The 43,460-nt window shown below is 33.8% G+C and carries 40 protein-coding genes and 1 pseudogene; 7 read left to right on the top strand and 34 right to left on the bottom strand.

Annotated elements, in window-relative coordinates; genetic code table 11:
• The 16 genes and pseudogenes from BG261_RS03540 to mreC form a co-directional block, all read right to left on the bottom strand.
• A partial coding sequence (locus BG261_RS03540) for a Cna B-type domain-containing protein (RefSeq protein ID WP_083318259.1) occupies positions 1–4,403 on the bottom strand: 4,403 nt, incomplete at its 3' end.
• Positions 4,404–4,960: 557 nt separating this feature from the next.
• A complete protein-coding gene (locus BG261_RS03535) occupies positions 4,961–6,052 on the bottom strand; it encodes a DUF871 domain-containing protein (protein ID WP_070791808.1) in 1,092 nt (363 codons plus the stop codon).
• A gap of 199 nt (positions 6,053–6,251) precedes the next feature.
• On the bottom strand, positions 6,252–6,563 hold the full coding sequence (locus BG261_RS03530; protein ID WP_070791807.1) for a hypothetical protein: 312 nt from the start codon (positions 6,561–6,563) through the stop codon (positions 6,252–6,254).
• A 15-nt stretch (positions 6,564–6,578) separates the two neighbouring features.
• Complete coding sequence (locus BG261_RS03525) at positions 6,579–6,950, bottom strand: hypothetical protein (RefSeq protein WP_233278892.1); 372 nt, start codon at positions 6,948–6,950, stop codon at positions 6,579–6,581.
• A 57-nt stretch (positions 6,951–7,007) separates the two neighbouring features.
• A pseudogene (locus BG261_RS11745) lies at positions 7,008–7,148 on the bottom strand (TetR/AcrR family transcriptional regulator); the annotation flags it as partial.
• Positions 7,149–7,224: 76 nt separating this feature from the next.
• Positions 7,225–8,115, bottom strand: a complete 891-nt coding sequence (locus tag BG261_RS03520; RefSeq protein WP_070791805.1) for an MBL fold metallo-hydrolase — start codon at positions 8,113–8,115, stop codon at positions 7,225–7,227.
• 78 nt (positions 8,116–8,193) lie between these two features.
• Positions 8,194–9,864, bottom strand: coding sequence for a formate--tetrahydrofolate ligase (locus BG261_RS03515; protein WP_070791804.1), 1,671 nt, complete (start codon positions 9,862–9,864; stop codon positions 8,194–8,196).
• Positions 9,865–9,971: 107 nt separating this feature from the next.
• Positions 9,972–10,886: a magnesium transporter CorA family protein gene (locus tag BG261_RS03510; RefSeq protein WP_070791803.1), complete on the bottom strand. Its 915-nt coding sequence runs from the start codon at positions 10,884–10,886 to the stop codon at positions 9,972–9,974.
• A gap of 81 nt (positions 10,887–10,967) precedes the next feature.
• The gene (locus BG261_RS03505; protein WP_070791802.1) at positions 10,968–11,477 is read right to left on the bottom strand and encodes a hypothetical protein; all 510 of its coding nucleotides are present in this window, start codon (positions 11,475–11,477) and stop codon (positions 10,968–10,970) included.
• Between the two features lie 72 nt (positions 11,478–11,549).
• Complete coding sequence (gene deoD, locus BG261_RS03500; RefSeq protein WP_070791801.1) at positions 11,550–12,260, bottom strand: purine-nucleoside phosphorylase; 711 nt, start codon at positions 12,258–12,260, stop codon at positions 11,550–11,552.
• Between the two features lie 27 nt (positions 12,261–12,287).
• Positions 12,288–13,094: a purine-nucleoside phosphorylase gene (locus tag BG261_RS03495; protein WP_070787280.1), complete on the bottom strand. Its 807-nt coding sequence runs from the start codon at positions 13,092–13,094 to the stop codon at positions 12,288–12,290.
• A 24-nt stretch (positions 13,095–13,118) separates the two neighbouring features.
• The gene (locus tag BG261_RS03490; protein ID WP_070787267.1) at positions 13,119–14,330 is read right to left on the bottom strand and encodes a phosphopentomutase; all 1,212 of its coding nucleotides are present in this window, start codon (positions 14,328–14,330) and stop codon (positions 13,119–13,121) included.
• Between the two features lie 141 nt (positions 14,331–14,471).
• Positions 14,472–16,307, bottom strand: coding sequence for a potassium transporter KimA (locus tag BG261_RS03485; protein ID WP_070791809.1), 1,836 nt, complete (start codon positions 16,305–16,307; stop codon positions 14,472–14,474).
• Positions 16,308–16,505: 198 nt separating this feature from the next.
• Positions 16,506–17,954 carry a CHAP domain-containing protein gene (locus BG261_RS03480; RefSeq protein ID WP_070791800.1) on the bottom strand — a complete coding sequence of 483 codons (1,449 nt, stop codon included), beginning with the start codon at positions 17,952–17,954 and terminating at the stop codon, positions 16,506–16,508.
• 491 nt (positions 17,955–18,445) lie between these two features.
• Entirely contained in the window at positions 18,446–18,961 is a 516-nt protein-coding gene (gene mreD, locus BG261_RS03475) for a rod shape-determining protein MreD (RefSeq protein WP_070791799.1), read from the bottom strand.
• Positions 18,954–19,835: a rod shape-determining protein MreC gene (gene mreC, locus BG261_RS03470; protein ID WP_070791798.1), complete on the bottom strand. Its 882-nt coding sequence runs from the start codon at positions 19,833–19,835 to the stop codon at positions 18,954–18,956. Before mreC ends, mreD begins: the two co-directional genes overlap by 8 nt.
• A gap of 119 nt (positions 19,836–19,954) precedes the next feature.
• Here mreC and BG261_RS03465 point away from each other — a divergent pair, with 119 nt between their 5' ends.
• Positions 19,955–20,401, top strand: coding sequence for an NUDIX hydrolase (locus BG261_RS03465; RefSeq protein WP_070791797.1), 447 nt, complete (start codon positions 19,955–19,957; stop codon positions 20,399–20,401).
• Positions 20,402–20,512: 111 nt separating this feature from the next.
• Here the strand turns inward: BG261_RS03465 and BG261_RS03460 are convergent, their stop codons facing one another.
• The 4 genes from BG261_RS03460 to BG261_RS03445 form a co-directional block, all read right to left on the bottom strand.
• Complete coding sequence (locus BG261_RS03460; protein ID WP_070791796.1) at positions 20,513–21,265, bottom strand: formate/nitrite transporter family protein; 753 nt, start codon at positions 21,263–21,265, stop codon at positions 20,513–20,515.
• A gap of 164 nt (positions 21,266–21,429) precedes the next feature.
• A complete protein-coding gene (gene rpiA / locus BG261_RS03455; RefSeq protein ID WP_070791795.1) occupies positions 21,430–22,101 on the bottom strand; it encodes a ribose-5-phosphate isomerase RpiA in 672 nt (223 codons plus the stop codon).
• A gap of 421 nt (positions 22,102–22,522) precedes the next feature.
• Positions 22,523–22,999 (bottom strand): threonine/serine exporter family protein, encoded by a 477-nt coding sequence (locus BG261_RS03450; protein WP_070787260.1) that lies wholly within the window; start codon positions 22,997–22,999, stop codon positions 22,523–22,525.
• A 9-nt stretch (positions 23,000–23,008) separates the two neighbouring features.
• Entirely contained in the window at positions 23,009–23,767 is a 759-nt protein-coding gene (locus BG261_RS03445) for a threonine/serine exporter family protein (protein WP_070791794.1), read from the bottom strand.
• Positions 23,768–24,120: 353 nt separating this feature from the next.
• On the opposite strand from BG261_RS03445, the gene BG261_RS03440 reads away from it, so the two are divergent.
• The 3 genes from BG261_RS03440 to BG261_RS03430 all read left to right on the top strand — a co-directional run bounded on the left by BG261_RS03440 (position 24,121) and on the right by BG261_RS03430 (position 26,640).
• Positions 24,121–24,639 (top strand): hypothetical protein, encoded by a 519-nt coding sequence (locus BG261_RS03440; RefSeq protein ID WP_070791793.1) that lies wholly within the window; start codon positions 24,121–24,123, stop codon positions 24,637–24,639.
• Between the two features lie 119 nt (positions 24,640–24,758).
• Positions 24,759–26,135, top strand: a complete 1,377-nt coding sequence (gene mnmE / locus BG261_RS03435; protein ID WP_070791792.1) for a tRNA uridine-5-carboxymethylaminomethyl(34) synthesis GTPase MnmE — start codon at positions 24,759–24,761, stop codon at positions 26,133–26,135.
• Position 26,136: 1 nt separating this feature from the next.
• Positions 26,137–26,640 carry an NUDIX domain-containing protein gene (locus BG261_RS03430; RefSeq protein WP_070791791.1) on the top strand — a complete coding sequence of 168 codons (504 nt, stop codon included), beginning with the start codon at positions 26,137–26,139 and terminating at the stop codon, positions 26,638–26,640.
• A gap of 88 nt (positions 26,641–26,728) precedes the next feature.
• On the opposite strand, the gene BG261_RS11105 is transcribed toward BG261_RS03430, so the two are convergent.
• The 11 genes from BG261_RS11105 to BG261_RS03380 form a co-directional block, all read right to left on the bottom strand.
• Entirely contained in the window at positions 26,729–26,869 is a 141-nt protein-coding gene (locus BG261_RS11105; protein WP_075201838.1) for a FeoB-associated Cys-rich membrane protein, read from the bottom strand.
• Positions 26,869–28,995 carry a ferrous iron transport protein B gene (feoB, locus tag BG261_RS03425; protein WP_070791790.1) on the bottom strand — a complete coding sequence of 709 codons (2,127 nt, stop codon included), beginning with the start codon at positions 28,993–28,995 and terminating at the stop codon, positions 26,869–26,871. Before feoB ends, BG261_RS11105 begins: the two co-directional genes overlap by 1 nt.
• Positions 28,995–29,486, bottom strand: coding sequence for a ferrous iron transport protein A (locus BG261_RS03420; protein WP_070791789.1), 492 nt, complete (start codon positions 29,484–29,486; stop codon positions 28,995–28,997). The genes feoB and BG261_RS03420 overlap by 1 nt, the downstream gene beginning before the upstream one ends.
• A gap of 84 nt (positions 29,487–29,570) precedes the next feature.
• Positions 29,571–30,149: a histidine phosphatase family protein gene (locus BG261_RS03415; protein WP_070791788.1), complete on the bottom strand. Its 579-nt coding sequence runs from the start codon at positions 30,147–30,149 to the stop codon at positions 29,571–29,573.
• 78 nt (positions 30,150–30,227) lie between these two features.
• Positions 30,228–31,532 carry a surface-displayed alpha-enolase gene (gene eno, locus BG261_RS03410; RefSeq protein WP_070791787.1) on the bottom strand — a complete coding sequence of 435 codons (1,305 nt, stop codon included), beginning with the start codon at positions 31,530–31,532 and terminating at the stop codon, positions 30,228–30,230.
• A 121-nt stretch (positions 31,533–31,653) separates the two neighbouring features.
• Entirely contained in the window at positions 31,654–32,205 is a 552-nt protein-coding gene (gene hpf / locus BG261_RS03405) for a ribosome hibernation-promoting factor, HPF/YfiA family (RefSeq protein ID WP_070791786.1), read from the bottom strand.
• Between the two features lie 90 nt (positions 32,206–32,295).
• A complete protein-coding gene (locus BG261_RS03400) occupies positions 32,296–32,673 on the bottom strand; it encodes a RidA family protein (protein ID WP_070791785.1) in 378 nt (125 codons plus the stop codon).
• 190 nt (positions 32,674–32,863) lie between these two features.
• The gene (gene asnS, locus BG261_RS03395) at positions 32,864–34,207 is read right to left on the bottom strand and encodes an asparagine--tRNA ligase (protein WP_070791784.1); all 1,344 of its coding nucleotides are present in this window, start codon (positions 34,205–34,207) and stop codon (positions 32,864–32,866) included.
• A 13-nt stretch (positions 34,208–34,220) separates the two neighbouring features.
• Complete coding sequence (locus BG261_RS03390) at positions 34,221–35,408, bottom strand: pyridoxal phosphate-dependent aminotransferase (RefSeq protein ID WP_070791783.1); 1,188 nt, start codon at positions 35,406–35,408, stop codon at positions 34,221–34,223.
• Complete coding sequence (locus tag BG261_RS03385; RefSeq protein WP_070791782.1) at positions 35,405–35,881, bottom strand: cell wall elongation regulator TseB-like domain-containing protein; 477 nt, start codon at positions 35,879–35,881, stop codon at positions 35,405–35,407. Before BG261_RS03385 ends, BG261_RS03390 begins: the two co-directional genes overlap by 4 nt.
• Before the next feature lie 45 nt (positions 35,882–35,926).
• Positions 35,927–38,302: a helicase C-terminal domain-containing protein gene (locus BG261_RS03380; protein WP_075201837.1), complete on the bottom strand. Its 2,376-nt coding sequence runs from the start codon at positions 38,300–38,302 to the stop codon at positions 35,927–35,929.
• A 101-nt stretch (positions 38,303–38,403) separates the two neighbouring features.
• Here BG261_RS03380 and BG261_RS03375 point away from each other — a divergent pair, with 101 nt between their 5' ends.
• Both BG261_RS03375 and gloA read left to right on the top strand, forming a co-directional pair.
• Positions 38,404–39,045 carry an MBL fold metallo-hydrolase gene (locus tag BG261_RS03375; RefSeq protein ID WP_070791780.1) on the top strand — a complete coding sequence of 214 codons (642 nt, stop codon included), beginning with the start codon at positions 38,404–38,406 and terminating at the stop codon, positions 39,043–39,045.
• Between the two features lie 25 nt (positions 39,046–39,070).
• A complete protein-coding gene (gloA, locus tag BG261_RS03370; RefSeq protein ID WP_070791779.1) occupies positions 39,071–39,439 on the top strand; it encodes a lactoylglutathione lyase in 369 nt (122 codons plus the stop codon).
• Between the two features lie 42 nt (positions 39,440–39,481).
• Here gloA and BG261_RS03365 read toward each other — a convergent pair whose 3' ends face one another.
• Complete coding sequence (locus BG261_RS03365; protein ID WP_070791778.1) at positions 39,482–40,513, bottom strand: alpha/beta fold hydrolase; 1,032 nt, start codon at positions 40,511–40,513, stop codon at positions 39,482–39,484.
• A 3-nt stretch (positions 40,514–40,516) separates the two neighbouring features.
• The gene (locus tag BG261_RS03360) at positions 40,517–40,942 is read right to left on the bottom strand and encodes a MerR family transcriptional regulator (RefSeq protein WP_070791777.1); all 426 of its coding nucleotides are present in this window, start codon (positions 40,940–40,942) and stop codon (positions 40,517–40,519) included.
• A gap of 95 nt (positions 40,943–41,037) precedes the next feature.
• Here BG261_RS03360 and BG261_RS03355 point away from each other — a divergent pair, with 95 nt between their 5' ends.
• Positions 41,038–42,066, top strand: coding sequence for an SDR family oxidoreductase (locus tag BG261_RS03355; RefSeq protein WP_070791776.1), 1,029 nt, complete (start codon positions 41,038–41,040; stop codon positions 42,064–42,066).
• Positions 42,067–42,163: 97 nt separating this feature from the next.
• On the opposite strand, the gene BG261_RS03350 is transcribed toward BG261_RS03355, so the two are convergent.
• A complete protein-coding gene (locus BG261_RS03350) occupies positions 42,164–43,303 on the bottom strand; it encodes an ABC transporter ATP-binding protein (RefSeq protein ID WP_070791775.1) in 1,140 nt (379 codons plus the stop codon).
• Positions 43,304–43,460: the final 157 nt, after the last annotated feature.

Here is a 43,460-nt window from a genome sequence, read left to right as displayed (position 1 = left end):
TCACTTGAAGTACTTGGTTTGCTACTTATTGTAGTTGAACTTGTTTCTTCTTCACTTGAAGTACTTGGCTTGCTACTTGTTGTAGTAGGAACTATTGGAGGAGTAGGTTTGTGTGAGTTTGTTACCACCCAAACACCATCACTAACTTCTTTTGCCGATGAAGTATATCCTTCTTTAACAGAGACTTCTTCAACTTCATATTTGATTTTAGTTCCATTTTCTTTTTCCGGGAGATTAGTCCATTCAGTAGAATTGCTTAATGTAACAGGATCACCAACAGTTGTTTTTTTACCATCTGTACCTACCCTATAAAGTTGAAATTGAACACTTTCTGGACGAATGTTATCTTTATCATCTTCGTCATCCCAAACTTTTTCCGCTCTAATTTTCACAGTTGTAGGTTTATGTATATTAGTAATAATAGTCCCGTTTATTTTACTTTCATAACCTTCTGGAACTACTTCTTCAAGAGAATACCTGATATCCAAACCAGATTCTTTTTTATCTAAATTATCAAAAGTTGTCGTCCAATTTCCAGTAGCATCTGGAATAATCGTTTTAACTACCCCAGTATCCTTATCATTAGCAAAAAGTTTAACTTGAATTGACAAAGGACGAATATGGTCTTGATTATCCTCATCTTCCCAGAATTTATTAACTATAATTGAAGTCTGCTCAGGGATATGTGAATTAGTAATAATTATATTTGCTTTATCCGAGTCATCCACTTCTTTTGTATACCCTTCTGGGATGTTCACTTCATCGACAGAATATTTAATTTCGCTTCCCTTTTTATACATAGGAAGATTATCGAAACTATATAACCATTCATTTGAATTAGCATTATTCTCAGGAGCAACTATTTTTTGAATGATTTCTTTTCCATCTTTATCAAGAGCTGGTTGACCATTTGCTAATAGATTAAGCATAATACTTTCAGGACGTTTACCATCTTGATTATTTTTATCTTCCCATACTTTTATACCTTTAATAGATACTGTTTCTGGGACATAACTATTTGTAACTATAAAGTTATTAGGATTATCTTTATCAGTTTCAATTGATGATTTATATTTTTCTGGTACATTTAATTCTTCTATACTGTATGAAACTTGTTTACCTTTTTCATACTTAGATAAAGACTTCCAATCGGCACTCCAGTCATCTTTTGTTGCAGTTAAAGGAGAGCCCACTGCTACTTTTTCATCACCCTCAACTTGCTTATAGAGCTGGAATTCAACTTTTTCTGGTCTAAGTCCAGCTGTATCATCCTTATCATCCCATACTTTTTTAACTGAAATATTAATAGTTTCTGGAACATAACTATTTGTAACTATGAAGTTATTAGGATTATCTTTATCAGTTTCAATTGATGATTTATATTTTTCTGGTACATTTAATTCTTCTACACTGTATGTAATTACTTTCCCTTTTTCATATTTAGGTAAAGATCTCCACTCAGTATTCCAGTCATTTTTTGTAGTAGTTTGAGGAGTGCCTACAGCTACTTTTTCATCACCTTCAACTTGCTTATAAAGTTGAAATTCAATACTTTCAGGTCTGAAACCAGCTATGTCATCCTTATCATTCCATACTTTTTTTGCTGAAATATCAGTTATTTCTGGCATACGACTATTTGTGATTTTTTTCCCATCATCGCTAACTTTGCTACTATATCCATCGGGTACATTTACTTCTTTAAATGTATACATTATGGGTGTAATAGGTAGTGTCGGATCTACTATTTCAGAATTATAATATTTAGGTAAATCTTTAAATTCGAAGTTCCAAGTGTCAGAATCAGAAGATTTCACTTCTTTTGTAATAAGATTGCCATCAGAATCTTTAGCTTCTATACCATTGGCCAAAAGTTGAATTGTTATAGAAGCAGGACGTTTACCATCTTGATTTGAACTATCATCCCATATTTTTTGACCTTCTACTAGTGTCGTAGACTGTGTATTTGTAATTGTGTAATTAAATTTACCATCCTCTTCACTATCAAGAGAAATATCAGATTTATACCCTGCTACTTCACTTTCAGATACCGTATATTCAATTGTTTTCCCATCTTTGTTTTTAGGCAAGTTCTCAAATGTGTATGCCCAAGTATCTGATTTGTGATCACCTTGAGGAGCACTTATTTTTTGTGAAATTTTTTCCCCATCCTTATCAAGTGCAGGCTCACCATTAGCAAATAAATTTAAAGTAATTGAATCAGGACGAGTATTATTTTGGTTACTGTTATCATCCCACTTTTTCAAAACTTTAACTTGCGTTAATTTAGGAGTATATGAATTTATAATCTTATATCCATCTTTATCTTTGTTGCTAGCATCATAAATTGGATTTGGTGCTGGATTTGTTACGTCTTCAGAATATCCGTCAGGTACGTTCTCTTCTTTAACAGTATAAGTATATACATTCCCATCACCATCTGAATACGGAATATTGTCAAATCTATAATTCCAAGTATTATCCGTTTTCTTGTCAGGCTGAACATCTACTCTACGATATACCGAATCATTGCGATAAAGTACTACTTGAAGACTATCTGGTCTTTTACCATCTTGATTTTCACCATCATTCCAAACTTTTGTACCCAGTATATTGATTAAACGATCTCCTGTTCCTCCGCCTTCTTGTCCACGCCATCCAGCAGATGCAGCACTTGAGTCAATTAAAACTCCTGGGTTTTCAGAATTATTTGGATCACCATCGTAAGAATATGCAGTATTAGGCCATCTTTGTTGCTTGGTTGAGTCATTAAATTGTGGAGCATCATTGTAAATTAGTTTAGTATTATATGTTATATAAACTGCTGAAAGAGATGTAGGATCATATGTTTCACCAGTTGGGGTATTTTTCTTATTGGGAGTCAACTTACCAAAATGAAAACTCATTACCCTTGAACCATCTGGCTGTTGTATGAAAACTGGATTGACTTTTTCTTGTCTTAAAGTTTTACCATCACCATTTCTATAAGTTATATTCATAGAACCCGGGATATACTCCTGTAGATTTTTAACTACATCATATAAGTATGAATCATTTACAAGATATCCACCTTTATTGACTGTTATTCTCCATGTTATCTCAGTTTCATCTGCATTCGTATTGTATGGTGCAATATTTTTGGCTATAGCACTCTGTCCTGAAGAACCACTACTTGAAGTTTTAGAAAAATTCACATGGTAACCCTTGGTAGTCCCATCATTTAATGAGAAAGAAATATCATTTCCATTTGTATAGTCAATTTTACTTTTATCTGCACCAGACCAAAATGAAAAATTTATTTTAACATTATTATAAGACTTGACATTATCATTAAATTGAATATTTATTTTTCCATTTTGAATTGTGACTTCACCAATAAAAGTTCCATCTTCCATCTCAATACGAATTGGACGAGTGGTTTCAAATTTTGAAAATAAGGTTGGTAAATTCATGATATACGGCTGTGTAGTATCAATATTATTTCCATTACCAAAATTCATTTGATATTTCAATTGAAAAGACTGTGAGTCAGGATAAGTCTTACCATTTGGATTAACTCCTCCAGCCAACATGTCCACATTGGTTACATATTGTGCCGCATCAAAATTTGTTGCTGCCAGTGCAAGTTTAGCATTGGATACCTTTATTTTTGGCTTAGCTGTTTCAACAATTGATTTTGAAGGTAATATGTCTTTGGTACTTGATTTTACTTCAGGAACAGCTGAACTTTGTTCTTGACTTGATGAAGATGATGGACTTGAAGCTTCGCTACTGCTAGATGCACTAGATGGCTCAATTATTGATGATATTACATCAGATAAATCACTTGAGTCATCACTTTTCAAATCCTCATTGCTCACTTCACTTTCATTGATAGTTTCTTTAGTTTCAACAACTGAAGTTAAAGGTGTTGTTTCTTCGTCTTTTGAAGATTCACTCAATGGAGTTGATTCTTCTGTTTTCTCAGCAACTGCAAGTGCTTTTTGGATTAAAAGCGTCTTTGTACTTTCATTGTCCTTGCTCGCTAGTTTAAGTTCTATATCCGAATCTCCAAGGATTTTTAATTTCACCTTTGAAGTATTACTTCCAACTTTTGTCCACGAAAGATCATAGGTTGTTTGGGCAATTTGGGTGATAGTTAGGCCTGTATCCACTATTGAGAGTTCGACTGGTTGGTTGGTCGTTAGCCTCAAAGTGTCGCCATTAGTCACTCCAGCATAGAAGTCAACTGTTCCCGTTTCATCGGTAGTTACTTCCTTAGCCTCTTTTTGGTTCTCATCCAAGAGAACCACATCATTCTTATTACTCTGATCTACTGTCAAGGCTACAACTTCTCCTATTGAAGTAAAAGGTAGCATTAAAAGTAACATCAAGAGAGTAACAGGCTTTTGGATTTTGTTAATCATTATATTCCCCTTGATATTTGTTATAGCAAGTAATTATCTCATATGCACAATCCCCCCACTATACTTGATATTATAGCATATAACAATATAAAAACACGCATTCTAGTGCTAGAATACGTAATATAATTCAAAAATATTTTATTTTATCTATTTTAAACTTAAATATGTTCAAATTTATAAAGAAGTGTCACACTACTAAGAATTTCAATTCCGTTATTAATGTTCATTAACTAAAACTAATACAGTTTAGTCCAAGGCATATATTAAACAATTTAAAATTTCTAATGCATTCAACAGTTGTTAATTGTTACTCACTTCTAATTTGGTTGTCCTATATTTTTGAAAAATTTTTTCAAGGTTTTTAATTACTTAAACTTGCATCTAATATTTCTACTTTACCATCTGCACACTAACGAAGTTTTAATTGATTTAAATTTTCCGTATATATTCTCCTTTTTTTCCCACAGCAATATTTTAATTGAAAACTAGAAATTAGCATAAATAAAAAAATACGTACTCAAAGTGCTAGAATACGTATCTTTGCCTAAAAATATAACTTATTTTACCTCTTCAAATTGGAAGTCTCCCCAAGGTTTGAGGTAATCTAGGAGGAATAGTTCATCATCAGAAATGCGACCAACAACATTAATACTTCCTGTGTTAGGCATCTCTTGTAAAGCGATTTGAGTTTCACCCTTGTATTGTCCAAAATTCACATTACCAATTAGGATGTCACCACGCTTGATATCATTTGTATCATGTGCTGGGAACTCTCTATCTTTATACCAAACACGAGTCATTGTGCTACGTAGAATATAGTCACTTTTATCTCCGCGATATGAGTGTTGACTTTCAAACAGACAAACTTTTTCATTATCTGTAATGTTTTCTCCAGTTACAACCTTAAGAGTTGGTTTAGTTGAGAAGAAAGCTTCAGACATTGCTTTTAATTCTACTTCACTTGCATAAGCATTACCAATTGAAATATCGTCAATACCACCTAATAGTTTCATATGTTTAACTTGAGTTGCAAGTTCTAAATCACGGTGAATTTCAAGACTAGCAAGACCATCATTATGTGGCCATGGTCCAAATGTTGCATCGTGAGAATTAACAAAGGCCATAGTATTTAAGTTATATTTATTGAATTTCTTAGTACAGTAAATAAAGTGGTCAAGTCCTAAGCCTGAATAACGCATTGGATAGAAATTGTGACTGCCAAGTAAGTTATCAGTATTTGGTGAAAATGACATGATATTATCAACGTAGTTAGTACCTGTGCTCATGTTAATTTCAATCTTGATACCATATGGGTTACGAGTCATTTTAGCTTCCTCAGCACCTGTAAAACCAAGGTCAAGACGAACACCATATGCTCCCATTTCATCAAAGAATGAAAGATCGTCATAAGATACACCTAGTTGTTCAAAAAGGGCTGGATTAATATCAACCATAACTTCCATACCTAAGCTATTTGCATAATCAATAGGTTTTCTGAAGTTAGCGAGTACACTATCTTTATCGCCTTCAATTTCAAGAAGAGACGTAAATACTCGTTTGAATCCATATTTATGAGCTAAATCCAAATATGCTTTATCAGCTTCAAAGGTTGAACGTTCTGGATATATTGAAATACCTAATTTTCCCATTTTAAGACCTCTTTTTTATTTAATTAATAAGTAAACTTCGACTTTTTGTAAGCCTTTACAGTTATTATACCAAAATAAATTGGTCTATGCCAATTTATTTTTGGTATTTTTTTATATACAAGAAAAAAGAACATCAAAAAACATGAAGGATTGATAAACTTCACGCTCATAAATAGTTTAAATTAATTCATTTAAATACTTAAAACTTTCTCTTAATATATTTGATCAATAAAAGGATAATAGAAAGTGTTAAAAATACAAAAGCTATTTTTATTAAGATTGGAGTATCTGCCATAGAAAATATAAATAAAACAGCTGAAATAAATAATAATATTAGCAAGATAGCAAGCAAATAAAAGGGTAATTTCAAAAGATACAAAGCTATAATAATAAATATTAAAGCACCTATCACTAGAGAAAGCCAGTTTTGCTCAAAAGGTTGCCCGACTTGTGTTGCAAAAATACCAGTTAATAAACCTAGAACTAGTAATATAGAAGCTAGAATTTTCATTTATTTGAGACCTTTCTATTGTTTCAAAATTAAACTTAATAATGCAGTAAACATATTTTTTAATAATTTTTGATAATTAGATGTTTGTATTTCATTCTGATGTAAATCTAAAATTGAAATAGCATTAAACATTTCAATTGCTTCTTCTTTTCCTACTTTCTCATTTAACAGTCGTTTTTCATCCCAGTAATCAATTAATTCTTTAAAAGTCTTATATGCAACTGAATCTTTAATAATTAAATCATATTGAGATTGTAACTTTTCCCTTAAGTATTTTGAACATGACCACTCGTTTAATAATCGGTTTTCATGAGTTTCTTCAAATATTTTTGAAATAATCATGTAAATCAATTCAATGGGAGTCTCATCAAAATTAATTGTTGACAATATATTCTCTTTTACTCTCTCGTTTTCTTTTCTATAGGAATCAAAGTATATTTCTTCCTTAGAAGAATAATACTTGTAGAATGATCCAGTTGCGATATCAGCGTCTTTGCAAATTTGCTGTATGTTTGTTTGTTTATACCCATTAATCTTAAATTTCTCAATTGCACTATTCAGTATTTTCTCTTTTATGTTTTCCATGAATGAATAATATAATTATTCATTCATTTTGTCAAGAAAAAAGAGAGGAAAATTAAAATCACCCTACACAAATCTTCTATTCTTTATCAATTGGATGAAATTCAAAATTTTCTCCTTTTTTGATTAAATTACCAATTGAAGGAACTGAAAAATGAGTACCAGCAACAATATATTTTTCATTAGAGAACTTATCTGCAAATTCTCTCCTTGTCTTTACACCTACTTCAGCATTATTATCAGCTTTCATAGACCAGTGTAGATTTGCAAATTGGCAAGGATGATGGATACAATCTCCAGTTATTATAAAATCTTTTGCTCCGGTTTCAAATATAATACTATTATGTCCTGGTGTGTGACCTGGCGTTGAAATAACTTTTATACCATCTCCTAAATCAGCATCTTCATCTAAAAAATTTACAAGACCAGCATCTAAAACGGGAAAAACTGAATCTTTCACAGCTTCTTCCTGACCCTCACCAATAGAGCCTATACCTTCTTTACTAGTCCAAAATTCATATTCTTTACGACCAAAATGATATTTTGCATTCGGAAAAGTAGGAAGCCAGCCTTCTGATGTCTTCATTGTATTCCAGCCAACATGATCTAAATGTAAATGAGTACATAGGACGTCAGTAACTTTATACCTATCAATACTATTTTCTTCAAGAGTACTTAAAAAATCTAGGTGTAATTCATTCCAATGTGGGAAGTCGATTCGTTTTTTATCATTTCCAATACAGGTATCTACTACTGTTAGTCTATCATTTTTTTCAATGATGAAGGCTTGGGATATACCATTTAAAGTTCCATCTCCGTTTACATAAGGGTAATCTAACCACTTAATTTTTTTTATTTCTTCTAGCGTTGCTTGACTAATGAAATGTTGAATTGTTTCTCCAATCTCAATTTCGATAATTTGAGTGATATTTATATCTCCTATTTTTGTTTTCACCACATCTAAAGTCATTTTAATCTCCTTTATCTTTTTTATTATATTAATTATAACAAAAAAAGAAGAGATAAAACTCTTCTTGATGTAAGTCTATTAGAACAAACCTGAGATATTTCCTTTTGAGTCTACATCCATGTTCATTGCGGCTGGAACTTTGGGAAGTCCTGGCATTGTCATGATTGCTCCTGTCAAAGCTACAATAAATCCTGCTCCTAATTTTGGAATCAGTTCACGGATTGTAATATCAAATCCAGTTGGTGCACCAATTAATGTTGGGTCATCACTCAATGAGTTTTGAGTTTTGGCCATACATACTGGAAGTTTATCCCAACCATTCTTTTCAAATTCTTTAATTTGATTAAGTGCTTTTTTATCAAAGTTAACTGAATCAGCACCATAAATATTTTTGGCGATAACTTCAATTTTTTCCTTAATTGGTAAATCTAGATCATATAAATATGTAAAATCAGATTCTTTTGAAGTAGCTTCTACTACTTTATTTGCAAGTTCGATTCCACCTGCCCCGCCATCAGCCCAGACACTTGTAAGTGCCACTGGGATATTGATTTCATTTAGTAAATCAGTTAAGGCATCAATCTCAGCTTGCGTATCAGTTATGAATTCATTGATTGCAACTACAACTGGTAGTCCATAAGAAGACATATTATCGATATGCTTTTTAAGATTTTCAAAACCTTTAACAAGTGCTTCAACATTTTCACTTGTCAGCTCTGATTTTAGAACTCCTCCATGCATCTTAAGGGCACGGATAGTTGCCACAATTACCACTACATCAGGATGCTTAGGTAATTCGCGGCTTGTAATATCAAGGAATTTTTCTCCTCCAAGGTCTGCTCCAAATCCTGCTTCTGTTACTACGTAGTCAGCAGATTTTAAGGCAAGTTTAGTGGCTAAAACTGAGTTACATCCATGAGCGATATTTGCAAAAGGTCCTCCGTGAATTAAGGCGGGATTTTTTTCAATCGTTTGAACTAAGTTTGGCTTGATGGCATCTTTTAAGAGAACCGTGATAGCTCCTTCAATTTGTAAGTCACCAACAGTTACCGGCTTTCTATCATAAGTATAGGCAACAACGATTCGAGATAAACGTTCTTTAAGATCATCAATAGAAACTGCAAGACAGAAAACTGCCATTATTTCGCTGGCAACTGTGATATCAAAACCATCTTCACGAGGTACACCATTGATTGGTCCGCCTAGACCGTCTGTAATATGACGGAGTTGGCGATCATTGAGGTCAACCACGCGCTTCCAGATAATGCGACGTGGATCAATATTAAGGGCATTACCTTGATGAATATGATTATCAAGAAGGGCAGCAATAGCATTATTTGCTGTCGTAATAGCATGAATATCACCAGTAAAGTGAAGATTTATATCCTCCATCGGTAATACTTGGGCGTATCCTCCACCTGCTGCTCCACCCTTTACTCCCATAACAGGACCAAGTGACGGTTCACGCAAGGCAATCATAGTATTGTATCCCTCTTTATTTAGGGCATCACCTAGACCAATGGTAACGGTAGATTTACCTTCACCTGCTGGAGTTGGATTAATAGCTGTAACAAGGACTAACTTCCCATCTTCCTTATCTGCAAGTCTATCAAATGCATCTAAAGAAATTTTAGCCTTATATTTCCCATATTGCTCAATTTCATCATCCAAGAATCCTGCTTTTTCAGCAATATCAACAATCGGCGTGAGTGTTTGCTCTTGAGCAATCTCTATATCTGTTTTTACCATTAAAATCTCCTTAAGCTTTTTTCTTATTTTAGCAAAAAAATAAGTTTTTAACCTCTTTTTCGAACTAAAAAGACTTAAATAATTCACAAACGTTCGTTAATTACGAACTATTTTTCCATAACCTTGTTTAATATCCACGATAATGCGAACCAAATTGCTACACTAATTGCAATTGTTATTATCCAACCCATAGGATTATTCTCTAGCGGAAGGGGCATATTCATACCAAAAAAACCTGTAATTATAGTAGGTATGGTTAATAGAATCGAAAGCACAGTTAGTATCTTCATAGTATCATTTAGATTATTATTAAGTACATTATTATAGGTAGCAGAAAGCTGGCTTAAAATTTCTGATGTAATGTTGGTCATTTCAACTAATTGCTTAGCTTCAATTGAAGCGTCCTCAAGTTGCTCCCTTTCAATATCATCCAGTGCTCTAAAAATTGAGTGTGCTTTTAATTGTTCAAGTAATACTGCATTTTGTTTTGAAGCTGAAAGCATATAAACGATACCAGTTTCAAGGTCAGAAAGTGCAAATAGATTTTGTTTAGTTGTTTTTTCTCTTATTCTATCATTCAATAATTTTCGTTCAGTATCCATCTCTTCAATTAATGGGAAAAAGGCATCTGAAACCATAAATAATGCTGCGAATAAAAACTTAAATGCACTTACATCTTCATGATCTAATATATAGTCATTCATTCTTTCAGCAATGTAATTATTTTTCTTATTTGTTAAAGTGACCAAGCTATTGTTTTTAGCAAGAAAAGCCATTGGTACAGTCTCATAGTGATTATCAGTTTTATTTATATTAGCAACATTATAAATCAATACAAGGGTATTACTCTTGTCATTATATTCAATATGCGCTCTTTCGTTTTTATCTAGTGAATACATGAGTATTTCATCATCTATATCATATTCTTTGTATAGTTTTGACATTGCTGCAGCATCCAAATCATCAGTTTGAATATTAATCCAGCTTGCCTTTCCATCATTAAACAATGTTTTTTTTATCATTTAACTATCTCCTTTAAACTTCTCTTAATCATTATACATATTTTTTTCTTATTTTGTTTATTGAACAACAAAAAAACAGCCTTATAGCTGATTTTTCTTATATCTACTGTAAAATTCCTTAAAAATTTTAAATACTTCTTCATTGGCCATTGAATGAAAAATTCCTTTTTCATCATACTGTCCAACCAAAGTTTGCTTTCTAAAGTGAGGTAAATCTACAACTCGAATTTTAACTCTTCCGTCCCTGTCAGGAGGTAAAATAAGTTGAATTCCATCACCATACATCTCAAGTCCTTGAACAGAGGACCAGGGAATTGGTTTTTTAATAAATGAAATCAAACTAGAAGATTCATAAACAGTTGTTTTTGTTACACGAGCAATGACCTCTCCGCCGTTGAATAGAGATATTAATTTACGTACAATATTGGGAACAAAGATTACTATAGAGAACAATGCGAATACACACCAAACTATTCTCCCTGTTCCTTTAGTGTTAAGCGAGGCTACTATCGGAATAATAGGTATCACAATAGCTAAAATTATATCAAAAATTGTACTTATTTTTTTCTTATATAAAATAAATTCTTTCATTTTAATCTTTCTTTTATGTCAAAAATTAAAAAGTAGGAAGTTAAATAAATAGCTTCCTACCAAACTTACTATCTATTCTGCAATAAGAGTTTCAAGGCCAACAGTCATCATATTAGTAAATGTAGTCTGTCTTTCTTCTGCAGTAGTATCAGGTTCATCATTAACAAGACTATCAGAAATTGTCATAATTCCTAGTGTTTGTACACCAAATTTTGCACCAAGGTAATACAGTGCAGCTGCTTCCATCTCAACTGCCTTAACACCCATAGTGCCAAGTTTGACATTCTTTTCATAAAAATCACTGTAAAAGATATCAGTTGATAGAACTGATCCAACATGAGTAGTGATATCTAAGTCATTTGCAATATGGTAAGCCTTATCTAAAAGATCGAAATCAGCAATTTGTGGGAAATCATATTCTGGCCAATCATTTCTTACGAAACTAGACATTGTAGCAGCTGCTTGTGCTAAAACCATTTCACGAACATGAACATCTTTAGCAAGAGCTCCAGCTGTACCAACACGGATTAACTTCTTAACATCATATTCAGTAATAAGTTCATGAGCATAAATTGAAATACTTGGAATACCCATTCCAGTACCCATTACACTTACTCTGTGTCCTTTATATGTACCTGTGTAGCCAAGCATTCCACGGACATTATTAAATAATTTAGCATCTTCTAAATAATTCTCAGCAATAAATTTTGCACGAAGGGGATCTCCTGGTAAAAGAATTTTATCAGCGATTTCACCTTTTTTTGCTTCAATATGTGTTGACATTTTTTTCCTCTTTAATAAATTATTTTTTTATAATGCAGCAAGAATTGACTTAACAAGTTCTTGGAAGTCAGCTTTGATGCGTGTTGTTACTTCTACTACTTCAGCATGATTAAGTTCAGCTTGTTGCCCTGCTGCGTGATTAGTAATAGCAGAGATACCAAGAACCTTCATACCAGAATGGTTGGCAACAATTACTTCTGGGACTGTAGACATGCCTACAGCATCAGCACCGATTGTTTTAGCAAAACGAATTTCAGCTGGTGTTTCGTATGTAGGACCAGAGAATCCCATATAAACACCTTCTTCAGTTTTGATTCCGTTATCAGCAGCTACTTTTTGAGCAATCTCACGATAGTTCTTGTTGTAAGCTTCAGACATATCAGGGAATCGTGGACCAAATTCATCTAAGTTTTCCCCAATTAATGGATTATCAAAAGTGTAGTTAATATGGTCATTGATTAACATAAGAGTACCAGGACCAAAATTAATTCCACCTGCTGCATTAGTTACGATTAAGCTATCTGCTCCAAAAGATTTCATTACACGAACTGGCAAAGTTACAGTTTGCATAGAATGACCTTCATAATAGTGAAAGCGTCCTTGCATTGCTATTACTTTCTTACCAGCTAAGTCGCCATAAACTAATTTACCAGCATGACCAGCAACTTTTGATGATGGGAAGTTAGGAATATCAGCATAGTCAGCTACAACTGGATTTTCAATTTCATTGGCTAAGTCACCAAGACCTGAACCAAGAATTAGCCCAAAGTCTGCCTGACCAAAACCAACTGATTTTAAATATTCAACTGTTTCTTTAATTTGATTTGATACGATATTTGTCACTTTCTCTTACCTTTCTTAAACTAATTCCTTAAGGAAGCTCTTACCATTTTCAGTTTGCGGAACACCAAAGTTATCAGCAACTGTAGCAGAAATATCAGCATAGTGTCCTACTGGAAGAACTCCACCATGTTTAAATGATTTACTATAAGCAAGTAAAGGCACATACTCACGAGTATGGTCGGTACCTACATATGATGGATCATTACCATGGTCGGCAGTGATAAGCAATAAATCATCTTCTTCCATAGCATCCATTATTTCAGGTAAACGAGCGTCGAATTCATTAATGGCATTTCCGTAACCTTCAATATCGCGACGGTGACCAAAGAGAGCATCAAAGTCCACAAGGTTAGTAAATGAGAAGCCTTCCTTAAATTCTGGATCCTTAATTGTTTCCAAAAGTCTATCCACACCAGCCATATTATGAGCAGTATGTCCCATATCATGGTTGATACCAGCTCCGTTGAAGATATCGTTAATCTTACCAACTGAATAAGTACCAACTTCATTCTTATCAAGAATATCAAGCACAGTTTCTCCAAAAGGACTAAGAGCATAGTCGTGACGACCAGCAGTACGTGTGAAATTACCTGGAGTTCCCACATAAGGACGAGCGATAATACGGCCAATCATGTATGGATCGTCAAGAGTAATTGAGCGTACGTACTCACAAATCTTATAAAGTTCATCCAAAGGAATGACATCCTCATGAGCTGCAATCTGAAGAACTGGGTCAGCACTTGTATAAATGATTAATTCCCCAGTTTCCATTTGACGAGGACCAAAATCTTCAATTACTTGAGTTCCTGAATAAGGTAGATTTGCTTCGCGAATTACTTTTCTTCCAGAAAATTCTTCAATTTTTTCAAGTAGATCTTCAGGATATCCTTCTGGGAATACTCTAAACGGTGTTTGAATATTTAAGCCCATAATTTCCCAGTGGCCCGTCATTGTATCTTTACCACGAGAGATTTCTTCTAATTTAGTAGCATAACCAATTGGATTTTCAACTTTTTCTACACCTTTAAGTGGTGTAGGACGTTCAATATTTCCCAGTCCAATTTTTTCCATATTTGGAACTTTAAGATCATAGTTATCTGCAATATGACCTAATGTATCACTTTCAGTGTCGTTTTTATCAACATTAAAGAATTGATCTGAATCTGGTGCAGCACCAATTCCAACAGAGTCCATAACAACTAAATGAATACGATTAAATTTCATAATATTTTACCTCACTATTTATTTCATTCCCTTATATTTTACCACATTTGCACCTTAATTAATAATTGCATGACGCAAGTTTGTTAATATTTTTCTATACAAAAAAATCGAAGTTCTAGACTTCGATTAAATTTCATTAATTAGTTATTTTTTCAAGTTATAGCTGTATGTAGAAACGATGACGTTATCTTTGAAACCGAGATAATAACGAATACGGATACTCATTTGGTTGTGCAAAATATTTTGCCAACGTTTATTGGGAACGAATTGAGGAACGATGACTGTGACAGTATTACCTTTTTTCTGTGCAGCTTTACTTACAAGGTCAACGAATCTAACAACTGGTCTTACAACATCACGATAGCTTGATTCAACAATTGAAAAACGAATATTAGGGAAGTACTCTTTAAACTCTGCTTCAACTTTAGCATTTTTATGCTTAGTTTCCTTTGTTGAAACGTGCATTGCAACTACTTCATCTCCAATACTCTCAGCATAAGAAATCGCTCCAACTGCAACACGTGTAACGTTTCCTACTAAAACTATGACTGTATTACCTGTGTATTCAGTAGCATGTACATCCTCAGTAAGTCTTAACTGTTCAGCAACTTGTACATAATGTTTCTTTATTCGATAAAACATATAAATAAGTGCTGGTAGAATCAAGAAGAATGGCCAAACATCCTTAAATCTTAAAGCTATCAGTATCAAAACGATGGCATATGAAATAAAAGCTCCAATGATATTCGATATTGAATGTTTCAAGAATGCGTTACCGTATTGCTTACGCCATTTGACCACCATACCAGTTTGTGATAGGGCAAAAGGAACAAATACTCCAATTGAATATAATGGAATTAACCTTTCAGTATCTCCATCAAATACAAATAGTAAGACAATTGCACCTAGTGCTAGACTAATAATACCATTTGAGTATCCAAGTCTGTCACCTTTTTCCATATACATATGAGGCATATATTTATTTTTTGCTAAATTGAAAGCAAGCATAGGGAATGCTGAGAAACCAGTATTCGCAGCAACTGCTAAAATCATAGCTGTAGCTATTTGAAAAATATAATATAGCGCTCCTCCACCGGGAAAAGAAAATACACTGTGTGCTACTTGAGATAAGACTGTAGACCCAGCTTTAGGAATAATTCCTAGCCAATAATTAAGAAAAGTAATTCCAGAGAAGAACACCCCCAAAATCAGAGCCATAATTGCTAGTGTTGCTGCTGCATTTTTAGCTTTTGGCTTTTTAAAGAACGGTACGGCATTACTAATCGCTTCAACACCTGTAAGTGAAGCTGACCCACTTGAGAATGCTTTAAGTAACAATACCATTGAAACTCCTGGTACAAATGTTCCTATGCTAGCTGTGGCATTAAAAGGAAGACTACCAGTCGCAATTCTAAATAGACCAACACCTATAAGAATAACAGTTGCAGTAATAAAAGTATAAACCGGTACTAGCAAGAATCCAGCTGATTCTCTAAGGCCTCTTAAATTCATGACCATTAAAACTAGAACTAGTACCATAGATATTTCTAAATTATATGAATGTAGAAAAGGGATTGTTGCTGTAATTGCATCAGCTCCTGCCGATACAGATACAGCAACAGTAAGCATATAGTCTACTAATAGGCTTCCACCAGCAACAAGGCCTGCATTATCGCCTAAATTCTCAGACGATACCACATATGCCCCACCTCCTTGAGGATATGCTTTAATAATCTGTCTATATGATAAAGTTAAACTAGCTAATAATATTAGAACCAATATGGCAATTGGGATACTATACCAAATCGCAGCTGTAGACAAAGTAAGTAATACTAATACTATTTGCTCCGTACCATATGCGATTGATGAAAGTGCATCACTTGATAACATTGCTAAAGCTTGTAGTTTTGTAAGCAAATGGCTGTCATCATCTGTAGATTTTAGTGGTTGCCCAACTAAAATTTTCTTTATATTTTTCATTATTTCCAAAAACTCTCCTGTATAATTGATACCGCTATAATATACTCTTTTTATTAGAAAAATACTAGTATAAATTCGTTACATTTTCAGTAATTTTCATATGTTTTCATATAAAAAAGAAAAAATTTGGATATAAATATATAATATGCAAAATTATACAAAAAAAATCACCATTAAGGTGATTCTATAACATAATTTTTATACGTGAATAAAAGCAATTACTGAAGAACGTGGAATATCTCTGTAGTGCCAGTCAGGAGATCCATTAAAGTTTGTTTCTTTAATACTAATCATATTCCCATTAACTGCAGTAACAACAGATACATGTCCATATCCCATATCTACTGCTGGATCACTTGTTACAGCAATAGTAGAACCTGCTACTGGATTACCATCTACAACATGACCAAGTGCTGCTGCGCTACCAGGCCAGTTAATAGCATTTCCCCAGTTATTTCCAACATTTACACCAAAATGTTCTTTCACACCCCAAGTACATTGTCCATAAGGATATGTATTTGCAGAAGAATAACGTCCTGGTGAAGGCGCTGGAGTCGGTGTTGAAACTACAGGAGGAGTAGCAACATTGTTAGTATTAGTAACTTCTGGTTGTTTAACCTCTTGTTGTTTAGGCACTTCTTGTTGTTTAGCCGCCTCTTGTTCAGCTGCTTTTTGAGCCGCTGCTGCTTCTTCAGCTGCTTGAGCCGCTGCTGCTTCAGCATTAGCTTTTTCAGTTGCCGCCTGTTGTTTAGCTGCTGCATCTTGAGCTGCTGCTTCTTTAGCTGCCGCTTCTTCAGCTGCCTGTTGTTTAGCTGCTGCATCTTGAGCCGCTTGAGCTGCTGCTGCCGCTTTGTTTGCTTCTGCTTCCTTAGCTGCTTGAGCTTGGGCTGCTGCCTCTGCTTCTTTAGCTGCTGCCGCTTCTTTAGCCACTTGTTCAGCACGAGCTTTTTCTGCTGCCGCTGCTGCTGCTGCTGCTCTCTCTGCTTCAGCTTTTTCAGCAACTAATTTATTTCTATCATCTTCTGCTGTTGCACGTTCAGTTGCCAAATTAAGTTGTGCCACTTTCAACTCAGCATTTTGAGTGTCTAAAGTTTTTGCAGTAGTATCTAATTCAATCTTATTTTCTTGAGCTTTTTTAGCTTTAGCAGTATTTTCTGCTAATTTTTTTTCAACTTCAGCTTTATCAGCTTTTTGTTGTTTCATCATATCATCATTTGCATTCATAACTTGACGCATTGCTGTAAGGCGAGTAACAGCATCACCCAAAGATTTAGAATTAACAATTGCAGAAATATAATTAGTTGCATTACTATCAGTTTGAGCACTACGTGCTTGTTCTTTCAAAGCAACTTCACGTTCTGAAATATCTTTTTGTAATTGAGCAATTTCTTTATTTAATTTTTGAGATTGAGCTAATAAAGCATCATTTTCTTTTTGAAGAGCATCTCTTTTTTCGTTAATTGCAGCAATTTTATTTTCAATTGATGAAATTTCTGAAGATGCTGCCGCTTCTTGAGATTTTATGTCTTCTATTTTTGAATTTTTATCATTAATTTTCGAGTCAATATCGTCCGCAGATACTTGAGCATGAGCTGCCCCTAAAGTAATTGTACTTGCTAATACGATTGATAATATTGTTTTTTTCATATATTAATGGATTTCCTCCCTTTATTAACCTACCAGTAAAGTATACAAAAATTAAAAGAAAATATATGTTACGATATCGTTACATAAAGTTTCATTTTGTAATTTAAGTTACTTAATTTTCAAAATATTTCTTAATTTAGTTCTATTATCTATAGTTGTCCTTGATTTTAGCACAATTTTAAATATTTCATTATTTTCTTTTGTACTCTATAAATTGTATATGATAAATAATTTAATTCAAAAATTTTTATGATAATTCATAATTTCTTGCGCATAATGAAAAAAATTTCATACTATATGTGTAAAATGAAAGTATATTTATTATATCTATAGACAATCATATAAGAATTTTCAAACCATCAAATTCATAAAAAATATTGTAGAGATAAACACAGTCAACCTACAAATTATTTCTAATTTTATTATAGCCTGGCGCGAAGAACTGAATTCATCAACTTAACATTATATTTTTTCAAAAAAAAGAAAGAAAACTAATATTTTCTTTCAATAAATATTCTTTCTAAAGGTATTTGCAATAAAACCCATATAATAATGTTTAATAATAGTGTAGGAGCTAATGTCTTACTTATAAATGAAAGAAATTGAACATCCCCTAAACCTGTTATTTGAATAATTACAACTTTCATAACTTCAAAAATTGTAATTATAATTATTAAAGTAAAAAAACGAGTAAGTCGGTTAGTATGAACTATCGGACGAATATGGTAGATAAAAAGCGCTATTAAAGGATAAATTAAAGTTGCTATCCCTATTATCCCTGTAAAATAACTATCATATACAAATCCTAGTATTAAACTCGTAACTACATTGTATAAATAGCTATTTTTCAAAATTACATAAATTAAAAATATTAGAAAAATGTTAGAAGTGGCATAAAACTTTCCTTTAGATATAGTAAAGATAAAGTTAGAAAATTGACCATCAAAAAGTATAGTTACAAATAAAATAAAAAATTCAATTATAGGAGACCATCTTATTTTACTCATTAATGTTCTCCTCTTCTTTATGACTACCATCTATTCTATCAACTAAAGTTACCGTTCTCAAATCATAAAAGCTGCCAGTTGCCTCTACATATAATTCTTCAAAACTACTCTCGGAACTATTTTTCTTTTCTATAACTTTACCCACTGGTAGATCTTGAGGTGAATCTCCACCCAGTCCACTTGTTACGACTAAATCACCATTCTTAATTGCGTTTTTACTTGTAATTTGACTTACTAGAAAAGCATTTTTGTCATAGTCATATGAAGAAAGTAAACCATATGATGGAGAATCACTATTTCCAATTCTAACCGGAATCTTATTATCTAACCCATGTTGACCAGTCAAAAGAGAAATTTTTGAAGTTTTATTGTTAACCTGACTCACACGACCAACTACACCTTTATTGGCCATTACAATCATATTCAATTTGACTCCATCATTATTTCCAGCATCTATAATTATAATATCATCCCACGAAGACGGATTTCTATTAATAACATTTGCAGTTATCTTTTTGTATCCAACAAGAGAATTTTCAAGATTCAAGGCCTCCCTTAAAGATTTATTTTCTGCTTGAAGCCCCTCAGAATTTGTTGCTCTCTCACTTAATTGATATAATTCTTTCTTTAAATTCTTATTTTCTTCATAAGTATTTAAAAAAGATTGTATACGGGTATATTTATCTCTAAAATAATTCCCAGGACTTGACAATAATTTATCTATTCCACCTGTTGAATCGTTAATAACTTGAGTCATTTTACTTGGGCTTTCACCGTTTTTAAAGTTTTTAGCCGATATAATTATTGAACCCATGGCAAGAATAATTATTAGCAGTGATATAGTTATTAGCTTACTTACATTTAATTTTTTCATTCTCATCCACTCTTTCAAATCTGTGCATTTATTTTAACAAAAATAAGGGTATTTGTCAGAGTTTTTTGGTAAAATGGTATTATAAAATATCAGAGTATAAAATAGCACAGGAGAAAATTATGAATCCAACTTACGGTAAAAAATTATCTGACAAGGATTATCAAACACGTCTTGGAGTATATGCAGTTGTAGCAAAAAATAATGACCAAGAAATTTGTCTTGTTCAAGCACCAAATGGAGCTTTCTTTTTACCCGGTGGTGAAATTGAAGAAGGTGAAGATCATAAAGAAGCCCTTCTGCGCGAGTTACATGAGGAACTGGGAGGAAAAGCTGATTTAGGAAATTTTTTAGGCCAGGCAGACGAATACTTCTATTCAAGTCATAGAGATACCTACTATTACAACCCAGCCTACATATATGATATTTCAAACTTTGAAATAATAAGTGCTCCATTAGAAGATTTCAACAATATCTTTTGGTTCCCAGTTGACGAAGCGATAAAAAAATTAAAACGCGGAAGTCATAAATGGGGAATTGAGGAGTGGCTTAAGGGCAAAGGAAAATGACAGAATACATATAACTCTCTAGAAAAGATGAACTCATTCATCTTTTTTTATTTTAATGGTTTATAAAATAAAAAAACTCTCTCTACTATTAATAGTAGAAAGAGTCACTTATTAATGTTTTTTATATGCAACGCTGAATAGAAGTGATACTAAACCTACACCACCAACAACATTTCCAAGGAACACTGGAATAAAGTTTCCAACAAATTGTCCCCAAGTGGCAGCTCCTTCAAAGATTGCAAATGGAATTACAAATGAATTAGCCACACTATGCTGGAATCCTAAAACAACAAAAATTGTAATGATAAACCAAATAGCTAGTATTTTCCCAGCTGCATCTTTTGCACCATAGGCCACCCAAGCGGCCATACCAACAAGCCAGTTACATCCAATACCAGATAGAAAAGCTGTCAGAAATGCTACATCAATCTTATGATGAGCAACATTTATTGCAAAATCAAGATAAGGCTTACCAGTCAAGACTTGTGCTCCAATTCCAAGAACACCCGCAACAAAAATTGCTCCCACAATATTCATTGAAGTTACAGTCAACCAGTTTAGAAGAACATCTTTCAATGTCACTCTTTTGCGTAAATAACCAAGGCCAACTACCATCATATTACTAGTTGCAAGCTCTGCTCCTCCAAGCATTATTGCTACAAGACCAGTAGGAAATAGCGCTGCACCTGCGAGCACACCTGCTCCTCCAGGAATAGCTGCCGCAACTCTCAAATAAGTCATATAGCCCATTGATACCATTGCACCACCAATAAAAGCTAAGATCAGTTTTGAAAGAAGGGGTTTTTTAACTTTTGCAACGGACAGATCCGAGGCATACTCTAAAATTTCTTCAGGGGACTTCATAAATAAAAAAACCTTTCAATTTGTTATATCTTATTAAAGATACCATATAATATATATTTTTGTAAAGGCTTCCATGTACTATTAGTGTTCTTAAAAAGGAAAATAAATTTTAAAAATTTCATAAAAAAATGGAAATTCAACTTGAATATCCATTAATCTAAATATTATTTTTCGAGAATTTCGACACCTGTCTCACGCGCAACAATTACTTTTGAAATCATATCATTAAATAATCCATGCTCCACAACTCCAACAGTATTATCAAGTTCATCTGCTAAAGCGTACGAGTCTTCAATTTTTTCAAGATGAAGGTCAATAATATAATGTCCCATATCAGTGACTAGGTAATCATCACCACTAAGACGCATCTTTGGATTGTAACCTTTATCCTCAAATTTTGCCAATAAGCGGCGTGCACCATAAGGTACAACCTCAACAGGAAGTGGGAATTTCCCCAATGTTTCTACAATCTTACTTCCATCCACAATCCAAATACAATCATTAGAATATGTGGCAACAATTTTCTCCATTAATAGGGCTGCTCCACCACCCTTGATACCATTATACTTAGGATCAACTTCATCAGCACCATCAACAGTCAAATCTACATATTCAACTTCATCAATTGATTTAAGAGGAATATTCAAACTTTGAGCTAAATCGAATGTAACATTTGAAGTTGTAACTCCTACAATATTCAAACCTTCTTCAGCGACACGACGACCAATTTCTTCTACAAAATACTTTGCTGTACTCCCAGTTCCTAGTCCAACAATCATTCCATCTTTAACGAACTTTGCAGCTTCAATACCTACTTGTTTTTTTAAGTTTTCCATATTTTTATTTTAGCACAATTAAAAAAATTGGGATGTTTTTTTTATAATTATTATTGTTTTTAAAAAGATTATGATATAATTTTAAAAAAAATGAATAGTCAGAAAATTCAGTTCTAAAATTTGAAAGTAGGTAAATTATGATTAAACGACAAAAAATTGCTTTATATGTAATAAGCATCATATCTTTTATCTGGTTTTTCGTGGGTCTAATTAATAATCTTTACAATATAATATGTAATCAAGAATATGAGGTTATATATGAACATTCAATTATTTTCATTATCATGGGAATAATCCCAACAATTCTATTTGCAGTACTTTCCTTCGGCTCTCTCTACTTCGCTATTAAAGTTTATAAAGAATACAAATAAGGTACTAGATATTTTCTAGTACCTTTATTATGCTCAAAATATTTTTCATATTACCTTTTAAATCTTTTTGTGACAGTCGTTTTCACATCATCTGTTAATCTTATATATTGCTCTGTGACAAATTGTGAAAGTATATAACCAAGAGCAATTGCGCCAGCATACATAGTAACCACAAACAACTTATCAATGGCATTAATAGTCTGACCTGATATTTGGTACATTAAAGCTTGATAAGCTGTCGCACCTGGTACTAATGGAATCAATGCTGGAATTGTAAAAATAACAGAAGAAACATTTTTCTTTCTCGACAAGATTAATCCCATTATTCCTACAACTAAACCTCCCGTGAAATTTGCCAATATACCATTAGCAAAAATCTGTTTAACAAACCAATAAGAAGTCCAGCCAATAAGTCCCGTGATGGCAGTCAAATTAAGCATTTTTCGCGGAACATTAAGAACAAATGCCGCAGCAAACGTTCCTACATAAGAAAAAACTATTTGAACAATTATCATTTCTAAATTCATAACATCTCCTTAAAATGTAACATACTGCAGAACAAGCGCTAAAGCAGAAACAATAGCAAATATCGTCAAAGTAGCTTCAAAACCACGTTCTATGCCTGAAACCAAATTACCTTCAATCAAATCACGAATTGAATTTGTTATGGCAACTCCTGGAACTATTGGCATAACTGCTCCAATTATTACATAGTTGATGTTGTCAGCAAACCCCATCCGAACACCAAACAATGCTGCGGCTCCAAGGGCCAACGATCCTAGAAATTCTCGGATAAAAGGAATTTTTGTGTACTTCAAAAGATATGTAGCAAGTGCATATCCAATAGCTCCAACAACTCCAGTCCATAACATATCATTATATGCCAAAGATTGGGTGAAAATAACCATTAAAAAGGCACTCTCAACAGCTGCGGCTGCAACTTTAGTTAAAAATGAAAAATCAATGATATTTTTCTCAAGATATTTAAGCTTTACATATAGCTCTTCTAAGGATAATTCATCATTTATATACTGCTTGACTAAAATATCAACCTGATATATTTTTTCTAAGTTAATACCACGTCCTTCGACTTGTTCAAACATCATTGTTGATGAGTCTTGAACACCAACCATGATAGCAGTTAAACTGGTAAAGACCTGACTATCTTTATCAGATGCCTTATTTACAATTTCTTTTATTGTCTTATTGATTCGCTCCATTTCAGAACCTCCTTCAATAAGAATCCTCCCAGCAATCAAACCTGTGTTGACTGCAAGTGTATCTTTTTTATTCATTGTACTCCTCCAAACACATAAAATAAATATAGCATATTTACTAGAAAGTTAACCATTAAAATTTTTTATAGCTAAATAATCAACAATAATTGTCTTGCTATACTTGATATATTATCATATACTAGTATAGTCCTAGCGTCTCTAATTTATAGCTCACGGGCGGGGAGCCATAAATTTATATTTGATGGCTAGCATTAGGGAAAAAAAAGAGACAAAAAAATTATATTCGTTAGAGACTACTATCATACTGTCGTGACCAATCGTGGTTACGACTTTTAGTATGTTTAAAACTAAAATTGACAATATAACCATTTTTTCATAATATTAGTTAATAAATTAATAAAGGAATTATTATGGCAGAACAAATACAAAATAAGAAAAAGATAGAATTTGATTCCCTCGCAGGATATCATTCTGCGCTAATTATCTCTGTGACAAGTCTGATCATGTCAATTGCAACAGTTTTGTACAAAAATCAAATCGACATGACTACTCCTTTTTTTATTGCGAGTATTGCGTTGGTCCCTATAATTTTAAAGGTTGAAAAATTAGAAAATTACAGTCTTACTTGGATTGGAGAATTTAAATTTAAGCAAAGATTGATTATATATATTTTTGCTATTCTAATTTACTATATAATAATAAAAACTCAATTTCTTGGTATAAAAAACCCTGCACCCTTTAATATAAATGCTGACTTTAAAGGAATCCTTCTTCAAATATTTATATATCTTCTTATAACATTTATGATTTCAGTTATATACACCATACAATCAACAATCATTTACGGAATTGGCATTGCTTTTATAGCATATTTTGCACCTAAAATCGCTAAACGAATAATAAAAAAAGAAAATAGAGACTCTGAATAATTAAAAGAGTCTTTTATTTTCTCTTAAAATCCACTTCCATTGACAAAATTTTTTAATTTGAGAAAATTAGTTAATACAAATAGTGAAATAGAAAGTTTTATTATATATAGAGGAAAATAATGATTACAAAGGAATTTGATACCATTGCTGCTATCTCAACACCACTTGGTGAGGGGGCAATTGGAATCGTAAGAATGTCTGGAACTGATGCAGTTGAAATTGCAGGTAAAGTCTTCAAAGGAAAAGACCTGAATAAGGTTGAAAGCCATACGCTTAACTATGGTCACATTGAAGAAGATGGACGTATTTTAGACGAAGTTATGATTGGAGTGATGAAAGCTCCTAAGACTTTTACCCGTGAAGATATCATCGAAATCAATACCCACGGTGGAATCGCCGTTATGAACGAGATACTACAACTTCTTTTGCGCAAAGGTGCCCGAATGGCAGAACCAGGAGAATTTACCAAGAGAGCATTCCTGAATGGCCGTGTTGACCTGTCTCAGGCTGAAGCCGTTATGGATATAATCCGTGCGAAAACTGACCAAGCCATGAATATAGCGGTAGCACAGCTTGATGGAAGTCTATCAAACCTCATCAACAACACTCGCCAAGAAATCCTTGAGACATTGGCCCAAGTTGAGGTCAATATCGACTATCCCGAGTATGACGACGTAGAAGAAATGACTACAAAAATGCTACGCGAAAAGACTACTGCTTTCCAAGAACTATTGGATAATCTGCTAAAGACTGCCAAACGAGGAAAAATATTGCGTGAAGGACTTAAAACTGCAATCATTGGCCGTCCAAACGTTGGTAAATCAAGCCTCTTAAATCACCTTCTTCGTGAAGATAAGGCAATTGTCACTGACATAGAAGGAACAACCCGTGATGTTATTGAAGAGTTTGTCAACATCAATGGAGTTCCTTTAAAACTTATTGATACCGCAGGAATTCGAGAAACAGATGATGTTGTAGAAAAAATTGGAGTTGAACGTTCAAGAAAAGCTCTGAACGAAGCTGACTTGGTCCTACTTGTCTTAAACTCTGGCGAGAAATTAACTGACCAAGATTTGAGCCTTTTAGAGTTAAGTCAAAATTCTAACCGAATCATTGTTTTAAATAAAACTGATTTACCTCAAGAAATTGAGACAGAAAAAATAGCTGAATTTGACCCTAACTATATTGAAATCTCTGTCTTAAAAGATGAAAATGTCGATAAAATTGAAGAACAAATCAACGATATGTTCTTTGAAAATGCAGGTATCGTAGAACAAGATGCTACATACCTTTCAAACACTCGTCACATTGCTCTAATCGAACAAGCGCTCGATTCTCTAAAAGCAGTCAATGATGGACTTGACATGGGGCTACCAGTAGACCTTGTACAAGTTGATATGACAAGAACCTGGGAAATTCTTGGAGAAATTACAGGTGATAGTGCACCAGATGAGTTAATCACTCAACTATTTAGTCAGTTCTGCTTAGGAAAATAAGATGACACACACTGTGAATTATAAATTTTGGAATTTAATAGTTGTTCTTAAGGATGAAAAAATTCTTCTAATTGAAAGAAATAAAGGTGATTTTGGAGGATTAGTTCCACCTGGAGGAAAAGTTGAATTCCCCGAAACTTTTATTGATTCTGCAATTAGAGAGTTAAAAGAAGAAAGCGGACTAACAGCCATCGATATTCAGCAACATGGTCTTTCTGGCTTTATTAATGAAGAAAAAAAAGAACAATTTATTTTCGTTGATTATTTATGTACTTCATTTTCAGGTGACCTAATAGAGAATGGACCCGAAGGTAAATCAGCATGGTATCCAATCTCAAAAATCAAGGATTTAGATATTAAAGATGATATTAAACTTCGTATCTTAGAGCTATTAAAGGGAAACTTATATGAATATCAGATGTTCTGGGATGAGACCAAAAATACTGTGGGATCTGGTTTTCTAAAATCAAGTAAATATATTGATAAGAATATTAATCATTTATAAATAACCTAAACCTACAATCCATCCACTTCATTTAAGAAAAAAGCTCTCAGACTTATCAATCAGTCTGAGAGCTTTTTGTATTCAAATTTTAGTTTCTTTTACTTGATGTTTTGGTTGGGCATGAACATTTACAATCTTCACATGCTCCCTTTGACTTAATAACTTTTCTTACGGCAAAACCAAAGGCAAGTAATATCACTGCTAATAAAATTAAAGTCGATATATTCATTATAAAGCCTCCACTGCTTTTAAATTTTCGCTCCTATACGGCTTACGTACAAGTAAGTAGATAAATACCACTAGAACGATAGCTGCGACGATAGTCCAAAAAGTGATGTGGTGAGTTAGTATCGCTTCGCCAAATTGATAAATAACCAAACTAGTTAGGTAGGCAAGACCGGTTTGATATCCGATAGCACGAAGGGTCCAAGATGTTTCGCCCATTTCTCTACGGATTGCCCCGATAGCTGCAAAACAAGGCGCACAGAGAAGGTTAAAGGCAAGGAAAGAATAGGCAGCAAGTGGTGTGAATTGACCACGCATTGCTTGCCAATATTCATGACCGTTCTCACTAGTTTCTTTGGCACCAGTATAAAGAACGCCAAGAGTACCAACAACCGTTTCTTTTGCCACCAGCCCCGTAACTGTCGCCACTGTCGCTTGCCAATTTCCCCAACCAAGAGGAGCAAAAATAGGTGCAAAAACATTTCCTATACTTGCAAGAATTGATTTATTTTCATCTGTTGCTTGGAATTGCCAGTTATAACTTGATGTAAACCAAATAATGACATTCATGACAAAAATGATTGTTCCTGCTCTTTTTACAAAGCTTAATGAACGTTCAAAGCTGTACTGAATAACAGATTTAATACGTGGAAAATGATAATTCGGTAACTCCATGATAAATGGAGCTGATTTACCTGAAAGCATCTTTGTCTTTTTAAGGATGATACCAGATAAAATAATCATGAGCATTCCTAGAAAATATGCTGATGGTGCAACCCAAGATTGATTGGGGAAGAATGCTCCAGCAATCAAAGCAATAATCGGAAGTTTCGCCGAACAAGGCATAAACGTTGTAACCATGATAGTGATTTTTCGATCGCTTTCGCTTTCGATAGTTCTACTTGCCATAATCCCTGGAACTCCACATCCAGTTGAAATTAACATAGGGATAAATGACTTACCTGACAGACCAAAACGTCTAAAAATACGGTCCATAACAAAGGCAACACGTGACATGTAACCACAGTCTTCAAGAATACCAAGACAGATGAAGAGTACTGCAATCTGAGGTAAGAATCCAAGAACGGCACCGATACCTGCCACAATACCATTTAATACCAAATCTTGAAGCCAATCTGCTATTTGTAATGACTGCATTAGATTGGTCAAATGTTCTGGAATAATCTCACCGAAAAGCACATCGTTTATCCAGTCAGTACCCATAGTTCCAACAGTTTTTATAGATAAATAATAAACAGCCCACATTACAAGAGCAAAAATAGGTAGTCCAAGGAATCTATTAGTTACAATTCTATCTATTTTGTCAGACATATTAAATCTAATATCACTGCCACTTGAATCCGTAACTGCAAGATGAACAAGCTGTCCAATCAAAGCATAACGCTCATTAATAATGATACTTTCAGCATCTTCTTGGAAAATTTTCTCGGTGATAGAAATAATTTCTTTGATTTCTTTTTCCTGCGAATTGGAAAGCTTAAGGCTTTCCCAGATTTCCTTATCTCCTTCAAAAACCTTTATCGAGTACCATTTTCGTGCTCTAAGTGGAATAGCATCGCCAAGAATTTCATCGATTTCAGCAAGAGAAGTTTCAAGTCTGGCATCATAAGTTAATTTGTCCTCAGACTGCTTTTCTTTTTTGGCAAGCTCTAGGGCCTGAAAGACACCTTTACCCTTTGTTGCTGTCATCGGTGCAACTTTGACACCAAGTCCGTATGATAATTTTTCAATATCAATTTCGCGATTTTCACGCTTAAGAGCATCCATCATATTAAGACCGATAACAACTGGTACATCAGTCTCCAAAATTTGCAGAGTCAGGTAAAGATTACGCTCCAAATTTGTCGCATCAACTATATTAAGAACTGCGTCAGGATTGTCGTTAATGAGATAATCACGTGACACTATTTCTTCTGGTGTATATGGGCTAAGCGAATAAATACCGGGTAAATCCTGAATAGTGGTTACTTTCTCTTTTTTATAGGTTCCGCTTTTTCTATCGACAGTAACCCCCGGCCAGTTTCCCACGCGCTGGCTAGATCCTGTAAGTATATTGAAAACTGTGGTCTTCCCACTATTGGGATTCCCCGCTAATGCAATAGTTGCCATTATTCACCCCCCTTTTCTTGGCCATCTTCTTCAAGTACTCGAACCTTAACTTGTGAGGCCTCAGCTTTTCTTAAACTAAGAGCATATCCTCGTAAGTGAATTTCAATTGGATCTCCAAGAGGAGCAACTTTCCTTACATATATCTTCACACCACGTGTTATTCCCATATCCATAAGGCGACGACGAATAGCCCCCATTGACTCTACCCCTTCGACTATACCAATCATCCCAGGAATCAATTCATCTAAATTTGCAACTTCATAATCCTGATTCAAGTCGTCAACTACAAAAATCTGACTTAATAGCTTCTTATCAAGGGCCAAACGGTGATGTTGAAGAAGGACAATAGCATTCTCACCATCAAAGCTTGATACCATAATCTGCCTTCCCTTTATAACACCAAGATTTTGCAGCTGCTTCTGCTCCATACTTGGCTTCGAATGATCAACATAGTAGGTTTGACCCACAATACAATTATCTAAAGTTTTCATATATCCCCACATATCCTTTACTATACCAATAAGTAAAGCATATTTGACAAATAATGTAAATATTATTTTACATTTTAAAGGAATTTATATGTTCAAACTAGTTATTCTTGTGATTTCCTTTAGCTTCTTATCATCAAAAATAAGCTCATATAGGTCTGGCTTACTTGAATTTTTAAGACTTTCAAAGTCATATGACTTATCAAAATAATTACAAAGGCTCATAATCAGAAAACCATGCGAACACAACACAATATTTTTATTCTGATAATCATCTAGTAAAGTGTATAAAGTCTTCAATGCTCTTGATTGACATTGACTGAATGACTCAGCTCCTGTTTGTGAATAGTTCTCATCAGCAAACATTTTTTCAACCAAAGGATACACTTCAGAATCAGATAAAATTTGATTATCTGCCACAAACTTACACTCTCGTAAATCATCAATAATTTCAATATTTAAATTCAATTTTTTTGCCAAAGGTTCGACCGTTTGTATTGCCCTTGTATAGGGACTAGATATGACCTGTTCAATATTCTTATCAAGATAATATTGAACTAATTTCTCAGAAGCAATGATTCCATCATTACTTAGAGGACGGGTCGATTCACTTCCTTTATCTTTTGCTGATTGCGCGTGGCGAACGATATATACTGTTGTTGACATGAAAGGCTCCTTATATATTAATGAGTTAATTGTAGCAAAAAAAGACCTGCATCAGCAGGTCTTAAATAATATTATTTATTATTTTTTAAGGTTGTAGAAAGATTTCAAACCTTTGTATTCAGCAACATCACCAAGTTGGTCTTCAATACGAAGTAATTGGTTGTATTTAGCGATACGGTCTGTACGGCTAAGTGAACCAGTCTTGATTTGTCCAGCGTTAGTAGCTACTGCGATATCAGAGATTGTAGAATCTTCTGTTTCACCTGAACGGTGAGAAACTACTGCAGTATAACCAGCTTCTTTAGCCATTTCAATAGCTTCAAAAGTTTCAGTTAATGTACCGATTTGGTTAACTTTGATAAGGATTGAGTTAGCAGCACCTTCTTCAATACCACGAGATAGGTAATCAGTGTTTGTAACGAAGAAATCGTCACCAACTAATTGAACACGTTTACCTAGACGTTCAGTAAGAGCTTTCCAACCATCCCAGTCGTTTTCGTCCATACCATCTTCGATTGAAAGAATTGGATATTTGTTAACTAATTCTTCAAGGTAATCAATTTGTTCAGCAGCTGTACGTTTAGCTCCTGTTGATCCTTCGAATTTAGAGTAGTCATAAATTCCGTTTTCTTTATCGTAGAATTCAGATGAAGCACAGTCAAATCCGATGAAGATATCTTCACCTGGAACATATCCAGCAGCTTCGATAGCTTTGATGATAGTTTCAACACCGTCTTCAGTTCCTTCGAACTTAGGAGCGAATCCACCTTCGTCACCAACAGCTGTTTCTAAACCACGGTCTTTAAGGATTTTCTTAAGAGCATGGAATACTTCAGCACCGTAACGTAGAGCTTCTTTAAATGTTGGAGCTCCAACTGGTAAGATCATGAACTCTTGGAATGCGATTGGAGCATCTGAGTGAGATCCACCGTTGATGATGTTCATCATTGGAGTTGGTAATACTTTAGCGTTGAATCCGCCAAGGTAGTTGTAAAGAGGAACTTCTAAGAAGTCTGCAGCAGCGCGAGCAGCAGCAATAGAAACACCAAGAATAGCGTTAGCTCCTAATTTACCTTTATTTGGAGTACCGTCAAGAGCGATCATAGTCTTATCGATTCCAAGTTGGTCACGAACGTCCATACCGATAATTGCATCAGCGATAATGTTGTTTACGTTATCAACTGCTTTTTGAGTTCCTAATCCGCCGTAACGAGATTTGTCACCATCACGAAGTTCAACTGCTTCGTGTTCACCAGTTGAAGCTCCTGAAGGAACCATACCACGACCGAAAGCACCTGATTCAGTATAAACTTCTACTTCAAGAGTTGGGTTACCGCGTGAGTCTAAGACTTCGCGAGCGTAAACATCAGTAATAATTGACATTTGAGAATTCTCCTTTTTATTTAAAGTGCAAAGCACTCTTTGTGATAAGTTAATCATAACTCAATTCACTTACATTTTCAAGAAATAATGTTCATTTTATAACATGAAAACGTATCCAACATTATTTAGTTTCAATCAAGCCGTAGTTACCATCTTCGCGAAGATATACAATACTTGTAGATTCAGTATCAGCATCTGTAAAAATAAAGAAATCGTGTCCAGACATTTCCATTTGAAGTACTGCTTCTTCAGCGTCCATAGGTTTTAGATCTATTTCTTTAGTACGAACGATTTTAGCACCTTCTTCGACTTCTTCTGTTACTTCAAAATCAACAAGTTCTTCAACTGGGTAATCTTTAACACCTTTAACATTTTTTCTACGGTTAGTTTTAGTTTTATATTTTCTAATTTGACGTTCTAATTTATCAACTACAAGATCAATAGAACCATACATATCTTGTGAAGTATCTTCTGCTCTTAAAGTTAACTGTTTCATAGGAATTGTAACTTCAACCTTAGCATTCTTATTTTGATATACCTTTAGGTTAACGTGGGCAGTAATATCACGGTCATCATTGAAGTATCTTTCAATCTTAGAAACTTTATTTTGCACGTAGTCACGTATTGCGAGAGTAACTTCGATGTTTTCGCCACGAATGTTAAATCTAATCATAGTATATACCTCTTTTCTTTTAATACTTATATTATACCTTGAATTCGCTTTCTTTTCAAAGTAAAACTATTAACAAAAAATTGCTCACCTTTAATCAAGATAAGCAATAACCTCAACTTCAACAAGAGCATCTTTAGGCAGACGCGCAACTTCAATAGCACTACGGGCAGGAAAATCGGCCTTGAAAGCAGTAGCATATACATTATTAAAAGCCACAAAATCTTCAATATTATCTAAAAAACATGTAGCCTTTACAACATGATCAAAATCAGTTCCAGCCTCAGCCAAAATAGCCCTAACATTTTTCAATACTTGTTCCGTTTGCTCCTCAATAGTAGTGCCAACCATTTCTCCTGTTTTAGGGTCTAAAGGAATCTGACCAGATGCAAAAAGTAAATTACCTACAACTTTTCCTTGCACATATGGGCCGATGGCTTGTGGAGCATTTTCAGTAGCTATTATCTTCATATATATTTTCCTCCTTCATATTTATCACCATTTTAAAAGAATATAATATATTTTACAAGTAAATTTTCAAACTAATTAGAATAATCAGTATATTATTGAAAAGAATTTTGTAATAAAAAAGAAGAAAAAGATAAGTCTTTCTCTTCTCAGAAGTTTTATTATTCTAAATTCACTCTCTTAAAGAGTAGAATTATGGTTTTATTCTGTGTAGCATACGTGGGAATGGAATTGCTTCACGGATATGAGCTGTTCCTGCAACGAATGTAACCATACGTTCTAGTCCAAGACCAAATCCAGCATGCGGTACAGAACCATATTTACGAAGGTCTAAGTACCAGTCATAATCTTTTGGATCTAAACCAAAATCAATGATTTTTTGAGTCAATACATCATAGTCAGTTTCACGTTCAGAACCACCAACAATTTCACCATATCCTTCAGGTGCTAATAAGTCCGCACATAGCACGCGCTCAGGATTTCCTGGAACAGGCTTCATATAGAATGCCTTGAAACTTGAAGGGTAGTTCATAATGAATGTTGGAACTCCATAATAGTTAGAAATCCAAGTTTCGTGTGGTGAACCAAAATCATCACCATGTTCAAGATGTTCATAATCTGTATCTTCATCAGATTCGTGTTTTTGCAATAGGTCAATTGCATCATCATAAGAAACACGCTTAAATGGTTCATTTACATATTTTTCAAGTAAGCTTGTATCACGTTCTAAAGTTTCTAAAGCATATGATGCATTGTCTAATACATACTTAATTAAATGTTTGATATATGCTTCTTGTAAATCAAGAGACTCATCATGCGTGAAGAAAGTATATTCAGCATCCATCATCCAAAATTCAGTTAAGTGACGACGAGTCTTAGATTTTTCAGCACGGAATACTGGTCCAAAGTCAAATACTCGACCGAAAGCCATAGCTCCAGCTTCTAGATAAAGTTGTCCTGATTGTGAAAGATAAGCAGGATTTCCAAAATAGTCAGTTTCAAATAAATCAGTTGTATTTTCCGCAGCATTTCCTGAAAGGATAGGAGAATCAAACTTAATGAAACCATTTTGTTGGAAGAATTCATAAGTTGCGTAAGTAAGGGCATTACGAACTTGCATGATAGCTTGTTGCTTAGAAGAACGAAGCCATAAATGACGGTTATCCATCAAGAAGTCTGTACCGTGTTCTTTTGGCGTAATAGGGAATTCATTAGATTCTCCCACTACCTCTATATCAGTTAAATCAAGCTCGTATCCAAATTTTGAACGTTCATCTTCTTTGACAGTACCAGTCACAATTACAGAAGTTTCTTGAGTTAAATGTTTGATAATATCAAATTTCTCAAGTCCTTCTTCTTCTCCAAATTTTTCAATAAAGTTTGGTTTAAAAGCTACAGCTTGGAAAAATGCTGTACCATCACGAAGTTGTAAGAAGGCAATTTTCCCCTTCCCAGACTTGTTAGCTACCCAAGCTCCAATTTTTACAGTTTCACCAACGTGCTTAGGCACATCGATTATAGAAATTAATTCTTTCATTTTCTACCTTTCATTATTTCATATTATTTTCAATAAATCTCTTAATTCTATCAAGAGCTTCCAAAATCGTATACATATCAGTCGCGTAACTTAAACGCACATTTTCAGGAGCACCGAAACCGTCACCTGTTACAAGAGCAACCCCTTCTTTTTCCAAAAGAGCATCTGTAAAGTCAGTAACATTGTCATATCCTGTCATTTCCATTGCTCCCTTAACATTAGGGAATAAATAGAAAGCACCATGTGGTTTAACTACTTCAATACCCGGAATTTCATTCAGTATTGGATAAATTGTGTTTAAACGTTCTTCAAAACGACCTCTCATTGCATCAACTACAGATTGATCTCCATTAATTGCCTCAATTGCTGCATACTGAGCAACAGCTGTCGGATTACTTGTTGTTTGACTAGCAATTTTAGCCATTGCTGCAATAATTTCCGGATTACCAGTCGCAAAACCAATACGCCAACCAGTCATTGAATATGATTTACTTAAACCATTTATAACAATTGTTTGTTTACGAATTTCATCAGAAATTGTTGAAATCATTGTCGTTTTACTTCCGTTATAAACAAGTCGATGGTAAATATCATCTGATAAGATCAAAATATTATGTTCAACAGCCCAGTTACCAAGTTCACGCAACTCCTCTTCACTATAAATCATACCAGAAGGATTTGATGGTGAATTGATTAAAAGAACTTTTGTTTTATCAGTTCTAGCGGCTTCTACCTGCTCAAGAGTCACCTTAAAATCATTTTCTTGGCGACCTTCAACAAATACTGGAACTCCAGATGCCATTTTAACTTGATCTGAATAACTTACCCAGTATGGAGTTGGAATAATAACTTCATCACCCTTATTTAATACACTCATGAAAAAAGCATAGATTGCAAATTTTGCTCCTGAAGTAACTATTACTTCTTTAGGAGAAACCGAATATCCATAGAAATCTTCAAAATATTTGTTAACAGCTTTTTTTAATTCTGGCAAACCAGAGGCAGGTGTATAAAAACTTGTTTTACCGGTATCAATCGCTTTTTTAGCAGCAGCATTAATATTTGTTGGCGTTGGAAAATCAGGTTCTCCCACAGTTAAAATCAACACATCATGACCTGCAGCCTTTAACTCCTTTGCTTTAGCAGCAGCAGCAAGCGTTACACTTTCTTCAATTCCATTGACAAAATCCGATAAAATCATAATAGCTCTTCTCCTGTTTTAAAATCATACAGCTTGTAGTTGTTAGACGAATCCCTAACTTCCCAAACTTCTCCATTTTTATATAAACCCAGTCTAATATAGTTTGCTGACTTAGCAGCTGGCAAACTATCTGGGGCAACTCCCTCTTTTAAATCAACCACTCGTAACTTTGGTTCTTCCTCATTTTTTTTCTCAGAATCACTAGGTTGAGAAATAAGAACAGCTATATCCTTTTTATCCTTCGACTTACCGCGGACAGAGTAAACTGTCTGATCAGTATTTACGATATCAAAGACTGAGGCACTTTCCAAATTCGCCTTACTTTTAGCAATTTCAATAGCACGGCTTCTCGCAAGAGAATAAGGCTTCTTCGCAACATTTGTCGTTATAATCACAACAAGCATAATCGCAACTACGATAGATAGGAACCCAATAATCAATTGGGTACTTAATGACATTTTTTTATTTCTCATAATTTACCCCAAAAATATACCTCAAAAGTTCAGTATTACCTAGAATTATACCAAAAAATTCACGATTTGGCGCTTAATTTCGTTGATTTCATCAAAAATAATCGGTGCTACTTCCATTAGACTAGCAGTCATTTTCTTACCATAATTTTTACCAGCAATCCTTTTGTCTAAAATAACTATTGCTGACTTCTGTTCAGGACGTCTATTCACCCTACCCAATGCCTGTCTTAATCTAAGAGTTGTCATAGGAACATTGAAATCATAGAAGGGATTATCAAATCGTTCAGCATATTTTTTAATCAGGATATCGTCAGGGGTTGAAAAAGGTAATCTTGGAATTACTACAATAATTTCATCTTGTTTATCAAAATCTACACCCTCCCAAAAACTATTTAGTCCGAGTAAGATTTGTGATTTACCGTCATCAAAACGTTTCTTTATTTGACTTGGTGTTCCATGAATACCTTGGGCAAGATGATTAACACCATTTTGCATTAGAAGTTCCGATGTTTTCTTAAGTAAATCTTTTGCTGTTAATAGTACAAGAATTGGCATATCAAATTCAGCGAGATCAAGTAAGTTATCCTTAATATATTCAGCAAATGTTGTATTGGACATATTCCCAATGTTAGGACCATCAGTACTGACGAAAATTTGTTGATTGTCAGCTTGTCTACTAGGAAGTTCATCGAATGTATAATCTTCAAATCCTAATAATTCTGGGATCCGACGATTCGAATCACTCATACTCAATGTAGCGCCAATTAGAAAAGTTTTCAAATATTTTGGGTTAAGATGAGCAAAATCAAGGAAATCTTTAGGACTTTTATGAAGAATATTATCTGTTTTCCATAAGAAGTATTCATCTGTATTAGAAAGAAAATCAACCAACTCTTCAAGCCCCAACTCCTCCGCATCAAGTAAGACTTTGCTCTTACTATCAGGTAAGTAATTAATGTGGTAATTAAGACTTTCTTTTAGCCTTTTCTTCAAATTTGATTCTGGCTGAGATGATGTAAAGGAGTCAACTAATGCTAATTCATCATTTAAAAAATCTAGATCAATAGTCTCTTCTTGTACATTTTCTAAGACCCCAAAAAGTTGTTGGGCTTCATCTACCACTAAAACTCTCTCTGCAAAAAATTCTGGTTCATTTTTCATCTTCTCAACCATTAATGCATGATTAATTACTACTGCTGATGAATGCTGTAGTTTCTGATGAGCAAGTCTCAAAAAGTCTTGTTCAAAAAACATAGAAAGCTGATTATAGTTACCATCGTGAGCAATTTCATCTAAATAATCTTGACTTGTCATTATTGGACTTAGTTCACTTAATTCCCCAGTTTCTGTCTGACATAGCCAAACCAAAACTTTCATTTTGAAAATTTCTTGATTTATTCCTGACTGGGTATTTGGAAGAGTTTTTACAAATTCTTCTATTTTTATATAATTTTTAAAACCTAAAAATTTAGAAATATTAATACCAAATTCTTCCCTAAACTCTTTAGCATGATTAACCATAATCTGCTCTTGAAGGACCTTAGTAGACGTAGAAATAACAATCTTCTTATCTTGCTCAAGCAATCCTAAAAGATAAGCATAGGTTTTCCCAACACCAGTTTGTGCCTGAATAAATGATACCTTAGGATTATCAAGTTTATCCTCAAAAATAGATACTACTTTAGCCTGTTTTTCTCTAACGGATAAATTGATACGCTCCATATTTTCTTCAAAAGTCTTCGAAAGATTTGGATTTTCTTCTTCAAATGATATCTTCTTTGTGGCAATGTTTTGTCTAGTGACATAGCCATTATCATTCTCATCCATTTGATCGAAAACTTCTTTAATTACTAATTGAGTTTCATAAATAAGATTTCCTGCATGACGAATTATTTCACCTACAACAACTCTTGGAAGTGATCGAATTTTATTTTGAATCTGGATTAAAAGTTTTGCGGTTGCATATGCATCACTAAAAGCCTCGTGAGGATTGTCATGTGTTAAGTCTAATTTCTCACTTAGATACTCTAAAGAATATTTTTCAAAGTCAGGGAAAAATACCCTGCTTAATTCAACTGTATCAATGCTAGGTAGATCAAAATCAATTCCACATTCATTAAGTGATTTCTTTAAAAGATTATAGTCGAATTTGACATTGTGAGCTACAAATACTGTGCCCTCAAGCATCAGTGAAATTTCTTCGGCAATATCCGAAAAATCAGGAGCAACAGATAGAACTTCATCCGTCAAACCTGTCAAATCAGAAATAATTGGCGCTAATTCTTCATGAGGATTTACATTTGAAGAATATTTTTGAATTACTTTTTCTCCGTCGAGGATGACTATCCCGACTTGTATAATTTTATTTTGTGAAAGATGGGCGTCAGTTGCTTCGAGGTCCACCACTGCAAATTTAGTCACTTGCTTTCTCCGTAACATTATTAAATAGTTAATAACAATTATATCATAAATTAGCAATTTAATTTGTTGGGACTAAAAGCTTTTTTTGCTAGAATAAAGATATGAAAATTGAAAAAATTATTAATAAGGTTATGAACGAAAACACTTATTTCTTATCAAATGACACTAATCTTATAGTAGTTGACCCAGGTAGTGACACTAAAAAAATTATGGATAAAATTGAAGAAATTAATCTTCCGCTAACTGCGATACTACTAACACATGCACACTACGACCATATCATCAGCATTCCAGCCATCAAGGAAAAATATCCTGATGTACCTGTATATGTTGCGACTCCTGAAGTTACTTGGCTATATACACCTGAATACAATCAGTCACATCAATTTGGTCACCAAGATGGGCTTGAAGATGTTATTGTGGATCCGGCTGACTATGAATATGAAATGTATAACGACTATGATATGGACGGATTCAAATTCAAGGTTGTCCCAACTCCAGGTCATTCAATTGGTGGCGTAAGCTTTATCTTTGATGATGATGAACTTGTATTGACTGGCGATGCACTATTTAAAGGTACTGTTGGAATCACCAACCTCTATACTGGTGACTATGATCAACTTCTAAATGGTATTCGTACAGAACTATTTACTTTGCCAAAGAATTACGAAGTATATCCAGGACATGGTCCAAAAACTGATATCGGTACAGAAAAAATGTATAACCCACATTTTAATCGTTAATAAATTTGAAAGGAAGATAACTATTATGAAAATGGCTCATACTTGTGTCCGCGTAAAGGACATTGATGCATCAATTAAATTTTATCAAGAGGCCTTTGGCTTTGAAGTAGCACGTAAATTAGATTTCCCTGAGTATTCATTCAGCTTAATCTACTTAACTTTACCAGGTGATGATTATGAATTAGAACTTACTCATAATTACGGTGCAGAAGCATATGACCTTGGAAATGGTTATGGTCATATTGCGATTTTGGTTGATGATATTGAAGCACAACATGCAAAACACAAAGAAGGTGGTTTTAATATCACTGAAATTAAAGGATTACCCGAAACAGATACTTTCTATTACTTTGTAACAGACCCCGACGGCTATAAAATTGAAGTAATCCGTTAATATGAACCAAAAAAGGATTGGAAATATTTCCAGTCCTTTTAATTATTTATCAAAAAAATTCAAAATCAAATCATAAACTTTTTCATTATCAAGTTCATTTATCACTTCATGCTTCATATTTGGAAGATTTATTATTTCAATATTTTTATAACCAATTTCTTCTAGAGTCTTCTTTGTATCTTCTAGTCCCTTTTTACCACCGGTAACAATATCCTCTGCTCCAGTGATACTTAAAATTGGAAGATTTTCGTTTGTAAATTTATATTTTTCACCATCTTTTAAATCAAGATTACTTTTCCAAATTGTTGCAATCCCTGAATTATCATAAGTAGACATCCAAAGTGGATCTTTTTTAATATCTTTTAATACTTTCTTGTCATTGGTAATCCAATCATCACCCTTACCCCCAACTTGCGCTAACTTTTGAATAATCCAAGATGATCTATCAGAACCAACAAGCTTATTAGCAATATTTGCTAAAAAACATCCAACTTTAGACATTTTGAAATGGGCAACAGTTCCTGTTAAAAGTAATTTATCAATAAGAAAATCATTATCTTGTAAATACATTCTAGCAAGAAGTGAGCCAAATGAATGTCCGTATAAGTATAAAGGAAGTCCTGGATTTTTATCTTTTATATAATTACTTATTGCAACTTGATCTTCAACCAAGCGTTGATAGCTATCCATATGACCATGAGGATTATTTGAATCAATAGAAAAACCATGACCTCGATTGTCACTCGTAACTACCAAGTAACCATTCTTAGCTAAGAAGTTTGCTAAATCTTGATAGCGTCTAGCATGTTCGTTCATACCATGTATGATCTGTACGATTCCTTTTATATCTCCATTCTTTGGACAAGTAGTAGAAATATAAAGACTCAATCCATCATCAACAGGTAAAAATTCTTCGTGAAACTCGACAGTAGTATCCTTATTATCATTTGCAAGTTCTACATCATACAGATTAATATTAGCCGTTTCTTTAGTATCATGGAAAAGTAAATATGTTGTAGCAGCAATTCCTCCAACAATGCCAAGACCCCAAATAGTAATATTTTTCTTACTCATCTTCTACTCCTTTACCTCAATAGTTCTCTTCTCATTTTTTACATATTCTCTCATAAAAGTGATAATTTCATCTGAATTAGGAGAATTATAAATCTCAAGTTTTCCATCAATGATTTTTAAATTGTCTTCTAATTCCTTAATTTTAGCCAGCACACTTTCACGGTGAGCAGTCAAAAGTTCAGAACGTTCATCAATCGAAGCTGTGCCTTCCATACAGCATTCAATATAGTTTCTAATATCTTTTAAAGCCATACCAGTATTCTTTAAGCAGCAAATTGTCTGAATCTGATTAATATCACTCTCTGTAAATACTCTTATACCGGCATCATTTCTAGCAACAAAAGGCAAAAGACCTTCTTTATCGTAATATCTAATAGTATAAATTGAAAGTCCTGTAATTTCAGCAACCTCTTTTATGGAATAAATCATCTTTTCTCCAATCAAATCTCTTGACCTAGAGTATACTCTAGCCTTTACACTAATTATATTAAAGAGTTAAAAATAAGCAAATTTAGGAGATAAAAATGACAAATAAAGTATTAGTGACTGGTGGAACTGGATTTCTTGCTACAAATATTATTATACAGCTGCTCGAAAAGGGTTACGATGTAAAGACTACTGTTCGTAATCTTTCAGGCAAAGACAAAATAATTACTACACTTGAAAGTAATAATGTAGCTAACATCGATATGCTAAGTTTTGCTGAGGCTGACCTATCATCTGATGAAAACTGGCTTGAGGCAATGAAAGACAGAGACTATGTTCTGAGTGTCGCATCACCTGTCTTCTTTGAAATACCAAAAGATGAAAATGAAGTAATGAAGCCTGCCATTGAAGGAATCAAAAGAATATTACGCAACGCCCGTGACGCAGGCGTTAAAAGAGTTGTCATGACTTCAAACTTTGGGGCGATTGGTTTCTCTCAAAAAAATTCATTAGTTCCAACAACGGAAAATGATTGGACAAATCCTGAGGAAACTGGACTTTCAGCCTATGAAAAATCAAAACTACTTGCTGAAAAAGCAGCTTGGGATTTTATAAAAAACGAAGGAAATGGAATGGAATTTACTACCGTTAATCCTGTTGCAATCTTTGGTCCAGCTTTAAGCAACCATCTCTCAGGAAGCTTTGACCTTTTTAATATGTTGCTAGATGGTAAAACTAAAGCCTATCCAAATTTACCATTAAACATTGTGGATGTTCGAGATGTGGCTGATATTCATATTCGTGCAATGATAACACCTCAAGCTAATGGACAAAGATTTATTGCAAGTGCAGATGGGCAAATTTCAATGGAAGAAATAGCGAAAATAATTAAAGAAAAAAGACCTCAACTTTCTAATAAGGTTACTAAAAGAATAATTCCAAATTGGATAATAAATGCTAGTGCACTATTTAGTAAACAAGCGAAAGAAGGAAAATTAATGCTTTCAATAAGCCGAAACGTGTCAAATGATAAGACAAAAAATATCTTAGGTTGGAAATCTACTAGAACAAACAAAGATATTATATTGTCTTCCATAGATAGCATGGTGAACAATAACCTAATATAAAAATAGGAGTATGATATCTGTCATACTCTTTTTTACTAAAAAAACCTACCTAGTGAAAGGTAGGAAATCTATTATAAAATTAGGAAGAGCAATTTAATTAGTTTGCAGCTATTCTCTTTTCAGTTTGTAAGTCGAAGAAATGACCTTTACTTACGTTAAGTGTTAATTCTACTTTATCTCCAGGATTGTGGAAGTCACGGGCATCTACACGAGCTGCGAACTCAGTATCTCCAACTTTAGAATAAAGCATTGTTTCACTACCAAGAAGTTCAGATACTACAACTACAGCATCAACTTTAGAATTAGGGAAAACATCTTGAACTACATTAGAAGCTGAAATATCTTCTGGACGAATACCAAAAATTAATTTCTTACCTTCGTATCCTTTTTCACGTAAAAGTTTAGCTTGTCCTTCAGTAATATCAACTTTAAATCCTTGTCCATCATCAATTGTTGTACCATTGAAAGTCACTTCAAAGAAGTTCATAGCAGGGCTACCAATAAAGCTTGCAACAAATTTATTTTCTGGAGTATTATAAAGTTCTTGAGGACTACCAATTTGCTCAATACGACCAATAGTTCCATCACCAGCTTCATTTTTAGTAGAGCTCATAATTACAATTCTATCAGCTAAAGTCATGGCTTCAGTTTGGTCATGAGTTACATAAATAGTAGTAGCACCAATTCTTTGGTGAATTTTAGCAATTTCCGCGCGCATTGACACACGTAGTTTTGCGTCCAAGTTAGACAAAGGTTCATCCATTAAGAATACTTTAGCATCACGAACAATAGCACGACCCATAGCAACACGTTGCCTTTGCCCACCAGACATATCAGCTGGTTTTCTATCTAATAACTCAGTGAGCCCAAGAATATCAGCAGCTTCTTCAACACGTTTTTTAATTTCATCCTTTGGATATTTACGTAATTTTAAACCAAAAGCCATGTTATCAAAAACAGTCATATGAGGATAAAGCGCATAGTTTTGGAATACCATTGCAATATCACGATCTTTTGGAGCTACATCGTTCATTAATTCATCACCGATATAAAATTCACCTTCGGAAATATCTTCAAGACCTGCAATCATACGTAAAGTAGTAGATTTACCACATCCAGAAGGTCCAACAAATACAATAAATTCTTTATCAGCTACATCTAAATTAAAATCTTCAACTGCATAATGACTGCTTTTTGGATATTTTTTGTAAATGTGATTTAATTTTAATTCTACCATTGTTTCTCCATTCGTTTATTAACTTATTTAATAAATAAATAATACCACGAAAACGTTTGCAAAAACACAACATAATGCACAAAACAAATATCATTTTGCACAAAAAAAGTACTTCGCGAGAAGTACTAAATAATATTACTCCGGCAGTAGGACTCGA

It is taken from the genome of Floricoccus tropicus (assembly GCF_001832905.1).
Taxonomy (GTDB): Bacteria; Bacillota; Bacilli; order Lactobacillales; family Streptococcaceae; genus Floricoccus; species Floricoccus tropicus.
This window is presented reverse-complemented; position numbering and strand designations above follow the sequence as displayed.

Excerpts from the sequence above, each read along its gene's own strand:
- BG261_RS03535 (WP_070791808.1), bottom strand. The coding sequence starts at position 6,052 with ATGGGAAAATTAGGTATTTCAATATATCCAGAACGTTCAACCTTTGAA.
- BG261_RS03530 (WP_070791807.1), bottom strand. The coding sequence starts at position 6,563 with ATGAAAATTCTAGCTTCTATATTACTAGTTCTAGGTTTATTAACTGGT.
- BG261_RS03520 (WP_070791805.1), bottom strand. The coding sequence starts at position 8,115 with ATGACTTTAGATGTGGTGAAAACAAAAATAGGAGATATAAATATCACT.
- BG261_RS03515 (WP_070791804.1), bottom strand. The coding sequence starts at position 9,864 with ATGGTAAAAACAGATATAGAGATTGCTCAAGAGCAAACACTCACGCCG.
- BG261_RS03510 (WP_070791803.1), bottom strand. The coding sequence starts at position 10,886 with ATGATAAAAAAAACATTGTTTAATGATGGAAAGGCAAGCTGGATTAAT.
- BG261_RS03505 (WP_070791802.1), bottom strand. The coding sequence starts at position 11,477 with ATGAAAGAATTTATTTTATATAAGAAAAAAATAAGTACAATTTTTGAT.
- deoD (WP_070791801.1), bottom strand. The coding sequence starts at position 12,260 with ATGTCAACACATATTGAAGCAAAAAAAGGTGAAATCGCTGATAAAATT.
- BG261_RS03485 (WP_070791809.1), bottom strand. The coding sequence starts at position 16,307 with ATGAAAAATATAAAGAAAATTTTAGTTGGGCAACCACTAAAATCTACA.
- BG261_RS03480 (WP_070791800.1), bottom strand. The coding sequence starts at position 17,954 with ATGAAAAAAACAATATTATCAATCGTATTAGCAAGTACAATTACTTTA.
- mreD (WP_070791799.1), bottom strand. The coding sequence starts at position 18,961 with ATGAGTAAAATAAGATGGTCTCCTATAATTGAATTTTTTATTTTATTT.
- mreC (WP_070791798.1), bottom strand. The coding sequence starts at position 19,835 with ATGAAAAAATTAAATGTAAGTAAGCTAATAACTATATCACTGCTAATA.
- BG261_RS03465 (WP_070791797.1), top strand. The coding sequence starts at position 19,955 with ATGAATCCAACTTACGGTAAAAAATTATCTGACAAGGATTATCAAACA.
- BG261_RS03460 (WP_070791796.1), bottom strand. The coding sequence starts at position 21,265 with ATGAAGTCCCCTGAAGAAATTTTAGAGTATGCCTCGGATCTGTCCGTT.
- rpiA (WP_070791795.1), bottom strand. The coding sequence starts at position 22,101 with ATGGAAAACTTAAAAAAACAAGTAGGTATTGAAGCTGCAAAGTTCGTT.
- BG261_RS03450 (WP_070787260.1), bottom strand. The coding sequence starts at position 22,999 with ATGAATTTAGAAATGATAATTGTTCAAATAGTTTTTTCTTATGTAGGA.
- BG261_RS03445 (WP_070791794.1), bottom strand. The coding sequence starts at position 23,767 with ATGAATAAAAAAGATACACTTGCAGTCAACACAGGTTTGATTGCTGGG.
- BG261_RS03440 (WP_070791793.1), top strand. The coding sequence starts at position 24,121 with ATGGCAGAACAAATACAAAATAAGAAAAAGATAGAATTTGATTCCCTC.
- mnmE (WP_070791792.1), top strand. The coding sequence starts at position 24,759 with ATGATTACAAAGGAATTTGATACCATTGCTGCTATCTCAACACCACTT.
- BG261_RS03430 (WP_070791791.1), top strand. The coding sequence starts at position 26,137 with ATGACACACACTGTGAATTATAAATTTTGGAATTTAATAGTTGTTCTT.
- BG261_RS11105 (WP_075201838.1), bottom strand. The coding sequence starts at position 26,869 with ATGAATATATCGACTTTAATTTTATTAGCAGTGATATTACTTGCCTTT.
- feoB (WP_070791790.1), bottom strand. The coding sequence starts at position 28,995 with ATGGCAACTATTGCATTAGCGGGGAATCCCAATAGTGGGAAGACCACA.
- BG261_RS03420 (WP_070791789.1), bottom strand. The coding sequence starts at position 29,486 with ATGAAAACTTTAGATAATTGTATTGTGGGTCAAACCTACTATGTTGAT.
- BG261_RS03415 (WP_070791788.1), bottom strand. The coding sequence starts at position 30,149 with ATGTCAACAACAGTATATATCGTTCGCCACGCGCAATCAGCAAAAGAT.
- eno (WP_070791787.1), bottom strand. The coding sequence starts at position 31,532 with ATGTCAATTATTACTGATGTTTACGCTCGCGAAGTCTTAGACTCACGC.
- hpf (WP_070791786.1), bottom strand. The coding sequence starts at position 32,205 with ATGATTAGATTTAACATTCGTGGCGAAAACATCGAAGTTACTCTCGCA.
- BG261_RS03400 (WP_070791785.1), bottom strand. The coding sequence starts at position 32,673 with ATGAAGATAATAGCTACTGAAAATGCTCCACAAGCCATCGGCCCATAT.
- asnS (WP_070791784.1), bottom strand. The coding sequence starts at position 34,207 with ATGAAAGAATTAATTTCTATAATCGATGTGCCTAAGCACGTTGGTGAA.
- BG261_RS03390 (WP_070791783.1), bottom strand. The coding sequence starts at position 35,408 with ATGATTTTATCGGATTTTGTCAATGGAATTGAAGAAAGTGTAACGCTT.
- BG261_RS03385 (WP_070791782.1), bottom strand. The coding sequence starts at position 35,881 with ATGAGAAATAAAAAAATGTCATTAAGTACCCAATTGATTATTGGGTTC.
- BG261_RS03375 (WP_070791780.1), top strand. The coding sequence starts at position 38,404 with ATGAAAATTGAAAAAATTATTAATAAGGTTATGAACGAAAACACTTAT.
- gloA (WP_070791779.1), top strand. The coding sequence starts at position 39,071 with ATGAAAATGGCTCATACTTGTGTCCGCGTAAAGGACATTGATGCATCA.
- BG261_RS03365 (WP_070791778.1), bottom strand. The coding sequence starts at position 40,513 with ATGAGTAAGAAAAATATTACTATTTGGGGTCTTGGCATTGTTGGAGGA.
- BG261_RS03360 (WP_070791777.1), bottom strand. The coding sequence starts at position 40,942 with ATGATTTATTCCATAAAAGAGGTTGCTGAAATTACAGGACTTTCAATT.
- BG261_RS03355 (WP_070791776.1), top strand. The coding sequence starts at position 41,038 with ATGACAAATAAAGTATTAGTGACTGGTGGAACTGGATTTCTTGCTACA.
- BG261_RS03350 (WP_070791775.1), bottom strand. The coding sequence starts at position 43,303 with ATGGTAGAATTAAAATTAAATCACATTTACAAAAAATATCCAAAAAGC.